This window comes from Streptomyces sp. NPDC089424 (assembly GCF_044749345.1).
Classification (GTDB): domain Bacteria; phylum Actinomycetota; class Actinomycetes; order Streptomycetales; family Streptomycetaceae; genus Streptomyces.
Genome location: NZ_JBIVHU010000002.1, coordinates 632772 through 687607 on the forward strand (window position 1 = coordinate 632772; position 54836 = coordinate 687607).

55 protein-coding genes and 2 pseudogenes (2 of these 57 cut by a window edge) are annotated in these 54836 nt (G+C 71.7%); 21 read left to right on the top strand and 36 right to left on the bottom strand.

Going from position 1 to position 54836, the window contains the following annotated elements; genetic code table 11:
* The 5 genes from ACIP2X_RS10455 to ACIP2X_RS10475 form a co-directional block, all read right to left on the bottom strand.
* Window positions 1-69, bottom strand: the 5' portion of a protein-coding gene (locus tag ACIP2X_RS10455; protein WP_401670145.1) for a VOC family protein. The gene continues 360 nt to the left of window position 1, outside the view; 69 of the gene's 429 nt are visible here — the first part of the coding sequence; its start codon is at window positions 67-69; its stop codon lies beyond the left edge, outside the window.
* 33 nt (window positions 70-102) lie between these two features.
* Window positions 103-240 carry a hypothetical protein gene (locus tag ACIP2X_RS10460; RefSeq protein ID WP_401670148.1) on the bottom strand — a complete coding sequence of 46 codons (138 nt, stop codon included), beginning with the start codon at window positions 238-240 and terminating at the stop codon, window positions 103-105.
* A gap of 49 nt (window positions 241-289) precedes the next feature.
* The gene (locus tag ACIP2X_RS10465; protein WP_401670150.1) at window positions 290-787 is read right to left on the bottom strand and encodes a transmembrane transport protein; all 498 of its coding nucleotides are present in this window, start codon (window positions 785-787) and stop codon (window positions 290-292) included.
* Window positions 784-1329 (bottom strand): RNA polymerase sigma factor, encoded by a 546-nt coding sequence (locus ACIP2X_RS10470; RefSeq protein WP_401670153.1) that lies wholly within the window; start codon window positions 1327-1329, stop codon window positions 784-786. The genes ACIP2X_RS10465 and ACIP2X_RS10470 overlap by 4 nt, the downstream gene beginning before the upstream one ends.
* 79 nt (window positions 1330-1408) lie before the next feature.
* Window positions 1409-2479 carry a glycoside hydrolase family 43 protein gene (locus tag ACIP2X_RS10475; RefSeq protein WP_401670155.1) on the bottom strand — a complete coding sequence of 357 codons (1071 nt, stop codon included), beginning with the start codon at window positions 2477-2479 and terminating at the stop codon, window positions 1409-1411.
* A gap of 370 nt (window positions 2480-2849) precedes the next feature.
* On the opposite strand from ACIP2X_RS10475, the gene ACIP2X_RS10480 reads away from it, so the two are divergent.
* Window positions 2850-6125, top strand: coding sequence for a LamG-like jellyroll fold domain-containing protein (locus ACIP2X_RS10480; protein ID WP_401670158.1), 3276 nt, complete (start codon window positions 2850-2852; stop codon window positions 6123-6125).
* A gap of 273 nt (window positions 6126-6398) precedes the next feature.
* The gene (locus ACIP2X_RS10485; protein WP_401670160.1) at window positions 6399-6686 is read left to right on the top strand and encodes a CbrC family protein; all 288 of its coding nucleotides are present in this window, start codon (window positions 6399-6401) and stop codon (window positions 6684-6686) included.
* Between the two features lie 105 nt (window positions 6687-6791).
* Here the strand turns inward: ACIP2X_RS10485 and ACIP2X_RS10490 are convergent, their stop codons facing one another.
* From ACIP2X_RS10490 to ACIP2X_RS10515, 6 genes are all read right to left on the bottom strand, one after another.
* Complete coding sequence (locus tag ACIP2X_RS10490; protein WP_401670162.1) at window positions 6792-9158, bottom strand: AbfB domain-containing protein; 2367 nt, start codon at window positions 9156-9158, stop codon at window positions 6792-6794.
* 126 nt (window positions 9159-9284) lie between these two features.
* Window positions 9285-10319 (bottom strand): ABC transporter permease, encoded by a 1035-nt coding sequence (locus ACIP2X_RS10495; protein ID WP_401670165.1) that lies wholly within the window; start codon window positions 10317-10319, stop codon window positions 9285-9287.
* Window positions 10316-11278: an ABC transporter permease gene (locus tag ACIP2X_RS10500; RefSeq protein ID WP_401670167.1), complete on the bottom strand. Its 963-nt coding sequence runs from the start codon at window positions 11276-11278 to the stop codon at window positions 10316-10318. Before ACIP2X_RS10500 ends, ACIP2X_RS10495 begins: the two co-directional genes overlap by 4 nt.
* Window positions 11271-12845, bottom strand: coding sequence for a sugar ABC transporter ATP-binding protein (locus tag ACIP2X_RS10505; RefSeq protein WP_401670170.1), 1575 nt, complete (start codon window positions 12843-12845; stop codon window positions 11271-11273). Before ACIP2X_RS10505 ends, ACIP2X_RS10500 begins: the two co-directional genes overlap by 8 nt.
* A 61-nt stretch (window positions 12846-12906) precedes the next feature.
* Entirely contained in the window at window positions 12907-14001 is a 1095-nt protein-coding gene (locus tag ACIP2X_RS10510) for an ABC transporter substrate-binding protein (protein ID WP_401670173.1), read from the bottom strand.
* A 200-nt stretch (window positions 14002-14201) separates the two neighbouring features.
* Window positions 14202-15209 (bottom strand): LacI family DNA-binding transcriptional regulator, encoded by a 1008-nt coding sequence (locus tag ACIP2X_RS10515; RefSeq protein ID WP_401670176.1) that lies wholly within the window; start codon window positions 15207-15209, stop codon window positions 14202-14204.
* Between the two features lie 391 nt (window positions 15210-15600).
* On the opposite strand from ACIP2X_RS10515, the gene ACIP2X_RS10520 reads away from it, so the two are divergent.
* Both ACIP2X_RS10520 and ACIP2X_RS10525 read left to right on the top strand, forming a co-directional pair.
* Complete coding sequence (locus ACIP2X_RS10520) at window positions 15601-16074, top strand: hypothetical protein (protein WP_401670179.1); 474 nt, start codon at window positions 15601-15603, stop codon at window positions 16072-16074.
* A gap of 648 nt (window positions 16075-16722) precedes the next feature.
* Window positions 16723-17574, top strand: a complete 852-nt coding sequence (locus ACIP2X_RS10525) for a maleylpyruvate isomerase family mycothiol-dependent enzyme (RefSeq protein ID WP_401670182.1) — start codon at window positions 16723-16725, stop codon at window positions 17572-17574.
* 255 nt (window positions 17575-17829) lie between these two features.
* Here the strand turns inward: ACIP2X_RS10525 and ACIP2X_RS10530 are convergent, their stop codons facing one another.
* From ACIP2X_RS10530 to ACIP2X_RS10545, 4 genes are all read right to left on the bottom strand, one after another.
* The gene (locus ACIP2X_RS10530) at window positions 17830-18210 is read right to left on the bottom strand and encodes a VOC family protein (protein ID WP_401670185.1); all 381 of its coding nucleotides are present in this window, start codon (window positions 18208-18210) and stop codon (window positions 17830-17832) included.
* 272 nt (window positions 18211-18482) lie between these two features.
* The gene (locus ACIP2X_RS10535; RefSeq protein ID WP_401670187.1) at window positions 18483-19529 is read right to left on the bottom strand and encodes an SGNH/GDSL hydrolase family protein; all 1047 of its coding nucleotides are present in this window, start codon (window positions 19527-19529) and stop codon (window positions 18483-18485) included.
* A 273-nt stretch (window positions 19530-19802) separates the two neighbouring features.
* Window positions 19803-20465 carry a class I SAM-dependent methyltransferase gene (locus ACIP2X_RS10540; RefSeq protein WP_401670190.1) on the bottom strand — a complete coding sequence of 221 codons (663 nt, stop codon included), beginning with the start codon at window positions 20463-20465 and terminating at the stop codon, window positions 19803-19805.
* Between the two features lie 109 nt (window positions 20466-20574).
* Window positions 20575-20997, bottom strand: a complete 423-nt coding sequence (locus tag ACIP2X_RS10545) for a hypothetical protein (protein ID WP_401670192.1) — start codon at window positions 20995-20997, stop codon at window positions 20575-20577.
* Between the two features lie 251 nt (window positions 20998-21248).
* Between ACIP2X_RS10545 and ACIP2X_RS10550 the strand changes: the two genes are divergently transcribed.
* On the top strand, window positions 21249-21908 hold the full coding sequence (locus tag ACIP2X_RS10550; RefSeq protein WP_401670197.1) for an HD domain-containing protein: 660 nt from the start codon (window positions 21249-21251) through the stop codon (window positions 21906-21908).
* A gap of 65 nt (window positions 21909-21973) precedes the next feature.
* On the opposite strand, the gene ACIP2X_RS10555 is transcribed toward ACIP2X_RS10550, so the two are convergent.
* Window positions 21974-22858, bottom strand: a complete 885-nt coding sequence (locus ACIP2X_RS10555) for an MBL fold metallo-hydrolase (RefSeq protein ID WP_401670200.1) — start codon at window positions 22856-22858, stop codon at window positions 21974-21976.
* 425 nt (window positions 22859-23283) lie between these two features.
* A complete protein-coding gene (locus ACIP2X_RS10560) occupies window positions 23284-23616 on the bottom strand; it encodes a hypothetical protein (RefSeq protein WP_401670202.1) in 333 nt (110 codons plus the stop codon).
* A 233-nt stretch (window positions 23617-23849) separates the two neighbouring features.
* Between ACIP2X_RS10560 and ACIP2X_RS10565 the strand changes: the two genes are divergently transcribed.
* Both ACIP2X_RS10565 and ACIP2X_RS10570 read left to right on the top strand, forming a co-directional pair.
* Window positions 23850-24137, top strand: coding sequence for an NAD-dependent epimerase/dehydratase family protein (locus ACIP2X_RS10565; protein ID WP_401670204.1), 288 nt, complete (start codon window positions 23850-23852; stop codon window positions 24135-24137).
* Window positions 24040-24237, top strand: a pseudogene (locus tag ACIP2X_RS10570) (transcriptional regulator); the annotation flags it as partial. The gene ACIP2X_RS10565 and the pseudogene ACIP2X_RS10570, both read left to right, overlap by 98 nt.
* A 122-nt stretch (window positions 24238-24359) precedes the next feature.
* Here the strand turns inward: ACIP2X_RS10570 and ACIP2X_RS10575 are convergent.
* A complete protein-coding gene (locus ACIP2X_RS10575) occupies window positions 24360-24686 on the bottom strand; it encodes a nuclear transport factor 2 family protein (protein WP_401670207.1) in 327 nt (108 codons plus the stop codon).
* Window positions 24687-24816: 130 nt separating this feature from the next.
* On the opposite strand from ACIP2X_RS10575, the gene ACIP2X_RS10580 reads away from it, so the two are divergent.
* A complete protein-coding gene (locus ACIP2X_RS10580; RefSeq protein ID WP_401670209.1) occupies window positions 24817-25758 on the top strand; it encodes an AraC family transcriptional regulator in 942 nt (313 codons plus the stop codon).
* 27 nt (window positions 25759-25785) lie between these two features.
* Here ACIP2X_RS10580 and ACIP2X_RS10585 read toward each other — a convergent pair whose 3' ends face one another.
* Together ACIP2X_RS10585 and ACIP2X_RS10590 are read right to left on the bottom strand one after the other, a co-directional pair.
* A complete protein-coding gene (locus tag ACIP2X_RS10585) occupies window positions 25786-26580 on the bottom strand; it encodes an SDR family NAD(P)-dependent oxidoreductase (RefSeq protein ID WP_401670211.1) in 795 nt (264 codons plus the stop codon).
* A gap of 144 nt (window positions 26581-26724) precedes the next feature.
* A complete protein-coding gene (locus ACIP2X_RS10590) occupies window positions 26725-27300 on the bottom strand; it encodes a TetR/AcrR family transcriptional regulator (RefSeq protein WP_401670213.1) in 576 nt (191 codons plus the stop codon).
* Window positions 27301-27500: 200 nt separating this feature from the next.
* Between ACIP2X_RS10590 and ACIP2X_RS10595 the strand changes: the two genes are divergently transcribed.
* Together ACIP2X_RS10595 and ACIP2X_RS10600 are read left to right on the top strand one after the other, a co-directional pair.
* Window positions 27501-27869 (top strand): hypothetical protein, encoded by a 369-nt coding sequence (locus tag ACIP2X_RS10595; RefSeq protein WP_401670215.1) that lies wholly within the window; start codon window positions 27501-27503, stop codon window positions 27867-27869.
* A 111-nt stretch (window positions 27870-27980) separates the two neighbouring features.
* Entirely contained in the window at window positions 27981-28943 is a 963-nt protein-coding gene (locus ACIP2X_RS10600; protein WP_401670218.1) for a LysR family transcriptional regulator, read from the top strand.
* Between the two features lie 38 nt (window positions 28944-28981).
* On the opposite strand, the gene ACIP2X_RS10605 is transcribed toward ACIP2X_RS10600, so the two are convergent.
* Window positions 28982-29293, bottom strand: a complete 312-nt coding sequence (locus ACIP2X_RS10605) for an aldo/keto reductase (RefSeq protein WP_401672281.1) — start codon at window positions 29291-29293, stop codon at window positions 28982-28984.
* Between the two features lie 130 nt (window positions 29294-29423).
* Window positions 29424-30050, bottom strand: a pseudogene (locus ACIP2X_RS10610) (aldo/keto reductase); the annotation flags it as partial.
* 202 nt (window positions 30051-30252) lie between these two features.
* On the opposite strand from ACIP2X_RS10610, the gene ACIP2X_RS10615 reads away from it, so the two are divergent.
* Together ACIP2X_RS10615 and ACIP2X_RS10620 are read left to right on the top strand one after the other, a co-directional pair.
* Entirely contained in the window at window positions 30253-31317 is a 1065-nt protein-coding gene (locus ACIP2X_RS10615; protein ID WP_401670220.1) for a hypothetical protein, read from the top strand.
* Window positions 31318-31633: 316 nt separating this feature from the next.
* A complete protein-coding gene (locus tag ACIP2X_RS10620; protein WP_401670223.1) occupies window positions 31634-32458 on the top strand; it encodes a class I SAM-dependent methyltransferase in 825 nt (274 codons plus the stop codon).
* A 74-nt stretch (window positions 32459-32532) separates the two neighbouring features.
* Here ACIP2X_RS10620 and ACIP2X_RS10625 read toward each other — a convergent pair whose 3' ends face one another.
* Window positions 32533-33366, bottom strand: coding sequence for a hypothetical protein (locus ACIP2X_RS10625; RefSeq protein WP_401670225.1), 834 nt, complete (start codon window positions 33364-33366; stop codon window positions 32533-32535).
* A gap of 150 nt (window positions 33367-33516) precedes the next feature.
* On the opposite strand from ACIP2X_RS10625, the gene ACIP2X_RS10630 reads away from it, so the two are divergent.
* The 4 genes from ACIP2X_RS10630 to ACIP2X_RS10645 all read left to right on the top strand — a co-directional run bounded on the left by ACIP2X_RS10630 (window position 33517) and on the right by ACIP2X_RS10645 (window position 36912).
* Window positions 33517-34380 (top strand): LysR family transcriptional regulator, encoded by an 864-nt coding sequence (locus ACIP2X_RS10630; RefSeq protein ID WP_401670227.1) that lies wholly within the window; start codon window positions 33517-33519, stop codon window positions 34378-34380.
* A gap of 114 nt (window positions 34381-34494) precedes the next feature.
* Window positions 34495-35361 carry an NAD-dependent epimerase/dehydratase family protein gene (locus tag ACIP2X_RS10635; RefSeq protein WP_401670229.1) on the top strand — a complete coding sequence of 289 codons (867 nt, stop codon included), beginning with the start codon at window positions 34495-34497 and terminating at the stop codon, window positions 35359-35361.
* A gap of 99 nt (window positions 35362-35460) precedes the next feature.
* Window positions 35461-36240 carry an SDR family NAD(P)-dependent oxidoreductase gene (locus tag ACIP2X_RS10640; protein ID WP_401670232.1) on the top strand — a complete coding sequence of 260 codons (780 nt, stop codon included), beginning with the start codon at window positions 35461-35463 and terminating at the stop codon, window positions 36238-36240.
* A 69-nt stretch (window positions 36241-36309) separates the two neighbouring features.
* Window positions 36310-36912, top strand: coding sequence for a TetR/AcrR family transcriptional regulator (locus ACIP2X_RS10645; RefSeq protein ID WP_401670235.1), 603 nt, complete (start codon window positions 36310-36312; stop codon window positions 36910-36912).
* Window positions 36913-36951: 39 nt separating this feature from the next.
* Here the strand turns inward: ACIP2X_RS10645 and ACIP2X_RS10650 are convergent, their stop codons facing one another.
* Window positions 36952-37131 carry a hypothetical protein gene (locus ACIP2X_RS10650; protein WP_401670238.1) on the bottom strand — a complete coding sequence of 60 codons (180 nt, stop codon included), beginning with the start codon at window positions 37129-37131 and terminating at the stop codon, window positions 36952-36954.
* 164 nt (window positions 37132-37295) lie between these two features.
* On the opposite strand from ACIP2X_RS10650, the gene ACIP2X_RS10655 reads away from it, so the two are divergent.
* Window positions 37296-37736: a TetR/AcrR family transcriptional regulator gene (locus ACIP2X_RS10655; protein WP_401670241.1), complete on the top strand. Its 441-nt coding sequence runs from the start codon at window positions 37296-37298 to the stop codon at window positions 37734-37736.
* Window positions 37737-37816: 80 nt separating this feature from the next.
* On the opposite strand, the gene ACIP2X_RS10660 is transcribed toward ACIP2X_RS10655, so the two are convergent.
* From ACIP2X_RS10660 to ACIP2X_RS10675, 4 genes are read right to left on the bottom strand one after another with little or no spacing between them, the layout of a single operon-like run.
* A complete protein-coding gene (locus ACIP2X_RS10660; protein WP_401670244.1) occupies window positions 37817-38632 on the bottom strand; it encodes an ABC transporter ATP-binding protein in 816 nt (271 codons plus the stop codon).
* On the bottom strand, window positions 38629-39741 hold the full coding sequence (locus tag ACIP2X_RS10665) for a FecCD family ABC transporter permease (protein WP_401670246.1): 1113 nt from the start codon (window positions 39739-39741) through the stop codon (window positions 38629-38631). The genes ACIP2X_RS10660 and ACIP2X_RS10665 overlap by 4 nt, the downstream gene beginning before the upstream one ends.
* Window positions 39738-40748: a FecCD family ABC transporter permease gene (locus ACIP2X_RS10670; RefSeq protein WP_401670248.1), complete on the bottom strand. Its 1011-nt coding sequence runs from the start codon at window positions 40746-40748 to the stop codon at window positions 39738-39740. The genes ACIP2X_RS10665 and ACIP2X_RS10670 overlap by 4 nt, the downstream gene beginning before the upstream one ends.
* A gap of 32 nt (window positions 40749-40780) precedes the next feature.
* Entirely contained in the window at window positions 40781-41833 is a 1053-nt protein-coding gene (locus ACIP2X_RS10675) for an ABC transporter substrate-binding protein (RefSeq protein WP_401670251.1), read from the bottom strand.
* Window positions 41834-41956: 123 nt separating this feature from the next.
* Here ACIP2X_RS10675 and ACIP2X_RS10680 point away from each other — a divergent pair, with 123 nt between their 5' ends.
* Complete coding sequence (locus tag ACIP2X_RS10680) at window positions 41957-42559, top strand: hypothetical protein (RefSeq protein WP_401670254.1); 603 nt, start codon at window positions 41957-41959, stop codon at window positions 42557-42559.
* A gap of 304 nt (window positions 42560-42863) precedes the next feature.
* Here ACIP2X_RS10680 and ACIP2X_RS10685 read toward each other — a convergent pair whose 3' ends face one another.
* Entirely contained in the window at window positions 42864-43781 is a 918-nt protein-coding gene (locus ACIP2X_RS10685) for a hypothetical protein (RefSeq protein WP_401670256.1), read from the bottom strand.
* A 139-nt stretch (window positions 43782-43920) separates the two neighbouring features.
* Between ACIP2X_RS10685 and ACIP2X_RS10690 the strand changes: the two genes are divergently transcribed.
* Window positions 43921-44790 carry a helix-turn-helix domain-containing protein gene (locus ACIP2X_RS10690; protein ID WP_401670258.1) on the top strand — a complete coding sequence of 290 codons (870 nt, stop codon included), beginning with the start codon at window positions 43921-43923 and terminating at the stop codon, window positions 44788-44790.
* 28 nt (window positions 44791-44818) lie between these two features.
* Here the strand turns inward: ACIP2X_RS10690 and ACIP2X_RS10695 are convergent, their stop codons facing one another.
* The 7 genes from ACIP2X_RS10695 to ACIP2X_RS10725 all read right to left on the bottom strand — a co-directional run bounded on the left by ACIP2X_RS10695 (window position 44819) and on the right by ACIP2X_RS10725 (window position 53098).
* Window positions 44819-46009, bottom strand: coding sequence for a thiolase family protein (locus tag ACIP2X_RS10695; RefSeq protein ID WP_401670260.1), 1191 nt, complete (start codon window positions 46007-46009; stop codon window positions 44819-44821).
* Window positions 46006-46647 carry a CoA transferase subunit B gene (locus tag ACIP2X_RS10700; protein WP_401670263.1) on the bottom strand — a complete coding sequence of 214 codons (642 nt, stop codon included), beginning with the start codon at window positions 46645-46647 and terminating at the stop codon, window positions 46006-46008. The genes ACIP2X_RS10695 and ACIP2X_RS10700 overlap by 4 nt, the downstream gene beginning before the upstream one ends.
* Window positions 46644-47402, bottom strand: a complete 759-nt coding sequence (locus ACIP2X_RS10705; protein WP_401672284.1) for a CoA transferase subunit A — start codon at window positions 47400-47402, stop codon at window positions 46644-46646. Before ACIP2X_RS10705 ends, ACIP2X_RS10700 begins: the two co-directional genes overlap by 4 nt.
* A gap of 2 nt (window positions 47403-47404) precedes the next feature.
* On the bottom strand, window positions 47405-49168 hold the full coding sequence (locus tag ACIP2X_RS10710) for an FAD-dependent oxidoreductase (protein ID WP_401670265.1): 1764 nt from the start codon (window positions 49166-49168) through the stop codon (window positions 47405-47407).
* Between the two features lie 18 nt (window positions 49169-49186).
* Window positions 49187-51103 (bottom strand): maleylacetate reductase and hydroxyquinol 1,2-dioxygenase domain-containing protein, encoded by a 1917-nt coding sequence (locus ACIP2X_RS10715; protein WP_401670267.1) that lies wholly within the window; start codon window positions 51101-51103, stop codon window positions 49187-49189.
* Between the two features lie 175 nt (window positions 51104-51278).
* Window positions 51279-52133: a DUF427 domain-containing protein gene (locus ACIP2X_RS10720; RefSeq protein WP_401670270.1), complete on the bottom strand. Its 855-nt coding sequence runs from the start codon at window positions 52131-52133 to the stop codon at window positions 51279-51281.
* A gap of 95 nt (window positions 52134-52228) precedes the next feature.
* Window positions 52229-53098 carry an alpha/beta fold hydrolase gene (locus tag ACIP2X_RS10725; RefSeq protein ID WP_401670273.1) on the bottom strand — a complete coding sequence of 290 codons (870 nt, stop codon included), beginning with the start codon at window positions 53096-53098 and terminating at the stop codon, window positions 52229-52231.
* Window positions 53099-53258: 160 nt separating this feature from the next.
* Between ACIP2X_RS10725 and ACIP2X_RS10730 the strand changes: the two genes are divergently transcribed.
* On the top strand, window positions 53259-53771 hold the full coding sequence (locus tag ACIP2X_RS10730) for a CGNR zinc finger domain-containing protein (RefSeq protein ID WP_401670275.1): 513 nt from the start codon (window positions 53259-53261) through the stop codon (window positions 53769-53771).
* Between the two features lie 52 nt (window positions 53772-53823).
* Window positions 53824-54836, top strand: the 5' portion of a protein-coding gene (locus ACIP2X_RS10735; protein WP_401670278.1) for an MOSC domain-containing protein. It continues 712 nt past the right edge of the window; only the first 1013 of its 1725 coding nucleotides appear in the window; it begins with the start codon at window positions 53824-53826; its stop codon lies beyond the right edge, outside the window.

Below are 54836 nucleotides of genomic sequence, written 5' to 3' on the forward strand. Positions count from 1 at the left end.
CCAGAAGCGGGCGACGCGCTCGGGTTCCGCGCAGTCGAAGGTGACTTGGAACTGCTTGACCGTGGACACCGGCGCACCCTAACAGGCGGCCGGTGTGCGGGTTCACGTCAGGAGCAGGCCGACGCCGACGAGCAGGGCGGTGCACGCCAGCACGGCGATCACGAGGACGGTCCGCCTGGGGGCTCCGCGCAGGCGCAGGGCGATGGCCGGCAGGCCGACGGGGGCGTTCTTGTCGCGCATGACGTCTCCTTGAAGTCGTGGAGGAATTCCGGACGGGCGGGTTCGGGCCTCAGGGAGCAGGTCGTCCCAAGGCGTCACGCAGCCGCAGCAGTGCGCGGCGGCGGGCCCGCGCCCGGACCAGGACGAGTCCTGCCAGGGCCACAAGGGCGGCCCCGGCCAGGGCGGTTGTCAGTGCCCCTGCCGGGGTGGCGCGGGCCGCGGCCAGTGCCGTGCCGGCCACCGCGGTCACCACGGTGACCCCGACTGCGAGCCGGGCGCCCAGCACCCGGTCGCGGGCGAAGAGGGGGCGCCGCCTGCTCAACACCCACGCGGCGAAGGCGCTCCAGGCTAGTCCGACGGCGATCAGTCCGCCGAAGGCGGCCCGGGTCCGCACGGGCAGCGGATGCGGCTCGGTGGCCCACAGCACCGCGATCAGTGCCGCGCCGCACCCTCCCGCCAGGCCCAGGGCGAGCAGGCGCATGCGGGAGCCCAGCGAGACCTCCGCCGCCAGCGCGCGTGCGAGGTCCTCGGACACGTCCCGTCCCTCAGCGGGATTCCGCTCACTCATGCCTCGTCTCCCCTCTCGGCAAGGACACTCCGCAACATCCGGCGTGCGCGGTGCAGTCTGCTCTTGACCGTGCCCGGCGGTACCCCGAGCACCTCGGCGCAGGCGGCCAGCGGCAGATCCTGAAGGTGGAACAGGATCAGGACCTCACGCTCCAGGGGCGGCAGCCCGCCCAGGCCGGCCTCCACCTGCATCGCGGTCAGCACGTCATCGAGCGAGTCGTCGGCGGCCACGGCGCCCGCCTCCTCGACGGGCGTCTCCGCGGCCTTGTAGGCCTGCCGCAGGTGTTCGGCGACCGCGCGCCGGGCGATGGTGAACAGCCACGGGGCGAAGCGCTCCGGCTGTCGCAGCCGTGGCAGTCCGCGCACCACGGCGACCCATGCCTCCTGGGCGAGATCGTCCGCGAGGTGCGGCGAGCCGACCATGCCGCGCACATACCGCCACAGCGGGGCATGCCAGACGCGCACCAGTTCGCGGAACGCCTCCCGCTCCCCGAGCTGGCAGCGCACCACCAGCAGCCCGTCGCGTCGCCCGTCGCCGCTCACCGCACCTCCTCCGCGCCGCGCCCTGTCTCACCAAGACAGTCGGCCTAGGAGGCGGAAAGGTTCACGGGAACGCTCCGCTCTACTCGAAGAACTTCAGGCTCCAGCCGACGTCCGAGTTCGGGCCCGGGACGTCGGCGCGGCGGTAGGTGGTGTCGCCCCACCAGCAGAACGTCCCGGTGTACCAGTAGCGGTTCGCCCAGGAGTACGGCGTCCCCTTCGGCACCGCGTGGAACATCGACGGGAACCTCGGCCCCGCGGGCGGGCTGGTGGCGATGTCGCCGTCGAGCAGGACGAAGGTGTGGTGCCCGGGGCCGTCGACGTGCAGGGTCGGGTCCCAGCCCGCCATCATCGTGGCGCGGTGGGAGCCGAACAGGCAGCCGTTGGACTTGTACCAGTCCCATACGTACGTCGGGTCGCCGCCGGCCCTCAGCCGCAGGTCGGCCAGGCAGTACTGGTCGCTCCAGCTGCCGTTGGCGGAGTACACGACGTGCAGTTGCCCGCTGGGGTCCTTCACGGCCTCGGGTGCCTCGTTGATGAACGGGTCACCCACCACCCGCTCCCAGCTCTCCCGGGGCTGCGAGATGATGTGGCGCCCGCCGGCCGGGGTGGTCGGGCTGCTCATCCGGGCGATGTAGAGGTTCTGCTCGACGTTCGTGTCACCGGCCCAGCCCGACCATACGAACCAGCGCAGGCCGTTGAACGTGAACAGGGTGCCGTCGATGGCCCACTTGTCGTCCGGCAGGGCCAGTTTCGTCTCGGCGGTGTACCCGCTGTCGGGGGCCGCCGAGCTGATCACGTACATCCGGTGCGCGGCTCCGCGGCCGGCCGTGAAGTAGATGTGGTACCGGCCCGTGTCCCGCACGATCTCCGGCGCCCAGACCTCGCCGAGGTTCCGGGTGTCCGACCAGACCTGACGGGCCGCCGCCGACGCCAGGGCACTCGTCGACGGAGCCTGCCGCACGGCGATGCCGGCGCCGGTGGACTGCACGGAGATGTAGGTGCCGCCGACTCGCAGGACGCTCGGGTCGGCGGCCCGCAGAGCGGTCTGCTCGGCTCGCGCGGGCGGGGCGGAGGTGAGCCCCAGCACGGCGGCGAGCACCCCGGACAGCAGGATGGCGGCGACGCCGGAAAGACGACGAGAAAGTCCCATGTCCCGCCCCTCGCTCGCCTCCGCCTCCGTCACGGTCGGCGGAGATCGCCTTTACATCGATGCAATGGCGCTCCCAGCATCTTGAGCGGCGCCGACCCTGTCAATGGGCCGGAGCCGGGCGGGACCTGTCCACGAGCGGGTGGGGTACGGCCACCGGGAGGGTGGTGCCTCCGGCCAACTGGGGCGACGCCAGGCGACCGTGACGTCGCGTCGGCCCCGTGGTGCGCGAGGTCTGGACACGCACCCGAGGGCATGTTGTCATTCCGCTGTCGCAGGATTTCCAACGTTGAAAGAGCCGCCTGACCGCACCCGTACCGGCGTTCGCCTGTGACCGGTCCCGGTCGAGGGCCTTCGTGCGAGGAAAGGTTCGATGACAAGACAACACATCCGCCCCCGTGCCAGAGCGTGGGCGCTGCTGACCGCGGCGGTCCTGGTGCTGCCCCCCGGCGGCCTGGCCGCCACCGCCTCCGCCGCCGAGCCCGCAGGCCACGCGTCGGCGCTCCCCAGCGCCGGACGGTCCGACGTCGAGGTGCACGGCCTCAAGGGCGAGTACTTCAGCATGTCGGCGCCCGGCGCCCGGGACTTCGCCCAGCTCGGTGGCACGCTGCTCGAGCCACAGATCAACTTCTCCGGCCTCACCAGCACGTTCCAGGAGCTCAACGGCAGGACGGAGCACACGACGGCCCGCTGGACGGGGCAGATCGAGGCGCCGGCCACCGGTGACTACACCTTCCACGCCATCGGCGACAACGGCTTCCGCCTGTTCATCGACGGCGAGCCGGTCATCGACCACTGGGAACCGGACTGGGACCGGGAGCAGACCAGCGCGCCGGTCAGACTGGCCGCCGGTGAGAAGCACGACTTCCGCCTGGAGATGTTCCAGGACTTCGGCGGCGCCAACATGTTCCTGCGCTGGTCCACGCCCGACCAGCCGAAGCAGCTCGTGCCGATGTCCGCGTTCACCCCGCCGGAGGGCTTCGAGGTCTACCCGGTGGAGATGTCCGTCACCGCGGACGGACGCCGGCTGCGGGCCCGGTTCGAGGGCCGGGTCGGTGATCTGCGGGCGGTGAAGGACCACTTGAAGGTCGAGGTCGACACCACGGCCATGCCCCTGAAGTCGGTGACCACCGTTCCCGGCGACCGCAACGCGCTGCAGGTGACGCTCGCCGAGCCCGTCCAGAAGAACCAGCAGGTGCGGGTCACCTACGACGGCGAGGGCGGCCTGACCTCGGGCGGCGAGACCGTACCCAAGGTCATCCGCTACGCCGAGAACGCCTCCACCCACCGGCTCACCACCCCCTGGGGCGACCGGCTCGACGAGAAGAACCCGCTGCCGGAGTACCCGCGCCCGCAGCAGGTGCGCGCCCGGTGGAAGAACCTGAACGGCCCCTGGCAGTTCAGCGGCGCCGCGGCCGGCGAGCAGCCCGTGTTCGGCAAGGACCTCGACGAGAAGATCGTCGTGCCGTTCCCGGTCGAGTCGCAGCTGTCCGGGCTGGAGCGGCACGAGGACCACATGTTCTACCGCAAGCTGGTGAACGTGCCCAAGGACTGGAAGGTCGGCAAGGACAGCCGGAGCGACCGCCTGAAGCTCAACTTCGGCGCCGTCGACTACCGGGCGCGGGTCTGGGTCAACGGCACGCAGGTGGCCGAACACACCGGCGGCTACGACGCGTTCAGCGCCGACATCACCGACGCGCTGAAGGGCACCGGCCCGCAGGAGGTCGTCGTCGCCGTCACCGACACCGGCGGCGCCGACCAGCCGATGGGCAAGCAGTCGGTCAACCCCGGCGGCATCTTCTACACCCAGTCGTCGGGCATCTGGCAGACCGTGTGGATGGAGCCGGTGGCCACCACTGCCGTCGATAACGTTGTCACCACCCCGGACATCGACACGAGCACTCTCGCCGTGAAGGTGGAGTCCGAGGGGGCGTCCGCCGGTGCCCGCGTCGAGGCCGTCGCCCGCGACAAACGGGGCAAGGTCGTCGGCAGGATCAGCGGGCCGGCCAACGCGCAGCTGCGGCTGCCGGTGGCGGACCAGCATCTGTGGAGCCCGGACGACCCCTACCTCTACGACCTCGACGTCAGGCTCACCGACGGCAGGTCGAGCGACAGGGTCGGCAGTTACTTCGGCATGCGCGACATAGGCATCGAGAAGGTCGGCGGATTCCAGAAGCTGGTCCTGAACGGGAAGCCGGTCTTCTCCCTGGCCACGCTCGACCAGGGCTTCTGGCCCGACGGCCTGTACACCGCGCCGAGCGACGAGGCCCTCGCGTTCGACCTCAAGGCGCACAAGCAATTGGGCTTCAACGCCGTCCGCAAGCACATCAAGGTGGAGTCGCCGCGCTGGTTCTACCACGCGGACCGGCTCGGCCTGCTGGTCTGGCAGGACTTCGTCTCCGGGAACATCACGAACGAGACGGGGCGGCGCGCCTTCGTCGACCAGGGCCGGGAAGTGATGCGGGAGCACCACAACTCGCCCTCCGTGATCAGCTGGATCGTCTTCAACGAGGGCTGGGGCGAGTGGGACCGCGCGGAGACCGGCCGGATCGCCGAGTCCGTGAAGCAGGCCGACCCGTCCCGTGTCGTCAACGCCCACAGCGGTGTCAACTGCTGCAACTCGAAGGGTGATTCGGGCAAGGGCGACATCATCGACCACCACGACTACAACAACGAGGACCCGCCCTTCCCCGATCACCGGGCCGCGATGGACGGCGAGCACGGCGGCTTCGTCCTGCGCACGCCGGGCCACATGTGGCCGGGCGCGCCGACGGTGATCTACAGCGGGGTCGCCGACAAGGAGGCGCTGACCCGCAAGTACGTGGAGAACACCGAGGAGTTCTACCTCGACCAGGCCGGGGCGGAACTCTCCGGCTCGGTCTACACCCAGATCACCGACCTGGAGAACGAGCTCAACGGCCTGTACACGTACGACCGCAGGGAGATCAAGGTCGACCCGGTCAGGGTGCGTGAGATCAACCGCAGGGTCGTCGCCGCGGGTGCCGCGGCGGGCGAGCGGCAGCCGCTCAAGGGCGGCGGGCACTGGGCTCTCGACGAGGGCACGGGCACCAACGCGAAGGACGACGGCCCGAACGCCAAATCCCTGACGCTCACCGAGGGCACCACCTGGACGCCGGGCGTCAGCGGCAGCGCGCTGACGTTCGACGGGCAGGGTCAGTACGCCGAGACCGACGGCCCGGTGCTCGACACGACGGGCAGCTACTCCGTGTCCGCCTGGGTGCGGCTGGACGAGCTTCCCGGCAACTACGCCACCGCGGTCAGCCAGGACACCCGGCGCCAGGCCAGCCCGTTCTACCTCCAGTACGGCCAGGGGGCGTTCGCCTTCAGCACGCCGGGCGGGAACCGCGCCCGGCTGGAGACCACCCCGGAGAAGGGACGCTGGTACCACCTCGTCGGCGTCCGCGACGCCACGGACAACACGATCACGCTGTACGTCGACGGGAAGCCGGCGGCGACCGCCACCGGCGGTGCGGCCTATCCCAGCACCGGTCCCCTCACGGTGGGCCGCGCCCAGTGGGAGGGGAACGCCACCGACTTCTGGAACGGCTCGGTGGACGAGGTGCACGCCTTCGACAAGGCACTCACCCCCGAGGAGGTGAGCGCCCTCCACACGGAGGAGCAGCCGTAGCGGAGCGATGAGGGAAGGGCCCCGGCGACAAGCACCAACGCCGGGGCCCTTCTGCATGTCGACGGCGCTCTTGGGGCTGCCGGTGAGGTGGTGTTCGGCATGGACTTCTGGGCCACGGCGGGGGGCGTGTTCAGGGTGAACGTGCCCGTAGTCCGCTCGACTTCGGTGGTGCTCTGCAGGGCGGGGCGTCGTTGCGGTGGGCGTCTCAGCCGGAGGCGACGAGGACTTCGGGATGCCTGCGGTCTTCAGCGATGCCCTCACGTCCCGGACGACGTGCCTCTGTCCGTCGTCGAGGAGATCACCCGACGTACTCCCGGCTTCGCCGGCTGGCAGCAGGAGTCGTGGCTGTACCACTGCGGCGACGGCGCGGCCTTTCTCGGCCCGGCCGGATACCGCGAACTCGAGGCTCACCCGGAGGCTCTGGCCATGCTCCGCCGGGACCATCAACGCTACGGCTGGGAGGCGGCGGACAGTGAACGGTTTCTGCGGGGCCTGGACCGGGTCGGAGGGCCGACCGGCTACCTGTTCCGCTGCTGGCACTGCGGCATGGAGCCGGCGTAGTCCGGCATGAGCCACGGACGTGCAATCCACGAGGGTGTGGGAGCGAAGCGGCGGCGCGTCAGGTGACGCGCCGCCGGGTGTTCGGTCGGGGGTGTTACGCCCGGGTCACGGGGCCCACGGGGCCTCCACGGTCCATGTGGTGTCCTCCGTGAACAGGGCGGGGGTGTCCCAGGTGTGCGTGCCGCCCGGGGTGGCGAGCCACAGCTGGGCGTCGTAGTGGCGCAGGTACTGCTCGGGGAAGTTGTACGCGGACAGCCGCACCCCGCCGTTCGCGCCCCGGACCGGGCAGAAGGTGGCGTCGGCCCGGAACAGGTCGCCGCTGCCCCCCTCCTTGTAGACGCGGTACTCGCGGTGACGCAGGTACTCGCCGGGGTAGTTGCGTGATTCGAAGCTGTAGCAGGAGCTGTCGGCGAGGCCGGGGACGATCTTCCAGGTGGCGTCGTTCTTCAGCAGGGCGTCACTGCCGGAGCCGACGACGTCCGTGTAGGCCGCGCCGTCCCGGTGGCGCACGTAGCGGTCGGTGTAGCCGGGTGTGGTCACGCGCAGCGACCTGTACTGGCCGGTGGGCAGGGTGAGGGGGGCCGTGGCTCCCCGGGAGGCCTCGATGAGTGCGCCGTTGGCCGCCCTGACCCTGGCCTCGTCGACCTTGACGACCTGACGGTCGTAGGTGAGCAGGCCGTTGGCCTCGTTCTCGACGTCGGTGATCTCGGTGTAGACCGAGGCGGACAGCCCGCGTGGCATGCGTACCTCGCGGATCGCGTCCAGCAGGCCGACCAGCCGGTTGTCGAGATGGGTCAGGCTCGGCTGGTCCTCGTAGCTGAAGCCGCCGCCGGGGTACCACTCGTGGCCGGCGACCTTGAAGCCGAGGCCGCCGAACTCGCCGAGGACGGCGGCCCGGGTGGCGCTGGGCACGGTGGTGCCCGGCCCGACGTAGACATGGTGGTCGACGACGTCGCCGTTGCCGCCGTCGACGGCACCGCAGCAGTTGACGCCGCTCATGTTGTTCACCAGGCGGGAGGGGTCGTACGCCTTGACCTCGGTGGCGATGCGGGCCTGGTCGTACTGGCCCCAGCCCTCGTTCTGGTTGACCCACATGATCAGCGAGGGTGAGCTGCGGTGCTGGTCGATGACGCGGTCGTACTCCGCCTCCCACTGGGTGCGGGCGGCGGCGTCGGGGGTGCGCAGGTCCATCGAGGGCATGTCCTGCCAGACCAGCAGGCCGAGCCGGTCCGCGTGGTAGAACCAGCGCTGCGGCTCGACCTTGATGTGCTTGCGGACCATGTTGAAGCCGAGGTCCTTGTGCTTCTGGAGGTCGTGGCGCAGGGCCGCGTCGCTGGGCGCGGTGTAGATGCCGTCCGGCCAGTAGCCCTGGTCGAGCGTGCCGGTCTGGAAGACGAACTTCCCGTTGAGCACGGGCCGCAGCACGCCGTCGACGCGGGCCAGGCCGACGGAGCGCATGCCGGTGTAGCTGCCCACGGAGTCGACGGTCGTCCCACCGGAGAGCAGGTCGGCCTTCACGTCGTAGAGGAACGGGTCCTCGGGCGTCCACAGGCGGGGTCCGGGGACCGGGACGGTGAACTCCGTGCCGACCGTGCCGGTGGCCGTGCCGACCGTGGTGCCGCCGGCGGAGACGGTGACGCGGGCCTGATGACCGCTCGTCCCGGCGCCGCGGACGGTGACCTTCAGGCGGTTGTTCGCGAGGTCCGGGACCATGTCCAGGCGCGCGATGTGCGCGGGCGCCGTGGGTTCGAGCCACACCGTCTGCCAGATCCCTGACGCGGCCGTGTAGAAGATGCCGCCGCCGGGATGCGGGGCCACGTCGCGGATCCGTTGTTTGCCGACGGCCTGGCCGCCGGTCTCGGTGGGGTCCCACACGGACACGACGAGCGTGTTGGTGCCGCCGCTCAGGAGGTCGGTGATGTCGTAGGAGAAGGCGTCGAACCCCCCGCTGTGCACGGCGCCCGCCTGGCGGCCGTTGACCCATACGGTGGTACGCCAGTCGCTGGCACCGAAGTGGAGCTGGACCCGGCGGCCGTTCCATCCGGCCGGGACCGTGAAGGTGCGCTTGTACCAGAGCTTGTCGTTCTGGGTGATGCGGCGCTGGATGCCGGAGAGTGCGGACTCGGCCGCGAACGGGACGCGGATCTGCTCGGTGAAGGACGCGGGCTGGCCGGCGTCCGCGGAGGTCACGGCGAAGTCCCAGATGCCGTTGAGGTTGGCCCAGTCGGGCCGGGTGAGCTGGGGTCGCGGGTACTCCGGGAGGGGGGTGTCGGTGGGCACCTGGTTGGTCCACGGGGTGGTCATGGGGGACGGTTTGGGGGTCCACGCCTGGGGCGCGGCGGTGGCGGTGCCGGTGGCCGTGAGGGCCGTACCGCCGACGAGGGTCAGCGCGGCCAGCGCGGTGGTGGCCCACCGCGCCGCCCGTCTGAGCCAGGCGCCCGTTCGGCGCGGTGCGGGTGACGTGGAACGCATCGTGGCTCCTTCACTAGTGGGGGTGCGGAGACGTGCGTGTGCGAAAGGCGGCCGGGACAGGGGTACCGGCCGCCGGGGTCCGGACGCGGCAGCCGGATCGCGCGTCACGGCTGCCACGTCCGGGGCTCACATCAGTTGCCGTCGGCGGCCCAGCCAGGTCTGGGCGACGACGACCACGGCCAGGAAGGCTCCGCTGACGACCTGCTGGTACGAGGAGTCGAGGGAGCCGATCTGGTTGATGACGTTCTGGATGACCTTGAGCAGCAGGACACCGACCAGCGAGCCGCTGACGTAGCCGAGACCGCCGGTGAGCAGGGTGCCGCCGATGACGACGGCGGAGATGGCCTCCAGTTCCATGCCGTTGCCGAGGATCGTCACGCCGGAGGCGAGCCAGGCGGCGTTGAGCGCTCCGGCGAGCCCGGCCAGCACTCCGGACAGGGTGTAGACCAGGATCTTGGTCCGGGCGACGGGAGCACCCATCAGGGCGGCGGCGTCCTCGTTGCCGCCGACCGCGTAGACGTGCTGTCCGAAGCGGGTGCGGCGCAGCACCACGGCTCCGGCGGCGAACAGGCCCAGCGTGATCCACACCGGGTTTCCGATGCCGAAGGTGCTGCCCTGGCCGAGTTCGGCGAGGAACGAGCCCTTGCCGATCAGGAAGGTGTCCGCTCCCTCGTCGGTGATGGCCAGCATCAGACCGCGCGCGCCGAGCATGGCGGCCAGCGTGACGATGAACGGGGCCAGCCGGGAGCGCGCCACGAGCAGCCCGTTGACCACGCCGATCAGTCCGCACACCACCAGCGGCAGCAGCAGCGCCACCAGGGTGCCGTGGCGTGAGCCCCAGGCGGCGAGGACCCCGCCGAGCGCGAACAGGGACCCGACCGACAGGTCGATGCCGCCGGTGATGATCACGAAGGTCATGCCCAGGGCGACGATCGCCAGGAACGCCGAACTGGTCGCCATGTTGCCGATGTTGTCGCCGGTGGCGAAGGAGTCGAAGCTGAACGACGCCACCAGGCAGACCAGCACCAGCACGGCCAGCGCGCCGTGCTGCTGGATCACGGCGCTCAGCCGCTCGGAGCGGGCGGAGCCGACCGGCTCGGTCTCCGGCGACGGCTGCTTGCTCGCGGTGGTCACGGGTGCGTCCGTCCTCGTGGCGCTCATCGCTTCCCCCGTCCCCGAGCCGCGTACACGGCGGCGACGATCACTACGGCCTGGGCGATCTGGGTCCAGGAGGGCGGCAGATCGTGCTTGATGAGGGTGGCCGTCAGCAGCTGGATCAGGACGGCTCCCGCGACGGTGCCGGCGATGTTGACCCGGCCGCCGGTCAGCGGGGTGCCGCCGACGACGACCGCGGTGATGGCGGAGAGTTCCATCAGGTTGCCGAGGGAGGTCGGGTCGCTCGCCTGGAGGCGGGCGGTCGCGAGGACGCCGGCGACGGCGGCGAGCAGGGCGCAGACGACGTACACGATGATCAGCACGCGGCGCACGGGCAGCCCGGCGAGCTGTGCGGCGGGGCGGCTGTCGCCGATCGCCAGCAGTTGGCGGCCGAAGGTGGTGCGGCGGACCACGAAGGCCAGCAGCAGCGCCAGTCCGGCGGCGATCAGGATCAGGTACGGGATGCCGAGGAGGTCGCCCGAGCCGAGGGAGGCCAGCGCGGGATTGCGCAGGTCCTCCAGTTGCGGCAGCAGGACCAGGGCCAGGCCGCGGCCGCCGACCATGAGGGCCAGGGTCGCGACGATCGGCTGCACCCCGACGAACGCGACCAGTGCGCCGTTGGCGAGTCCGACGGCGGCCGCGAACACCGCCACCACCAGCAGGGCGGGCAGCAGGCCGTACCCGAGGTAGAGGGCGGTGACGGAGGCAGCCAGCGCCATCACGGCGCCCACCGACAGGTCCACGCCCTCGGTGCCGATGACCAGGGCCATGCCGAGGGCGACGATGATCACCGGCGCGACCTGCACGGCCTGGGTGCGGAAGTTCTCCGCGGACAGGAAGTGCGGGGTGATGACGACGTTGACGACGAGCAGGACCGCGACTCCGGCGTAGACGCCGTAGGTCTGCAGCCACTGCAGGGCGCGGGCCTTGTCCAAGGGGGCGGCGCGCAGCGCGGCTTCAGCCATCGGTCGCCGCCTCCTCCGTCAGGTGCGGCGCGGGGGCGTCCCCGGCGATGGTCCGCATCAGCTTGTCCTCGGTGACGTCGTCGCCGGTCAGCTCTCCGACGACGGCACCATCCTTCAGTACGACCACGCGGTCGGACCCTTCGATCAGTTCCTCCAGGTCGGAGGAGATGAGCAGGACGCCCAGGCCGTCGGCGGCGAGTTCGTCGACGAGCTTTTGCACCTCGGCCTTGGCGCCGACGTCGATGCCGCGGGTGGGCTCGTCCAGGAGCAGCACCTTGGGGTTCATCGCCAGCCAGCGGGCGAGGAGCACCTTCTGCTGGTTGCCGCCGGACAGTTCGCCGACCTTCTGCTGCGGCGAGGACGCCTTGATGCGCAGCCGCTTCATGAAGGTGTCCACGATGCCGTCGACACGGGACTCGGAGACCAGGCCGAAGCGGGACAGGCGGGGCAGGACGGCGAGCGCGATGTTCTCGCGGACCGACAGGCCGGGGACGATGCCCTCGCTCTTGCGGTCCTCGGGCAGCAGGCTGACCCCGGCCCGGATGGCGGCCGGTGTCGAACCGCCGCGCAGCGGCACGCCGGCCACGGTCACCCGGCCCGAACGCACCGGCAGCGCACCGGAGACGGCCTTCGCCGTCTCGGTCCGGCCGGAGCCGAGCAGGCCGCCCAGTCCGACGACCTCGCCGGGCCGGATGCTCAGGGAGACACGGTGCAGCTGGTGCGGCACCGTCAGTTCCTGTGCCTCCAGCACCGGTTGACCGCCGGTCGCGCCGTGGTCGCCGGTGAACTTCGTCAGGCCCTCCTTGCGGACCTCGCCCAGGTCCCGGCCGAGCATGGTGGACACCAGGGTGAGCCGGTCGAGGTCGGCCAGCCGCCCGTGGTGGACGCGGCGTCCGTCGCGCAGCACGGTGACAGTGCTGCACACGGCGTAGAGCTCGTCGAGGCGGTGGCTGACGTAGACGACCGCGATGCCCGCGTCGCGCAGGCGCCGGATCACCGAGAACAGTGTCTCCACCTCGCGCGGTTCGAGGGAGGAGGTCGGCTCGTCCATGACGACGATCCGCGCGTCGGTGGCCACGGCGCGGGCCAGCGCCACCATCTGCTGGGCGCCGACGCCGAGGGTGCGCAGCGGCCGCCGGACGTCCACCCGGACTCCGTAGGCGCGCAAGGCCTCCTCGGCCTCGCGGTTCATGCGGGCGATGTCCAGGACGCCGAGGCGGGTGCGCGGCTCCCGGCCCAGGAAGAGGTTGCGGGCCACGCTGAGCAGCGGGATCAGGTTGACCTCTTGGTAAATCGTCGAGATGCCCGCCTTCTGTGCCTCCAGGGGGGTGGCGAAGGCGACCTGGCGGCCCTGGAAGGTGATCTCGCCAGCGTCGGGCCGGTACACGCCGGTCAGGAGCTTGATGAGGGTCGACTTGCCGGCGCCGTTCTCGCCGATGAGGGCGTGGACCTCGCCCGCGTGCAGGGTGAGGTCCACGTCGTCCAGGGCCCGGACGCCGGGGAAGGTCTTGCTCAGGCCGCGGACGGCGAGGACTTCGGCGGGTGGTGCCGCCACCTGTGCCTCCATGAGGAAGTGTTCGAGGGAGGACGGTGGGGGCCCGGACGGCGCGTCCGGGCCCCACGAGGGATCAGTAGGCCTTGCCGATGTCCGCCTTGGCGTTGTCGCCGGTGTAGGCGCCGTCCTCGATGACGATGTCCTGGGCGACTTCCTCGCCCTTGGTGAAGGTGTCCAGGGTCTGGAACGCCAGCGGGCCGAAGCGCGGGTTGGACTCGATGACGCCGCTGATCCAGCCGTCGACGATGCCCTGGACGGCGTTGCGGGTGCCGTCCACCGTGACGATCTCGACGTCGCCGGGCTTCTTCCCGGCGCCCTTCAGCGCGGCCACCGCGCCCAGGCCCATCTCGTCGTTCTCCGCGTAGATGCCCTTGATGCCGGGCTTGGACTGGATGAGCTGCTCGGTGACCTGCTGGCCCTTCTCCCGGGCGAAGTCGCCGGTCTGCTCGAACACCACCTTCAGGCCGGGGGCCTTCGCGGCGATCTGGTCCTTGAAGCCCTTGGTGCGCTCGGTGGTGACGTTGTTGCCGGCCGAGCCGAGCAGGATCGCGACCTCGCCCTTGCCGCCGGTGGCCTCGATCATCTGGTCGGCGGCGCGCCGGCCCTGCTCGACGAAGTCCGAGGCGATGAAGGAGACGTAGTCCTTGCAGGCGGTGGCGTTGATCTTGCGGTCGATCGTGACGATCGGGACCTTCTTGGCGGCCGCGGCCTGCAGCACCGGGTCCCAGCCGTCGGAGTTGAGCGGGGCGATGACCAGCAGGTCGGCACCCTTGGCGAGGAGGTCCTGGACGTCGCTGATCTGCTTGGAGAACTGCGACTGGGCGTTGGCCGTCAGCAACTTGACGCCCCGCTTCTCGGCCTCGTCCTTGATGGACTGGGTCTCGGCGATGCGGAACGGGTTGGCCTCCTTCTCCGACTGGGAGAAGCCGACCGTCGCGTCCTTCAGGTCCAGCTTCTCGCCGCCGTAGGCGTCGACGGTGCAGGTCTTGCCGCCCGGCTTGGGCGTGGCGACCTTCTGCTCGGCGCCGGCGGCCGGCGGGGACGTGGTGTCCTTCGACGCGTCGTCCTCCGACTTGGCGCAGGCGGTGGCGGTCAGGGCCACCGCGGCGGCCAGGGCCACGACCGTGGGTCGGGCAAGGAGGCGAGGACGGTGAGTTGTGCGCTGCATGGTGACCCCGATCCGGGCGACGCTGAAAAGGGAACAAGGGGGTGCGGCACAGTGCGCGAACACTGCTCCCCCTCCGGCGGAAAGTCTTGGCAGGTCCGCCGCAAGGAGGTTTTTACATCGTTGGAAGGATGCTGTAAACCCCCTCTGCACGGGGGTACTTGCACAGCGAGGACGCGGAACCCGCCCCTGGGGCTGCCGTGTTACCGGCGCCCCAGGGTGCTCTCCCGCTCCACCAGGCTGTAGTCGGCCCAGATCCGCCGGGGTTCGGGAGCCGCGCCGTTGAGCCGGGCGAGCACCGACTCGACGGCGAGTCTGCCGATGGCCTCCTTGTCGGGTGACACGGAGGTGAGGGTGACCGCGCCGAAACGCCCCTCGACCACGTCGTCGAAGCCGACGACGGCGATGTCCTCGGGAATCCGCAGCCCTCGCTCGTGCAGCGCCCGCATGGCGCCGATGGCCATCGGGTCGTTGTAGGCGAACACCGCGTCGGGGCGGCGTCCGCTGTCCAGGATGCGGGTCATGGCGGCGGCGCCGTCCGCGTGCCCCCAGCCGACCGTCTCGGCCACCAGCCCGTCGTCGGCGGGGAGTCCGGCCGCGGTCAGCTCCTCGCGCCAGCCGCGCACGCGCAGTTGGGCCGGCTCGCTGCGGCCGCGCCGGGCGCCGATGAAGGCCACCTCGCGGCGGCCGAGTCCGACCAGGTGCCGGACGGCGGCACGGGCGGCCGCCACGTTGTCGATGGCGATGTGGTCGTAGGGCAGGTCGTACTCCCGCTCGCCGAGCAGCACCAGCGGCACCTGCTCCGTACGGTCGCGCAGGTCGTCGGTCTCCAGCTCGATGGGGCTGAGGATGAGTCCGTCGATGACGCGGGCCCGGAAGCCCTGACTGACCAGGACCTCCTGCTCGCGGCGGCCGCCGGTGTGGTCCAGCAGCACGATGTAGTCGTGCGCGGCGGCGGCGTTGATGACGGCGGCGGTCAGTTCGGCGAAGTACGGGTTGCCCAGTTCGGGCAGGGCGAGCGCGATGATGCCCGTGCGGCCCTTGCGCAGGTGCCGGGCGGTCAGGTTGGGCTGGTAGCCGAGAGCGTCGATGGATCGCTGGACGCGTTCGCGCATGGCCGGTGTGACGTGCTGGTAGTTGTTCACCACGTTGGAGACGGTCTTGATGGAGACCCCAGCGTGCGCGGCGACGTCCTTGAGGCTGACCCGCACGGCATTCCCTTCGAAGTGGCCCGACTCGGGTGGTCGGTGCGGGTGCCGTGTCGTCACCGTGAGCCGTGCGCCGAGTCCCTGTGGGTGATCTTTACAACGTTATATATCCGCGATCGGGGCGCTGACAAGGCACCGGTCGGCACCTTACGGAAGGAGGCGCGGGGGTTGACGGGTGCGACGAGGGCGGACGCGACGGCAGGTGCCGCTCGACGGCGGGAGGCCGGGCTGGTCAGGCCCTTCCCGGCGCCGCCCCGCCGTGACGATCAGGCCTGCTCGCCCCTGTCGCTGGGCGCCGACGACGAGAGATCTTAGGCTTCGCCACCCGGGTCCGGCCGACTGCCTCAAGGTGCTTGTAGCCTGGCGATCGGTTCGGACCGGTGAGGAGCTGAAGGTGGACGTCGAAAGACGGCATGCCGGAATCCGGCTTCCTGAGGGCTCCTGGTGGGACTGGGATGTGATCGCCTGGAACGCCGGGGAGTTCCGGCTCGCTGCCGGCCATGATCTGACCTATCACCACGGGCTGGAACTGGTCTTCACCGATCCGGCCTTCGTGAGCTGCCCGTCGAGCTTTCAAGATCCGACGTTCCGTCCCCCGTCACCTGACGAGTTGCTCACGGTCACTCGTCAACTGGGCGTGGAACCACCCGTCGTGGTGGCCTTCGACGCGGACGCCGGCGGGCCGGAGCACGTCTCGTGCGTCATCGCCGCCGAGCGACTCGAGATCGTCGAGGAGACGGTCCTGCGGTATTGGCGCGAGGACGCGGCACCTGGCCAGCGCTTTGCTCCGTGGGTGCGGCCACCGGGCCAGGGCCCGTCGGCAAACGAGCGATGCCCCAGTTCACAGGTCCAGCTCTGCTCGGCGTAGGACGTGAGGCGTGGACACGTGGCCGTCGCGTAGGACTGAACGCCTCCACGAGTACGGCGATATCGGCGGCCAGCGAGCGGTCGGTGCCCTCTTCCGCCGACCAACGGGCCGCGGCCACTGTGCCGTAGGTGGACCAGCCTCCGATGAGAACGACGCGCTTGTCCGGGTTGGGCGGGTTGGGGGCCCTGACGACATAGCCGCAGTCTCGTGTGATCTCGCCGTCTGTGACTTCTCCTCGGTACGCGGTACCGCCCCAGGTGATGTCTCCCCCGCCGAGCCGGAAGGGCAGCGATTCCGCCACAGCTTCGAGGAGCCGTCGGGCGACCTCGTTACTCTTCGGTCCACCGAGGACGAGCAGGTCGTGCTCCATCTCATGGCCCGGCACATGAGCCGACAGCCGGACCTTCTCCGGATCCAAGACGACGGAGAGCTCGCGGGCTCCCGGTAGCGCCATATGCGGAGCGCGGGCAGCCGTCGGACCACGAACCAACGCACCAGTCCCCCGATGCCAAGAAGTACCGCAGCAATCCTGCACGTGGACGGCTGTCTGGCCGGCACCGGTCTGCCCTTGGTGACTGACCGACATGCCCCCGTGAGGTGAGGGGGTATGCGATGGAAGATCGAGCCTCTCGCTGGCAGGCTTTGGCTATGAGCCTCCAGCCCGACGACGTAACCAGCCCCTCCTGGCTGGGCAAGCCGATCGACGTGCGCCCGATGTTCGGGGCGGAGCTGGCTTCGCTCCTCGACGTACTACGCGGCCTGCGGCGCGATGAATGGAGCAGGGCTGCGGTCCCGGGCTGGACCGTCCACGACCTGGCCGCCCACATCCTCGGCGACTACCACGGCCGTCTCGGCTGGAGCACGGAGAGCCACCGGCGCACCAAGGCGGCTGGGGAGACCCTGGAAGCGTTCATCCACCGGGTCAACCAGGAATGGATCGAACTCCACGCCGATCACAGTCCCGCAGAGCTCATCGAGGCCCTGGAGTTGGCCGGGACCCAGGTCGCCCGTCAATTCCAGGGCACCGACCTCGGCGCAATGGGCCTGGGGGTGTCCTGGGCAGGAGCCGATCCAGCGCCCAAATGGCTGGACACCGCCCGGGAGTTCACCGAGTACTGGACCCACCGCCAGCAGATCCGGCACGCCACCGGCCAGCACACCGACCTGGGGCCCGACGCTCTCTCCGCGGTCCTGGACACCTTTATGCGGGCCTTGCCCCACACGCTGCGTCACACGCCCGCACCCGCCGGGACACAACTCCAGGTGGTCGTCGATGAGCCGGCCGTCGGCACCTGGGCCGTGACCGCCACTGGGGACCGCTGGTCACTGGCCGAAGCACCCAGCGGCCGGCCGGCCGCAACAGTGCGGCTGGACTCAGAAACCGCCTGGCGACTCTGCACCCGCGGCATCGATCCCGGCACTGCCCTTGCCCGTGCCCGCATCAGCGGAGAGCGCGAGATCGCCGAAGCCGCCTGCCAGATCGTGTCCATCGTCTACTGACGGACGCTGTGCGTCGAGGTCCACGGCCCAGGTGTGCCGCCTTCAGTAGCCGTCCTCGGGTACGCACTCGGTCCGCTCAACTCCAGCCCCACCCGGGCCGGTAGCGGGGAGGACGGCACAAGGATCCTGCCCGAGAGCGCCGCATCTGCGCAGCATGATCCGCCGACACATCATCTGGCGGAACGAGCACGCCGTAGCCGAACGACTACGCGATCGCTCGCGGGGATGACCTGGCGCCGCCCGTCGAGAGGGAGATCAGAGGGGAGCCAGGCGGGACTTGAGGAGGCAGAACTCGTTGCCTTCGGGATCGGCAAGGACGTGCCACTGCTCCTGCCCGGTCTGGCCGATGTCGGCGCGGCGCGCACCGAGCTTCAGGAGGCGTTCGAGTTCGGCGTCCTGATCGCGGTCGGTGGCGTTGACGTCGATGTGCAGCCGGGACTTCCCGGGCTCCGGCTCGTCCCTGCGGCTGAGGATGATCGTCGGCTGCGGACCGCCGAAGCCTTCGCGCGGGCCGATCTCCAGGCTTCCGTCGTCCTCGCGGTCGAGCACCACGAAATCCAGGACCTCGCACCAGAACCGCGCCAGCGCCTCGGGGTCGCGGCAACCGAGCACGAGTTCACTGATACGACATGCCATGGACGGGACCTGCTCTCCGTGTGAGGACTTCCAGGGTGCCGGGCGGGCCGCGCGATGGCGAATCGTTTTACGGCTCTTGAGTTGACCGAACGTCACAGTAGGCCAGGATCGGTGCTCTGCTGAGCACGTTGCGTCGCGCCGACCTGTCGGACCCAGGATTCGCTGGGAGATCCGCGACGGCACAAGCCCGGGCCCGGGCTCTCCCGCTGTAGCCACGGCACCTGTGCTGGTCGGCCAGGTGCCGTGGCTCGGGTGCGGGTTCGGCCTGCTGGTCAGCGTTCCAGGAGGGCGATGCGGATGGCTCGTTCGACGTGCGCGGCGGTGTTGGCGTGGCCTTCGGCGTTGGGGTGGACAAGGGTGACACGCTTGTTGATGGGAGCGCAGTTCAGCAGGGTGCCGGGGAGCCTGGCGGGCCAGTAGTCCGCGGCGTCGCCGCAGATTCCCTCGACCCACTTGGTGTCCGCGGACTGGCAGGCGTCGTGGCCCACGCTGGAGGAGTAGACGTCGACGTAGCGGTCGCCGAAGAACGACGTGACGCGCTGGATCGTGCTGTTCAGCGGCTGGAGGACCTCCTCACGGAGCCAGTCGACGTCGGCGTGCTTGATCGAGCCCAGCTCGGTCAGGGCGAGGCGGTTGCAGGCACTGCCCTCCTCCGGCAGGACGGCCGGATAGCCGACGGTGATCACCTTGGCGTCGGGCGCGGCCTCGTGCACCTTGGCCAGCATGGCGATGTACTCGTCCTGGACCCTGGAGAGCTTGTCCTCGATGCTCTCCTCCCCCTCGGGCGGGTTGGTGTAGTACTCGCGGCAGGTCTTGCCCGGCGTCGCGCCCAGTTCGAGGCACTTGAGCAGCATGCCGCCGAAGGGAAGGCTGTTGCCGCCGACGCCGATGGTGACGACGTCGGTCCGGTCGTTGAGGTCCGCTCGCCCGATCTGCGGGTCGACCGCGGGCCAGCCGCCGGCAGGCGGCTGGACCGGGCTGATCGGCGTCTGCCTGGTGTCGGCGATGTCGGCGATGGTGGCGTTGCCGCAGCTGACGTTGGTCAGTTGGACGGGCTTGCCCGGCGGGAACTCGTCGAGCTCCCGCTCGACCACGCCGGGGTAGGCGTCACTGGTGCGGTCACAGCCGTCCCGCGACGCACTGCCGAGCGGGGGCTGCGGGTCCCCGACGAACACGCCTGCGGTGTACGAGTCGCCCAGCGCGGCCCACTGATACTGATCGGCCGCACCAGCGGAGCCCGAGGGCGCGAGTGCGGACACCGCCAGCGTGAGCCCCACGGCCAGTGCCCTTGCTCGCAGGCGGGAGACGGGGTGCCGCATGGCCCCTCGATGGCGGGCGGGCAGGGTCGCCGAGGCAAGGGGTGCCGGTCGGCCCGTAGACGTCGAACGCATTCCGCAGTCTCCGTTCACTCAGTGCAGTCATTTGACTACGAAACGAAGTTAGGTGAGGGCATGTGATCGACGGACGGGTGCGCCTGGTAAACCACCCGAGCGCATTGTGCAGAGGTCCGACGCCACGGTGAGTGCGCGGGTAGCCGCCCGCTGACAGTGAAGAGGCGTGCTGCAGACGGCTGATGGCGTCGGACCGCGCGGTCAGTCGGAGTCCGGATGGGCCTTGCGGGCGAGCAGGTGGATCTCCTGGAACTGCCGTCGGTCCGTGGGCTGGGGCGCGCGCACCGTCCGAGCCACCTCCGCCAGCCCGGTCGCGCGCAGCATCGCGGCGAGACGATCGGGCCACCACCGGTACGCCGGCGCGACCGCGTGATCGGAGACCCGCGTCGGACGGGACGGATCGTCGCCCGCCCAGAAGCCGAGGAGGAGATGGCCACCAGGTGCCAGCACGCGCTCGAACTCGGCGAAAACGGCCGGGAGTTCCTCGGGCGGCGTGTGGATGATGGACCAGCGCGAGAGTACGCCGTCCAGCGCCCCGTCGGCGAGGTCGAGCGCCGCCATCGAGCCCACCTCGAACCGCAGCCGCGGGTAGGTCTGTCGGGCCAGCTCGATCATCGCGGGAGAGGCGTCCACACCGAACGCCTCAAGCTCCAGCCCGTCCAGATGGGCGGTGACATGGCCGGGCCCACACCCGAGGTCCGCGACCCGGCGGTCCCCACGCGCACGGACGGCCTCCGCGAAGACTCCCAGCATCGCCCGGTCCAGAGGGCTGTCGCGCAGTACGTCGCGGAACAGCCGCGCATAGGTGGGGGCGACGGCATCGTAGGCGTCGCGGGTGGCTCGGAGGGCATCGTGTTCGACCATGGTCGCGACGGTAGTTCCTGACGCCGCGGCGAGCGGAGGAATGACGGCTTCCGCACGAGGCGGAACGACTGAGGCGGAACGACTGTAGGGGGAAGATGTGAGCCGCAGGTCAGTCCGCGGAGAGGGCGATCAGGCACACCGCCGCGAACGACACGACGGTCGCGCCGAGCAGTGTGAGCGCCGCCGGAACCGCCGCCGTCAGCGGTTCCCTGCCCTTGCGTCGGCCCGAGCGGAACATCATGCGGGACAGGACGAGTGGCAGCGCCACCAGGAGGAGCAAGACCAGCGGCGCCGCGAACCGGCCGAAGGCGGTGGCGCCGGGCTCGGTGATCAGATGCCAGGCGGTCGTACCGAGGACGAACGCCGGTCCGGCCAGCAGGCCCAGCGAGAGGACCGACGCCAAGGCGACGGTCAGCCCTTCGGTCAGACGTTCGGTACGTGTGCGCTCCCGGCTCACCGCCGATGTCTCGTCGTAGCCCATGCTCGTCCCCCAGGTCCCGCCGTGCGAGGTCGCTCGCCGGAAGGCGATCATCGCATGCCGGCTCCTCCGCTCCGCGAGGGACTGCATCGGGCGCGCGCAGCGGTCGGAGGTTGCTCAATGGCCCAAGATCTACCTCGCTCGGTGGCCCAGGCGGACGGGCCACCGCGGGGATACGGTCGGCATGTGACCACCGCCGCCGGCCGGCGCGTCCGAGCGCGGCCATGCGGTGGTTCGGCTCGGCCCGGGACCGACCGGACGTCCGCCCACGGCCCCGCGTCTCGATCAGCTGAAGGAACCACGCCATGCCTGACAATGCCCCGACCCCCGGCCCGCACCCGGCGACGGCCGGCATCTCCCTCGACGACCTGAAGGTCCCGGACACCGCGGCCTCGGCCGCCGCGCTGGAGCTGGCGTCCGCCTACCAGTCCCCCGCCCTCCTGAACCATTCCGTCCGGGCCTACCTGTGGGCGGCCGCCCGCGCCGCGGCACAGGGCATCGATGTCGACTCCGAGCTCCTCTACGTGGCCGCCCTCTTGCACGACATGGGGCTGGTGTCGGAGTTCGACAACCACACCCTGTCGTTCGAGGTGGCCGGCGGCCACGTGGCGCGGGTGTTCGGCGCCGGCGCGGGGTGGCCGGCGGAGCGCCGCGAACGGCTGGCCGAGGTCATCGTCCGCCACATGTGGCCCGACGTCGACGTCTCCCTGGATCCCGAAGGACACGTGCTCTGCCGCGCGACGGCCCTGGAGATCGTCGGCAGGGACGCGGACGATTTCGCCCCGGAGTTCAGGGCCGAGGTCCTCGGACGCCACCCCCGACTCGGTCTCGCGACGGAATTCCTGACGTGCTTCCAGGACCAGGCGCGGCGCAAGACCGACAGTTCGGCAGCGGGGGCCGTCCGATCAGGGCTCCAGGCCAGGATGGCGGACAACCCGTTGGACCTGAATCAGGACCTGCCCTGAACCACGACCAGGACCTGGACCCGCCCGCCGGCGATCACTGAAGCCGGCGCGGCCCGGCCCCGGGCTCACAGCGTCCGCGGAGCGGGAGCCAGGATCGCGGCCGGGACCGGCACCCAGTCGGTGCCGGTCAGGCGGCCGAACGCCTGGTCACCGAAGTGGAAGGCGAAACCGACGGTGCGCGCTCGCGCGAGCTCCCCGGCGAGGCGCGCGCGTGCCGCGATCACGCCACGCCGGTCCGTGTCGGGTCGCGAGGACCACTCCGGGTGCGCCACCTGCGCCGGGGTGTGGAACACGTCCCCGAACACGATCACCCGCTCACTTCCCGCGGACACCACGTACGAGGTGTGGCCCGGCGAATGTCCTGGGGTCACCAGCGCGCGTACCCCCGGGAAGATCTCCTCGCCGTCCTCGACCGGGGTGTGGGCCGCGCCCACGAGGGCGAGTACCTCCGCGGACGGGGCTCCGGGGACCGTCGCACCACGGGCGTGCGGGGCCCACTCCGCAGCGGCGACGAGGTACCGGGCCCTCGGGAAGACCTTCTCCGGCGCGAACGCCCAGCCGGTGTGGTCCGCGTGCAGATGGGTGAAGGCGACCGCCTCGACGTCCTGAGGCGCATGCCCGAGCCCGGCGAGCGTCGCCGGAAGCGCCCCGGAGTCGACGAGCCCCACCTGGTCGCCGCAGACCCTGACCGGCCCGCGCACCGGCCCCAGACCGGCGTCGATCAGCAGCCGCCTGCCGTCCCGCTCGATCAGCAGACCGCCCGCCGACATGGCCACGCGGCCCCGCGCGTCGAGGACCTCCGGATGAGCGTCCCAGTAGTCCTCGGGGAAGCCCGGGAAGAAGGCAGAGGGCAGCATTGCCATCGCCCCGTCCACGACATACGTCAGCCGTACGCCGCCCAGGGCGAGGGCGCGGACGGCGGACTGCCGGTTCAGGGCTCCGGTGCGCATGTCCCTCCCTTTGCACGGGCCCGCAGCCCCGCGCCGGGCAGTCGTACGGGTCCGTCGGCCTGCCGTCATCACATCAGGGCGTCGCCGACCCGGCCACCGGTCGCTGACCGGCGCAATCGGTCACCCGAGTGGCGGCATCGCCGCGACCTTCGGACAGTGAGACGTATGAACCGGCACCGACGTCCGCCCCGGCGGGCCCCGTGGATCGCAGGCGGTGCCGCTGTGCTCTTCCTCGGCGGCGCCGGCGTGTGGGCGCTGGTGGCGCAGGACGACGGCACGCCCCGCCCGAGACCGACGGCCTCGGGTGACGTCTCCGTGCCCACGCCGCCCCCGTTACCGTCCGGGACGCCCACACCCACGACGCCCACCGCGGCGCCGTCGACGTCGACGAGCGCCCCGCGGTCCACGCCGACGACGACCCGACCTCACCCGCCGGCGACGCCGAGCGACCGGCCCCCGCCCACGCCTCGGCGGACGACGGCCGTCCCGTCGCCGCCACTGGAGCCGACCCCCACACGGCCCCCGCCGCCGAAGCCGTCGACGACGGTCCCGAGGCCCACCTCACCCGCACCCACGCGCCCGCCGACGACCCTCACGCCCTCCCCCACCCCCACGCGTCCGCCGACAACCGTCACCCCCTCCCCCACACTCACCCCGCCCCCGTCGACCCTCACCCCCTCCCCAACGCCGCCCACGCCGGCACCGTCGGCGACGCGGTGGTACACGAGCGCGGCGGCGACCGCCGCTGCCCAGCGCATGGCTGACGCCGGGGTCGTCGGCGATCCCGCCTGCTCGCTCTCAGCCGTGGGCCGGCCGGACCCGGCGCTGCTCCCCCCGGGCCTCACCTCGGTGGGAACCGGCCATGCGGGCGCCTACTGGTGCCTGATCTGGTAGCGCGCATGCCGGGAACACCGTCGGGCGAGGCTGTCCCTGCGCGTACTGGTATCCGCGAGATCTGGAACAGGGCACCACGATGCGGTCAGCTGTGGCCATGGCACATGTACTCGTCACCGGTGGAACCGGCTTCCTCGGCTCCCACACGATCGCGCGACTCCTGACAGAGGGGCACGCCGTCACGACCACCCTCCGCTCGTCGGCGCGCCGGCCCGACGTCGTCCGGATGCTCACCGAAGCCGGGGCACCGAACCCGGAAACCGTCGGCCGTCTCCGGGCTGCGCGCGATGTTCGGCGTCGACGACGCCGATCCCGAGCTGCTGGAGACCATCGGCGAACTCACCCTGGCCAGCGAACGGTTCGGCATGCTGTGGGCCCGCCGTGAGGTGCGCCGCCGCGACAGGGGTCTCACCCGGCTCCGGCACCCCGTCGTCGGCGAGCTGGAACTGCGCTACGAGAAGATGTTGCGTCCCCAGGCCCGCCAGCTGATCGTCGTCCACTACGCCGACCCGGGCTCGCCCAGCCGGGAACGCCTGCGCCTCCTCGGCGAGGGCCAGCCGCAGCGTCCCGGCCCGACCGAAAGCAGCCGTATGAGGCGGGGTCCGGCTCAGGGGCGGATGCGCAGGGTCTTCACGTGGTCCTCGTCGAACTCCTCGAAGTGGAACTTCAGGCCTGTGACGGGGCTTCCCGGGAAGTCCCCCTCGACCGTGCAGGTCACGACCACGCCGGTGCCGGCCGGTTCGAGGTCGGTGATCGTGTACCGGACGAGGGGGACCTCGGTGCGCCAGGCCCGGATGGCGTCGATGCCGGCGTACTCCTTGCCTTCGTCCTCGACGAGCGCGTCGTCGGCGAACAGGGCGAAGTAGGCCTCGGTGTCCGGTGCGGGAGCGAGTTCGAAGTAGCGCCGGATGATCCGGGGGGCGGTGGCCGTCATGATGGCTCTCCTCGTCGGGTGGGCATTGCTCTCATGACCCTATGAAGATCGTTGTGGATGATCCATGACCGAGAGAGCCCATTTTTTGTCCGTCCGTCCATCCATCCGGTGTGGTCGGTACGATCGGCGCATGGACGTCGTCAGTGACGCGGTCTCCGTCATCCGTACCGGCAGGCCGCACGCCGCGCGCACCCGCCGCTCGGCGCCGTGGGGGCTGCGTTTCCCGGCCGGCCGTGAGGTCGGCTTCCATGTCGTCCTGCAGGGCAGGTGCTGGCTCCTGTCCGAGGGGCGGGAGCCGGTGCCGCTGGGGGCCGGAGACGTCGTGCTGGTGCCGCACGGCCAAGAGATGGCTCTCGCCGACTCGCCCGGCAGGGACCTCGTCGACGTCGCACCCGACATGGACGACACGTGGGTGAAGCCGCCCGACACGGCGGGTGCCGCCGGCGACCTCACCCTCCTGATGTGCGGCTCGTACCAGCTCGACCGGGCGGGTGCGCACCCGTTGCTCGCCGAGCTCCCCGCGTTCCTGCACCTGCCCCGGCGGGTGGGAAGCGGTGGGGCGCTCAACTCGGTCGTCGACCTGCTCGGGGACGAGCTCGACCGGCGCAGACCCGGGACCGACGCGGCGATTCCCGCGCTGCTCGACACGATGCTGCTGTACATCCTGCGCGCCTGGTACCAGGACCACGCCCCGCGGGAGACGGGAGGCTGGGCCGCGGCGCTCGCCGACCCGACGATCGGGTCGGCGCTGCAGGACATGCACGCCGAGCCCGCGGCCGCCTGGACGGTCGAGGGGCTGAGCCGTCGGGCAGGTGTGTCCCGGTCCGCGTTCGCCCGCCGCTTCACCGAGCTCGTCGGGCGGCCGCCGATGGCGTACCTGACCTGGTGGCGGATGACGACCGCCGGCCGGATCCTGCGCGACGACGACGCGCCGCTCCAGGCCGTCGCCGAGAGGGTCGGATACCACTCGGAGTTCGCCTTCAACCGCGCCTTCAAGCGGGAGTTCGGCGTGAGCCCCGGCGCCTACCGGCGGCGGGACACCGGCCGTCGGGCCACCGCGCCGCCCGCCTGAGACCCCACTCGTGGCGTTCCGGGCGGCTCAGATGGTCTTGGCCTGGCCCCCGTCGATGAGGAACTCCGTGCCGGTGACGTTGCCCGCGACCGGTGACGCGAGGAAGAGGACCAGGTCGGCCACTTCCTGCGGCTCGGTGACGCGGCCGGTCGAGATGCCCATGGTCCGGGGTGCCACCACGTCGATGGCCTCCTGCGGAGTGGTACCCGCGGAGGCCGCCATCACCTCGGCGAGGCCGCCCGGCGCGGTCCAGAAGGGGGTGCGGACCGGCCCGGGGGCGACGGCGTTGACGCGTACACCGCGCGGTGCGAACTCCTCGGACAGCGCCTTGGTCAGGTTCGTCAGTGCCGCCTTCGCCGCGGAGTAGTCCACCACCATGGGGTAGGGCAGCCGGGCGTTGATGGAGCTGATGTTCACGATGGCGGCGTCCCCCGCTTCCAGCAGGTGGGGCAGGGCCGCTCGGCTGGCCCGTACGGCGCTGAAGAAGGTGACGTCGAAGACGCGCCGCCACTCGCTGTCGTCCACCTCCAGGAAGCCGCTCCGGGAGTCGGTCGCTCCGAGGTTGTTGACGAGGATGTCCAGCCTGCCGTGCGCGTCGACGGCATGCCGCACGAGGGCGTCCGCCCCGTCCGGCGTCGCGAGGTCGACGGGCACGAAGGTGACGTCGTACTTGTCGCTGAGGGCGGTGAGTTCGGGGGTGGCGCTTCGGCTGCCGGCGACCACGCGGACGCCCTCGCGCCCCAGCGCCTCGACGGTCGCCAGCCCGATGCCCTTGCCGGCTCCGGTGACGACGGCGACCTTGTCCTTGAGGTGGAGCTCCATGGATGACCTTTTTCTGGATTGGTTGATACACAATAAAGGTAGGCACAGCCCAGGACGGACACCACCGGGGCGCCACCGAACCGGTGACCCGACCCTCGGCCCGGCCGACCGAGCCGACCGAGCCGACCCGACCGCTCGGGTCGATCAGTCCAAGGCGCGCAGGGCGGTCGACACGGCGTCCTCGACGAAGGGCCGGCCCAGGCGGGCCTTGCCCACCACGCGCAGACCCTGGACGAAGGTGGTCAGGAAGCGGGCGAGCTCCGCCGGATCCTTGTCCGACGCCAACTCGCCGCGGGCCTTCGCGCGCTCCAGCGCGCCGGCGAGCGCCGATTCCACGAGCCGCAGCGCGGCCCCCACCCGGCCGGTCGTGGCCGGGTCGTCGCCGCGCTCCGTGGCGGCGTTGACCACGAGGCATCCCCGCTCCGGGGCGGCGAGATCGGCCTCGACCATGTCGAGCAGGACGCCGCGCACGACGGTCCGGACGTCGGCGTCCCCCTCCAGCCGCTCGGTGAAGCCTTGCGTGTACAGGGAGCAGTAACGCTCCAGCGCATGGGCGTAGAGCTTCTCCTTGGAACCGAACGCCGCGTACAGGCTTCCGCTCCCGATCGACATCTCCCCGAGCAGGTCCTGCAGCGACGTCGCGGCATAGCCGCGACGCCAGAACAGGTCCATCGCCCGCTCGACCGCCGCGTCGACGTCGAACTCCCGATTACGTGCCATGCGAGCCACCATAACCTGATTCTGGAATGTTCACTCAAATATGTGCTGCGGCTCACCGCGGCCGCAGACGCGTACCGGCCGAAGTGGTGGCGAGTTCTCCACTTCCGGCACCTTGTTGAAGGTGTAACCATCTTCACGGCTGATCGATCGCCGTCGGCCAGGCATCGCCGCCCGGACACCCACTCACGAAGGGACGTCACGTGATCACGCGCCGTACGAGAACCGCTTCCGCCGTCGCCTCGCTCGCCGCCGCGCTTCTGGCCCTGTCGGCCGGATCCCCCTCGGCCGCGGCCCTCGGCAGCCCCTCCGCCGCCCTTCACACCGGTCCACGCCTGACGGGCACGGAGATCCCGGTGGACCTCGGGGACGTGGGGACCTGCCACAACCTGACGCAAGCGGTCCGGTCCGGCGTGAACGTCTCCGCGCACGACATCGACGTGTTCTACCAGCCCGACTGCCGGGCCGGACTGCCGGGGAGCAACGGCGACATCTTCTACCGGCTCGGAAGCCTGCACACCGGTGAGTTCGGCTTCGGGGCGGTCAGCTACCGGGTCCAGCCGGCGCACTGAGCCCCCACGCGCGGCCCGGGGCTTGTGCGCTTGTCGTGAGGGCACCGGATGGAGAAGGCTGTCGGAGAGCACGGGGCTCGTCCCGAGAGACGCCGACGGAACGGCTGGCCCATGGACATCCGGCAGATCGAGTTCTTCGTCGCGGTGGCCGAGGAACTGAACTTCACGCGGGCCGCCGAACGGACCCACGTGACGCAGTCCGGGCTCTCCGCATCCATCCGAAGCCTGGAGCGGGAGCTGCGGCACCGGCTCTTCGAGAGGACACCCCGCTCGGTGGGCCTCACCCCGGCCGGTCACGCCTTCCTGCCGCGCGCCCGGCGCATCCTCGCCGATTCCCAGGCCGCCCTGCGGGAACTCGATCGCGCCGGGGACGCCGCCCGGGGAAGCGTGAGCCTGGGCGCCGAACAATGCCTCGGTGACCTGATCGACCTGCCCGATGTCGTGGCCGCGTTCAGGACCCGTCATCCGGCATGCGGCATCCGGTTCGAGCAGCGCCCCTCCCGGCTGCTTATCGAAAGCCTGCGCCGGGGCGAGCTCGACCTCGGGCTGATCGCCGGGCTCGCGCAGTTCCCGCCGCCGACCGAGGGGCACGACGTCACCACCCTGGAGCTCGCCTCGGACCGCTTCGAGCTGCTGGTAAGCCCTGAGCATCCGCTCGCGGACGCCGAGATCTCCTGGCCCGCGCTGGAGGGGCACGACTTCGTGGACCTGGGTGAGAACTGGACCGCCCGGCGCATCGTCGACGAGGCGTTCCGCAGACGGCGGCTCTCGCGCACCACCGCATTCACGGCGGATGACGTGCACATGCTGCTGAGTTTGATCCGGCGCGGGCTCGGAGCGGGTCTGGTTCCGGCCTCGTACGCCGCGAAGCCGGAGGCCCGAGGGCTGGTCCGACGCGCCGTCCCCGACGCGGACCTCACATGGACGGTCCAGCTGGTGAAGCGCGCCGACGCCGGACGCACCGCAGAGCTCTTCGCCGACATGCTCGTCACCGCCGACCTGGTGAGCGGCCTCCGCGTCGACATCGGCGGCGACCGGTACCCGGAGGACGAGCGGACCGTCGCCGTCCGCTGACCCGGCCGCCTCGCCCGGGGGCGACAGGAGCCGGAGGGTCAGCCCTGGGCGACCTTGGCGGCGTAGCCGGGCAGGTAAGGGGCTTCCCCGGGGTCGGGCCGGTCGGTCGCCAGGTTCGCGCGGTGCCAGAACGGGTACTGCGCGGCGGGCTGGGTCGCCTCGCCGATCCGAGCGGTCTCGTCCGCCGTGAGGACGAGGTCGACGGCGGCCAGGTCGTCGTGCAGTTGCTCCTCCGTGCGCGCGCCGAACACGGCACCGGTGATGCCGGGCCTCGCCAGCAGCCACGACAGCACGACCTGTGCGACGGACACCTGCCTGTCCTCGGCGATCGCGACGAGGACCTCGATGATGTCGTAGGCCCGTTCGCGGTCGGTGACGTGGGGCTCCGGCCAGTCGGTGCCCTGACGCGTGGTGCCTGGGACCGGCCGGCCGTCGCCGGACCTTGCCGGTCAGCAGGCTCTGCCCGAGGGGGCTCCAGATCAGCGTGCCGAGGCCCGCGTCGGCCGCGGCCGGCAGGATCTCGTACTCGGCCTCGCGCGCCTCGGGGGTGTAGTACACCTGCTGGGCGACGGGCTGGATGTAGTGGTGCTCGCGGGCGACGGCCGCGGTCTTGGTGACCTGCCATCCGGAGAAGTTGGAGATGCCGGTGTACCGGATCTTTCCGTCCCGGATCATCTGGTCCAGGGTCTGCAGGGTCTCCTCGACCGGCGTCTCACCGTCCCACTGGTGCAGGTAGAACAGATCGATGTGATCCGTTCCCAGGCGCCGCAGGGACGCCTCCACCGCCCGGGTGAGGTGGAAACGCGAGGACCCCGCGTCATTGGGGCCGTCACCGGTGGGGAAACGGCCCTTGGTCGCGATGAGCACGTCGTCCCTGCGGCCCTTCAGTGCCGCCCCGACGATCTCCTCGGCGTCGCCGTGGGAATACAGATCGGCGGTGTCGACCATGTTGACGCCGGCGTCCAGCGCGATGTCGATGAGGCGGCGCGTGACCTGCTGGTCGAGGCCGCCCAAGGGGGCGAACTGTTCGTGGTGTCCGACGTTCAGAGTGCCGAGCACGAGTTCGGACACGCGGAGCCCGGAATTTCCCAGCTGTCGGTACTTCATGTCTTTTCCTTCCGCGATCGGACGTGTTCTTCACGTTAGGGAGGCCGATGAGGGGCAGTCCAACAACGAACCTTCATGGCAGCTATTCGAGAGACAAATGCGGGCCATCTTCACGGAGGACACCGAGAATTCCCTTCAGATACAAGGCGATGCCTTGCCTCCACCCCCTCGACGGAACATGATTGCGGCTTCAACGACACGGATGATCGCAAAGGGTGAGTACGTGAGGCCGGACGCCGAGCCCCGCCGACGGTTGCACTTCGTCGGGACCATGCCGCAGTTCGGCACCGCGGCCGAGGCCTTCTCCTGGCAGGTGAGCCAACTCGGTGACCGTGTGCGCAGGTTGAGCGGTGGGGAGACGGGGCCACGGCTGTCCTGGTTCGTGCCGCTGGTCAAGGAACTCAAGAACGATCCGAAGATCCGGGCCGTGCGCGAGGGCGACTGGACCGACTACGACGACGTCGACCGGCTGGCGGTCCGCCGGGGGTACGAACTGAGGCCCGAGGACATCCCGTTGCGTCTGGCCGCATGGGCACAGGAGGAGCTCGCCGTGCTCGACGCGGCCGGCACACCGGCGACCGCGGAGCGTCCCTTGCAGATCGGGGTGCCCAGCCCTCTCGACCTGGCGCTCTTCATCCTCGGCCCGGCCGGGGCGCTGCGCCATGTCTCCGTCTTCCTGAAGGCGGTCGCCGCGCAGATCGAACGGATCGTCGCGGTGGGCGGCGACAGGGTGGTGCTGCAACTGGAGACGCCCGCCGCGCTGATCGCCGTGAGTTCGGCCCCCACGCCGCTGCGTCGGGCCGTGGCCGAACTGATGGGCCGGCTCACGCTCCAGCAGGTCACCCGCGCTCCGCACGGCACGAGGCTGGGCCTGCACCTGTGCCTCGGGGACATGGGCCACAAGGCCCGGGTGCGGATGAGGAACGCCGATCCGCTGGTCCGACTGGCCAACGTGCTGGCTCGACGGTGGCCGAGCGGGCGCACACTGGAGTACCTCCACCTGCCGCTGTGCGGTGGCGAGCAACCGCCGTCCACCGACCCCGATTTCCACGCCCCGCTGCGCCGCCTGAGGATTCCGGCCTCCGTCGAGCTCGTCGCGGGCATCGCTCACGAGAAGCAGGGCCGGGACGACCAACTGGCGGTACGCGCCCTGGTGGAGGCGGCCACCGGCCGTCGCGTCGACATCGCGACGGCTTGCGGGCTGGGTCGCCGCAGCGCAGCAGAGGCCGACGAAGCCGTCGCACGCATGCTCCTGCTGCTGGAATGACGGTCGCCGCCACGGCCACGCCCCACTTCCGGCGGACTGCCGGGCCGCTCCGTGCACGGCCCTGAACCCCTCCGGTCCGCCGAGGGGAGGAAACGACGCGGCGCGCCGTGCTGAAGATCGGCCCAGGCGCGGCGCGTCTCGGCCGTGGGGGCTGCCCGCGGTGGAGGATACGGCGGGCCGGCGGCCTGCGGACGGCCGCGTGGCACCGCCTCACTCGAGGAAGAGGTCCGGCCATGAAGGTCATGAAACCTGTCGTAGACGCGCGGCCCCGGTGCGCCCGGCGCGGAGCCGCCTTTCGTGTCACGCGGGCGGCGGCGTGACCGCGGCCCCGGGTGACGACCCGCGACACGGCGCTCGTTACGGCGAGACCGTCTTCCCTCCCGGGCGGGCGGGCGAGGACGAGCGCATCGACCTCGGCGCACTGACCTACGACGACGTCACCATGGCGCGGCTGCGGGCACTCGGAGCCGGCCCGGGATGGCACTGCCTCGACGTGGGTGCCGGCACGGGAACGATCTCGCGGCGGCTGCTGGACGAGGCGGGGGTGACGAGCGTGCTCGCCGTGGACCGCGACGTGCGTTTCCTCACCGAGCGACCGGTGCCCGGACTCGACGTGCGGGAGGCCGACGTCACCGCCGGGGACTTCGATCCCGGCCGGTTCCACCTCGTGCACGCGCGCTTCGTGCTGATGCACCTGCCGGAGCACGAGCGCCTGATCGCGGCGCTGTCCGGGCTCGTCGAGCCGGGCGGGGTGCTGGTGCTGAGCGACGCGGTCGACCTGACGAGCGAGCGAACGCCCGGCACGCCGTACACGACGGTGATGCGCGCGATGTGGCGGGGGCTGCGGGCCACCATCGGCACCGACGTCTCGTGGGTGCCGTCCTATCCGCGGTTGCTGCGCGGTGCGGGGCTCATGCCGGTCGCCGCCGAGATCCATGTGCCCCCGCTGCTCCCGGGCAGCCCCATCAGCCGCTTCTGGGCGGAGACTTGGGAGCGGAGCAGGGAGGCGATGCTCGCCACCGGCCTGGTCGACGACGCGGACGTCGATGCCGCGGTCCGGTACCTGGGATCCGACGAATGCGCCGCCCTGTCGGCCGGCATGCTCACCGCCTGGGGAGCGAAGCCGACCACGACCACGTGACGGCCCCGTCGGACGACTGCGAGAGCCCGACGCGGCCAACGGGGTTACGGCGCCGAGGGGTCCGGGGCCGGCGCTCAGTATGCGCGCGCGTCCTCGAAGACCACCCGCATGCCGGGCCGCGCCGGGTCCGTGACCGGCATTCCCGGCGGGAGCACCGGTGCCAGGGCGTGGAACACCGCCCGCACACGGTGCGCGTCGTAACCCGCGAGCGTTTCGCAGGCCTGGAGCAGCAGGCCGCCTCCGCGCAGCTCCCGCACGGCGTGGAACGCGCCTGTCGCCCGCAGGGCCCTTGCGCCTCCGAGCCGTGCGGCCAGCTCTCCGGGGACTCCGGTGACCCAGGAGTAGCCGCGCAGCAGGCTGCGGGACTCCCTGCGGGACTTGCGCCGGGAGCGGCTCAGCGCGGCCTCCAGATCGGTGCTCTCGTGGAAGTTGAGGTGGTCCACCCGTACGAAGGCCGGATCGGCCGCGTCGAGCGCCATGGCCAGGAAGTCGACGAGGCCGGCGCAGAACCCTGGGTCGTCGATCCGCTCACCGGCCCGCAGCGCCGCGGACAGTTCGGTGCGACTGCCGCGGTCCACCTGGACCGCGCCGACGCGGGCGACGTCGTCGATCCAGACGCCCTCGTCCTCGGCAGGCACGTGGAAGCCTGCCGACGCGTAGAACGGCAGCGGCCGCAACGCCTCGGCGAACACGGGCCAGTCGGCCCGGACGTCCTGGACGCGGACTTCGCGGCCCCCGCCGATCGACTCCGTCGCCAGCCCGTGCGAGTCGACGCTCCCTTCCGCGGGGACCAGACGGTCCAGCGCCGTGCGGAACCACTGGACGACGAGCTCTCCGCGGGGGACGACGGCCTGTTCGTCCAGCGTGGCCCACAGGGTCACGTCCATGCTCGGCGTCTCGTCGTCCACCTGTGTCTCCTTGTACCGAGGCCGCCACGAGGACGTGGGTGTACGCAACCCCCGGACCCCATTCGGTCATGCTCGCACGCGCCCGGACCCGAGGCGACCAGGAGTGGGGGACTAGCCTGGGAGCATGGCGTCCGTACGGTAGGAGTGGCGGTGGATGTCGATCTGCGCAAGCTGCGCTACTTCGTGGTGGTCGCCGAGGAACTGCACTTCGGACGCGCCGCCGAGCGTCTGCACATCACGCAACCGGTGCTCTCCCGGCAGATCCGGGCCCTGGAACGCGAACTGCACGCGCAGCTGTTGGCGAGGAACAAGCAGTCCACCGAACTGACCGCCGCCGGGCACCAGCTCCTGGAGGACGCCCGGCCGTTGCTGGCGCACGCCCAGGCGCTGGGCCTGCGCGTGCGGCGGGCCGCACAGGGCACGTCGACGTTCACCGTCGGTTTCATGCCGGGGATCACCGTGACCGGCGCGGTGCGCGCCTTCGCCGCCAGACACCCCGAGCTGAGTGTGCAGGTGGTGCGGACGTCCTGGGACACCCAGGTGCGGACGGTGCACGAGGGCTCGGTCGACGTGAGCTACGTGAGGCTGCCGGTGGAGCATCGGGACCTGACATTGCGCCCGCTCTTCCGGGAGCCCCGCGTGGCCGTCCTGCCGGCGCGGCATCGCCTCGCGGGCAAGGAGTCCATCGGCGTCGCGGAGCTGGCGGCCGAGCGCCTGCTGCAGGATCCCGACGCCGTCCCCGAGTGGCGCGACCTTCCCGAGCGGGCCGGCGCCGAGGTGACGCCCGGATCACGGCCGGTCTTCCGCAGCGTCGAGGAGAAGCTGGAGCACGTCGCGACCTCGGGGGGTGTCGTGGTTCTTCCCCTGTCGACCGCCACGTACTACACGCACGCCGATGTCGTCCACGTCCCCATCGACGACATCGGACCGGGCGAGGTCTGCCTCGCCTGGAGCGCCGGACGGAGCTCCGCGCTGTTGCCCGAGTTCGCGGACGTCGCCGCGGCCCAGTACTGATGCCCTGAGGGCATCACCGCTGACGGAAGAGGTCTTGGACGCCGTACACGACACGGTCCGAGCATGGACGGGCGGCGGAACTCCCCGCCGCTTCGCGAAGGGACCGTGAGGACGATGCAGGTATTCATCACGGGCGGCTCCGGCTACATCGGCCGCTTCACCGTTCAGGCGCTGGTCCGGCACGGCATCGAGGTGACGGCGCTGGCGCGCAGCGAGCACTCCGCGCGTACCGTGGCGGACCTCGGCGCCACCCCGGTCGCGGGGACGCTCACGGACTTCGACGTCCTGAGGGATGCCGCCCGCCGGGCCGACGGAGTGATCCACCTGGGGGCCGACTACGCCGAAGGCACCGCCGACGTCGACCGCGCGGCGGCGGAGGCGCTCCAGGACGGCGCGGGGAGCGGCCCCTACGTGCACACCGGCGGGGTGTGGGTGTACGGCGACACCGACGGGGTGGTCGACGAGGACGCCCCGCTGCGTCCGCCGCCCCTCACCGCCTGGCGGCTGGAGAACGAGAAGCGCGTGCTGGCCCGGGCCGCCACCGGGGGGCGTCCGGTGGTCGTCATGCCGGGCCTGGTGTACGGGCGTTCGGGCGGGCTCGCCCAGTCGTTCTTCGTCGAACCGGGGCGCGCCGCCGGCGCCGTGCCCTGCATCGGGGACGGCTCCAACCACTGGGCCCTGGTCCATGTCGAGGACATCGCCGAGCTCTACGTCCTGGCGCTCGACGCCCGTCCCGGTTCCGTCTACGCGGGGGTCGACGGCCCCCACCACCGGCTGGCGGAGATCTCCCTCGCCCTCAGCAGGGCCGCCGGATGTCCGGGCGAGGTCGAAACCGTCTCTGTCGAGGAGGCCGTCCGGCGGATGGGTCCCATCGCCGAGGCCTTCGCGCTCGACCAGCGGATCACCGGGGCCCGGGCCCGGCGCGAGCTGGGCTGGGCACCCGCCCGGCGCGACGCACTCGCCGAGCTCGCCCGGGGGTGAGCCTGGCAGGACCCTTAGCCGGGCTCACCTCGGACACGTTGTATACGGATGTAGACTTGCAATGTCTACAGTCGTAGACAGAACAGAAGGGGCAGGATCATGAACCTGAATCTGACCGGCCGGCGGGCCTTGGTCACGGGCTCCAGTTCAGGGCTGGGCGAGGCGATCGCCCGGCTGCTGGCGGCGGAGGGCGCCGACGTCGTCGTGCACGGACGCGACGAGGCCCGGACCCGGAAGGTGGCACGGCAGACCGGCGCGGCCGCCGTCGCGATCGGCGACCTCGCCACCGACGAGGGCGCGGACGCCGTGGCCGCGGCGGCGGGCGAGGTCGACATCCTGGTCAACAACGCCGGGGCGTACGAGCACATCGGCTGGGCCGAGGCCACCTCGGCACACTGGATCCGCGCCTACGAGGTGAACGTGGTGTCCGCGGTCCGGATGATCCGGCGGCTGGTGCCGGGCATGCGGGAGCGCGGCTGGGGACGGGTGATCCAGATCGGCGGGGGCCTCGCCACCCAGCCGACCGCGGCCCTGCCGCACTACAACGCCACTCTCGCCGCACGGCACAACCTGGCCGTCTCCCTGGCGCGGGAGCTCAAGGACACCGGAGTGACGTCCAACGTGGTGGCCCCCGGGGCGATTCTCGTCGACGCGGTGCAGGAGTTGCTCACCACGCTCGCGCCGGAGCACGGCTGGGGCGAGTCGTGGGAGGAGATCGAGCCCAACGCCTCCGGCGAGGTCGTCCCCAACGACGTCGGCCGCTTCGGCCGCCCGGAGGAGATCGCCGGCGCCGTCGCCTACCTGGCCGGGCCCTACGCCGACTACATCAGCGGCGCCACGATCCGGGTGGACGGCGGCACCGTCCGCTCCGCGGTCTGAGCATCGCCGCGCGCGCATGATGTATACACCTGTAGACCATGGCTCACGCGCCTGGTTAGACTGCGCCGCATGGAACAGGAACGGCCCACGACGCCCGCCGGCGGCCCGGCCGCCAAGCGGCCCCGGAACGCCGCGGCCACCCGTGAGGCCATTCTCCGCTCCGCCACGGAGGCGTTCTCCCGGCACGGCTACGACGGTGTCGGCGTGCGGGAGATCGCGGCCGCCGCGGGGGTGACGGCCATGCTGGTCAACCGCTACTTCGGTTCCAAGGAGCAGCTCTTCACCGAGGTGGTGGAGGCCTCCTTCGCGCCGCCCACCGTCGTCACGGACGACCCGGGCACGCTGAGCCGGGACGTGGCCCGGGCGCTGGTGGAACGGACGGCACCCGGGGCCGAGCACCTCGACCCGTTCCTGCTGATGCTGCTGTCCGCGCCCAACGAGCGCAGCGCGGAGATCATGCGGCAGGGCATCGAGCGCCACGTCGGGCGGCGGCTGGCGGAGCGACTGGACGGCCAGGACGTCCGGGAACGCGCCGGACTGGCCCTGTCGGTGATCGCCGGGGTCTGGCTGATGCGCAAGGTCATCGGGGACACGGCACTGGTACGGGCCGACGAGGAGGAACTGGCCCGGCGTCTGGAAGGCGTATTCGAGCTGCTCTTCACCGACGGGTGAGCCCACCGCGTCCGCACCGTCGGGCCCGGGGTTCACCGATCAGGGCGTGTGCCGACGGCGAGGTGTCATCCCCAGGGCCGCGAGGCCGCTCACGGTCATCACCGCGGCGGAGGCCCACCAGGCCAGGGAGAAGGAGTGGGCCGGCCCGCCCGATCCGGTGCCGGCGAGGACGATCACCAGGACACTGACACCGAGGACGGTGCCGACCTGTCCCGCCATGGCGACGATCGCGCTGCCGGTGGCGCCCCGGTCCTTGGGCAGGTGGGAGGTGGCGGAGGAGATCAGGGTGGGCAGGGCGAGGCCGCCGTGGCCGCGGCGCCCGGGAGCGGATCCTGAAGGCGGCCACCGAACTCTTCGTCGCCCAAGGGGTCGACGCGACCGGCATGGACCAGCTGTGCACCGTCGCCAACGTCTCCAAGCGCACCCTGTACGCGCACTTCGCGGGCAAGGACGACCTCGTCCACGCCTGCCTGAGCGGTCTTCAGGACGAGCTGCTGCCCGAGGGCTCGTCCTCCGCGCAGGACGGCCCGGGCCCGCGCGAACAGCTCCTCGCCGTCTTCGACCGCCGCCCCGACGTGTCGGGGCAGCCTCTGCGAGGCTGCCCCTTCCTGGGCGCGGCCGTCGAGATCCCCGACCCCGAGCACCCGGCCCACCGGCTCGCGGCCGCCTACAAGACCGAGTTCGCCCGGCGGCTCGCCGACCTCGCGCGCCGGAGGAACTCGGCGAGCAGCTCGCGCTCCTCTACGACGGCGCGGCGGCGCGGGGCACCGCCCTCAACAGCACGGAACCCACGGCCCACGCGCGCGCCATCACCGTGGTGCTGATCGATTCGGCGATCGCGGCGTCCGAGGAGGGTGGGGGCGCGTAGGGCCGCGCCGCGCGGGCTTCACCGAGGGGCGGGCGATCAGCCCGCGGGCGCGGGCTGCCAGGTGCGGGCGGGCACGACCAGCGGGCCGCCCGTGACAGGGTCGGGCACCACGACCGAGGAGAGGCCGAAGACGTCTTCGACGAGCCCGGCGGTGACGACCTCGTCCGGCGGCCCCTGGGCGACGATCCGGCCTGCCTTCATGGCGACGAGGTGGTCGGCGTAGCGGGCGGCCTGGTTGAGGTCGTGCAGGACGGCGACGACGGTACGGCCGCGCTCGTGGTTGAGCCGGCGGACCAGGTCCAGGACCTCCACCTGATGGGCGATGTCCAGATAGGTCGTGGGTTCGTCCAGCAGCAGGAGCACCGTGTCCTGCGCCAGGGCCATGGCTATCCACACACGCTGCCGCTGGCCGCCGGAGAGTTCGTCCACCGGACGGTCGGAGAGATCGGCGGTGTCCGTACGGGCCAGCGCCTCGGCGACGGCCCGCTCGTCCGCCTCCGACCACTGCTGCCACCACTTCTGGTGCGGCTGGCGGCCACGTGAGACGAGGTCGGCGACGGTGATGCCGTCCGGCGGGGTCGGGGACTGCGGCAGGACACCGATGGTCCGCGCGATCCGCCTGCCGGGGACCCGGGCGATCTCGGCGCCGTCCAGCAGGACCGAGCCCCCACGGGGTTTCAGGAGCCGGCCCAGCGCGCGCAGGACGGTGGACTTGCCGCAGGCGTTGGGGCCGACGACGACGGTGACCTTGCCGTCGGGTATGTCCAGGTCGAGGCCCTCGACCACGGTGCGGTCCTCGTACGCCAGGGTCAGATCGCGCGCCGAGAGGCGGCTGACGGGCGGACGGCTCATGAGGAGGTGCCTCCGGAACGGCTACGGGTGCGGACGATCAGCCACATCAGGTACGGAGCGCCCACCGCGGCGGTGAGGACGCCGACCGGCAGCTCGATCGGGGAGAACATACGGCGGCCCAGCAGATCGGCGACCACGACGATCAGCGAGCCGGTCAACGCGGAGGACAGCAGCGGGATCTGGGCCGTGCGGGTGAGCCGGCGCGCGATCTGCGGGGCCAGCAGGGCCACGAAGTCGACGGGGCCGACCGCTCCGGTCGCCACCGAGGCCAGGACGACACCGAGCGCGGTCAGTCCGAGCCGCGCCCGGTTCAGACGCACGCCCAGGGCGGTCGCCGTGTCGTCGTCGAACGAGGCGCCGCGCTGGGCCCGAGCCGCCCACAGGACGGCGGGGACCGCGAGCGCCATGACGAGGGCGAGCGGGGCTGCCTCCTCGTAACCGCGGCTGTTGAGGGAGCCGGTCAGCCAGACCTTCGCCTGCTGGGCCACCAGGTAGTCGCCCTTGGTGAGGAAGAGCTGCGTCAACGAGCCGAGCGCCACCGACACACCGATGCCGACCAGCACGAAGCGGGAGGACTGGAGCCCGCGCCGCCAGGCGAAGGCGTAGACCAGCACGGCGGCGGCGACGCCACCCGCGACGGACACGTACGGAAGGGCGTCGGCGGCGACGGCGTTGAAGGCCAGTGCGGCGACGGTCGCCGCTCCGGCGCCGTGCGTGACGCCGATGACGTCGGGGCTGGCGAGCGGATTGCGGGCGACGGTCTGCACGAGCGCGCCCGCCAGGCCGAACGCGGCTCCGGCGAGGAGCCCGACCACCAGCCGTGGCAGGCGCAGCGTCCCCACCACCAGTTCGTCGGGGCTCGACCGCCCGAACAGCACGCGGACCACCTCGGCGGGCGGCACGAAGGACTCGCCCACGCACAGGTACGCCACCACCGCGCCGGCAAGCAGGACCGCCAGTGCCGCGGCGACGACGACCGCCCGCCGGTGGACCAGGAAGCTGGCGCGACCGCCGCGCAGCACGGCGTGCCCGGCGGGGCGGACCGCGGGCCCGGTCGGGCGCGTCCCGGGACGTCCGAGGAGCCCGGCGTCCACCTCGGTGCGGCTCATGCGGCCACCACCGTCCGGCGCCGGACCAGCGCGATGAGGAACGGCACCCCGATCAGGGCGGTCATGACGGCCGCCGGAACCTCCGAGGGCGGGAAGACGACGCGGCCGAGGACGTCCGACGCCAGGATCATCACCGGACCGAGCAGCGCCGCCATGGGCAGCACCCAGCGGTGCGCCGTGCCGACCAGCGCCCGCGCGATGTGCGGCACGGCGAGGCCGACGAACGCGATCGGGCCGACCGCGGCCACCGCGGCGCCCGTGAGCACGGTCGCGCCCAGCGCCCCGAACAGGCGCGTCAGCGCCACGTTGTGCCCGAGGGCCTTCGCGGCATCGTCTCCGAGGGCGAGGGCGTCCAGTCCCCGGGCCATCACCGCGATCAGCACCAGGCCGGCCAGCAGGAACGGCCAGAGCTGTCCGGCGACCTCGCTGCCGCGCCCGCTGATCGACCCGATCTGCCAGAAGCGGAACTCGTCGAGGACACGGGCGTTGGTGGTGGCGATCCCGGAGACGAGGGCGGCGAGGAAGGCGTTCATCGCGGCGCCCGCCAGCGCGAGTTTGACCGGTGACGCCCCGTCGCGTCCGCCGCTGGCGACGGCGTACACGCCCACCGCGGCCAGGGCGGCGCCCGCGAAGGCGAACCAGACGTAGCCGTTGATCGTGTGCACTCCGCAGAAGGCGATCGCGCACACCACCCCCACCGCGGCACCCTGGCTGACACCGAGGATGCCCGGTTCGGCGATGGGGTTGCGGGTGATGCCCTGCATCACCGTGCCGGCGAGCCCGAGGGCGACGCCCGCGAGCACGCCCACGACCGTGCGGGGGACCCGCAACGCCCGCACGACCTGTGCGTCGTCGCTGCCGCCGCCGTGCAGCAGCGCCTGGATCACCTCACCGGGCGCGATCTGGCGGCTGCCGACGGCGAGGCTCAGCAGCACGGCGAGCAGCAGCATCGCGGCACCGGCCGGCAGCCAGGCGGCCCGGCGACGGGTGGGGGTGGGTGGCGACATCCGCCGGGCTCACTCTCTTGTGCGAGGGTCGGTCAGCCGGCCAGGTACTTCTGGAGGTCGTCGAGCACCGCGTCGGCGGCGGTGACACCGAGCCCCAGGTACCAGGTCTCGTCCGGCACGTCGTAGGCGTGACCCGCCTTGACCGCCTTGAGGTTCTTCCACAGCGGGTTGCCCTGGGCCTTGCTCTTGTCCGTGGCCTTCGGGTCGCCGTAGACGCCGCTGAAGATCCAGTCGGCGTCCGCCTGATCGATGTTCTCGGCGCTGACCTCGGCGGCCAGGTCCTCGATGTCCTGGTTCTTGGGCCGCGGAATGCCGAGGTCCTTCAGGATCGTGCCGATGAACGAGCTGTTGGCGTAGAGCCGGACCACTCCGTCGGGCATGTACCGGACCATCGAGACGGTCGGCTTGTCGGGGCCCAGCTCGGCGGCGAGCGCCTTCACACGCTTGTCGTACGCGGCGAGGTTCGCCTCGGCCTGCGCCGTGCGGTCCAGCGCGGCGGCGTTCAGGAGGTAGTTCTCCTTCCACGGGAAGCCGGGGCGGATCGAGAAGACCGTCGGCGCGATCTGCGACAGCTCGTCGTAGGAGGCGGCGGCGCGCAGCTGGCTGCCCAGGATCAGATCGGGCTTCAGGGCCGCGATCGCCTCCAGGTTGAGGCTGTTGATGGTGCCGATGTTCGCCGGGGTCCCGGCGTCCTTCTTGAGGTACGCGGGCAGTTCCGGGGAGCCTTCGCTCGGTGCCAGGCCGACGGGCTTGATGCCGAGGGAGACAACGTTGTCCAGCTCGCCGACGTCCAGGACGACCACGCGCTCGGGCCGGGCCTTGATCTCGGTGGTACCCATGGCGTGCTTGATGGTGCGCGGCCACTCGCCGGGCCCCGCGTCGGTGCCGAGTTCGGCGGTCTTGCGCGCCGCGTCGGCGAAGTCCTCGCCGCCCATGGCGACCGACTTCGAGTCCTTCGTACCGGATCCGGCGGCGGCTGACGTGCCGTCGTCCTTCCCGGACGCACCGCTGCCGCACGCCGTGAGGGAGAGCGCGGCCGCGAGGGCGAGGGCAACGACCGCTGGGCCGCGGCGTCGACGGGACATGGGGCGCTCCTTGCTGTGATTCAGCTTTGAACAATTAGGCGAGCCTAACCTTATGTGAACCCTGTGGGCGTTTCGCAAGGGGGTCCTGGGACGCCTGGGAGCCGATCCAGTACGTTCGTCGCCATGGCGATGACGCGACGGCCGCTCGACGGTGACCTGGTGGAGCGCATGATCTCGCTCGCGGACGTGCCGTGGAGCCGTCGGGCGTACGAGGAGGCCTTCGTCCGCAACGGCTGGCACATGGTGGAGGACGACGGCGAGATCGTCATCGGCTGGCTGGACGTGTGGCCGGTCGCCGGGCAGGAGGGGGTGGACGACTGGTGGCTGCTTCTCGGGGAGTGGCCGGGCTGCGAGGAGGGGCCCGACGTCGTGTGCGAGCACCCCGCCTGCCGCGCGGACTGCTCCGTGCTCATGCCGTTCGCCTTCTTCGCGGACCCCGACGACCCCGAGCAGTGGGAGCGCGAACAGGGCCCGTTCTTCGCCCGCGCCGACTGCCTGGCGCGGGCATCGGCGGCGGACTTCGAGGCCGAGTACCAGCGGGCGGGTGAGCTGCTGCGGGCGCGGCTGGGCGAGCCCCTCGCGGAACCCTCGTACCGGCCCGACGGCGCCGAGCGGTACGAGGTGTGGGAGCGCGGCGGCTCCTGGGTGGTACTGCTGATCGAGCCCGACCCGCTCTCGTACCACGCCTACGACCAGGCGGCCGTCGAGGTACGCCCCCGCGTGTGAACTGTGGATGCCCGGCGGCCGGCGCTCACCGGGAGTTGCCGCCGGCGCCTCCCCTCTCCGGCCTCGGCTCGCGGATCAGCCGGGTCGCGAGGTGGTAGGCGACGGTGACGTCCTCGTACTCCTGACCGGGGACGACCCTCTCGGGGAGGTGCGTCCGGTCGCTGCGGCTCGTCGACTCCCGCTCACCGGTGCCCGGGAAACGGACCGAGGTGCGGGGCTCCGCCGTGAAGCGGAGCCGCTCCGCGTGGACCGCCGACCGGAACGAGATGTCCCCCGCCGGTCGCTCCGGCCGCGCGCTCGCCGTTCAGGGCGGTTCCTCGCCGTCGTCGGCGGTGCGGCGGCGACTGGTCCGCGGCGGCAGCTTCCCGTCCTCGCCGCGCACCCTGCGCGGACGTGCGCCGCCCTGGCTCCGGGTGACGCCGCCTCGGTCCTGCGCGGCTCTGCGCGCGGTGCTCCGTTCGCGGCCGGCCTCGTCCTCGGTGTCCGTGAGGTCCGTGGCGCTCTCCACCACGCCTTCGGCGGTGTCGCGCACCTCCTCGCCCGCCCTTCCGACGGTCCGGCCCGCCTCCTGGCCGACGTCCTCCACCGCGCGCCCGGCCGCATCGCCCACCTCGCCGACTGTCCTTCCGGCCCCCTCGCCGACGTCCTTCGCCACCGAGCCGACCCCCTGGCCCACGTCCCGCACGGCGCCCCCGGCGCCCCGGCCCACGTCCTGGACGGCGGCACCGGCGCCCTGCCCCACGTCCTGAACGGCCCGTCCGGCACCCGTGCCCAGCTCGCCCACGGCCTGCCGGGCCCCGCCACCGACGTCCTGCACGGCCGACCCGACTCCTCGCGCCAGCTCACGCAGGAGCTCCGGGTTGCGGTCGAGGGTGGTGAGCACCCGGTTGATGATCGTCGCGACGTTGTCCAGACGCACCCTGAGCTGGGCCTGCGCCTCGACGCCCGAGATGCCGAGGTGCACCCGGCCGAGCGAGACGTCGGCGCCCACGTTCAGCTTCAGCAGGTCGAGCACCTCGGCCTGCAGCGAGACCCGCGCCCTCAGGTCGTCGACGTCCAGGTCGATCTCCTCGACCTTCAGCACGGGAACGTCGAGGAAGACGTCGGGCTCCGCGTCGGCCGCCCCCCGTGCGCCGTCGTACGGCTCGGACTCCTCGTACGGCTCCGACTCCTCGTACTCGTCGTCGCCGTACTCGTCGTCGTACTCGTCGTCGCCGCGCATCGCCGCGCCTCCGCTGTATCGCCGGATGTTCCGTCCAGTTTGATCCAGTACGGGACGCTATGCGCGACCACTCCGACCGGGCGGCGCTATACTTCACCATTCAACAAGCTGGCTTGTGGGTGCCCGAGGAGGTCGCACCGTGGCAGAGCTCGGACTGGCCGACACGGTGGGGATGCTGCGCCTGCCCGGTGTGCGGCCCCGGTACAGCAGCGCGGGGCTCGGGTGGGAACACCTCTACCTGTCCGCGCAGACGGAGCAGTCCTACCGGGCGACGTTCGCGCCCGCTCCCACGCATCTGCTGATCCTGCACCTCAGCGGCCCGGTCACGGTGCGCCGGGGCGAGGGCGGCGCGGCCCGGTCGCGGGCCGTTCCGGCCGGTGGGCTGTTCCTGCAGCCGGTCGGCCGGGAGCTCAGCGTCGAGCTGGGTGGCCCCCTGGACACGGTGCACGCCTATCTGACGGACCAGGCCCTGCGCGACGCCAACGAGGGGCGGACCGTCGAGCTGTCCGAGGAACTCGGCGCCTCCGATCCGCTCGCCGAGCAGCTCATGATCGCGCTGGACGTCGCGGTGCGCCGCTGGGAGCCGTCGGCCCGCACCTACGTGGACCACCTGACCGGCATGCTCGCCGCGCAGCTCGCCCGGCGGCACGCCGCCCGCCCGGCGGCGCGGGTCCCCGTACGCTCCGGGCTCTCCGCCCGGCAGCTCACCGCCGTGCGGGACCTCATCGGGGAGCGCCTGGCCGAACCGCTGCCGATCGCGGATCTGGCCGCCGCCGCGTCGCTCAGCGTCAGTCAGTTCACACGCCAGTTCCGCGCCAGCACGGGGCAGTCCCCGCACCAGTACGTGCTCGGCCTTCGCCTGGAACACGCGTGCCGGCTGCTGCGCACCGGGTCGGCGCCCATCGGGCAGGTGGCCATCGAGTGCGGGTTCTCCCACCAGGAGCACCTGACCCGGGTGATGCGCGCGCGCATGGACACCACCCCGGCCGTCGTGCGCCGCCAGGGGTGAGAGGGCGGCGAGGACCGCCCTCCCCCGCTCAGCGTTCCAGCACCAGCGCCAGCGCCTGACCCACTCCGATGCAGAGCGCCGCCAGACCGGTGCCCTTGCCGGCCGCGGCCAGCTGGTGGGCTACCGCGCCCGCCACACGGGCCCCGGAGGCGCCCAGCGGATGTCCGATGGCGATGGCGCCGCCCCGCGGGTTGACGACGGACCTGTCGAGTTCGGGGAGCGCCGCCAGGCAGGACAGCACCTGGGCCGCGTAGGCCTCGTTCAGTTCGACGGTGCGCAGGTCGGACGCGTCGACCGCCGCCTTGGTGAGCACCTTGCGGATGGCGTCCACCGGGCCGAGTCCGAAGTACTGCGGCTCGATGCCCGTGACCGCCGCCGCGCGTACCCGGGCCAGCGGTTCGCGGCCGATCGCGGCGAGTCCCTCCTCGTCGGCGAGGAGCAGCGCGGACGCGCCGTCGTTCAGCGGCGAGGCGTTGCCCGCGGTGATGGTGCCGTCGGGCAGGAAGGCCGGCTTCAGCTTGGCCAGCGCCTCCAGGGAGGTGGTGTCACGGATGTTCTCGTCGCGCGGCAGGTCCACGCCGTCGACGGCGACGACCTCGCGCTCGTAGAGGCCCGCGCGCCACGCGGCGGCGGCGTTGCGGTGGCTGGCCAGGGCGAAGGCGTCCTGCTCCGCGCGCGTCACGCCGTACTTGGCGCCCACCAGTTCCGCGCTCTCGCCGAGCGGGATCGTCCACTCCTGGGGCATCCTCGGGTTGACCATGCGCCAGCCCAGGGTGGTGGAGTGGAGCTGCTGGTCCTTCGCCGGGAAGGCCCGGTCCGGCTTCGGCAGCACCCACGGGGCGCGGCTCATCGACTCGACGCCGCCGGCCACGGCGACCGAGGCGTCCCCGAGGGCGATGGCTCGGGCCGCCTGGACGACGGCCTCCATGCCGGAACCGCACAGGCGGTTGACGGTCGCGCCGGGCACGCCGACCGGCAGGCCTGCCAGCAGGACGGCCATCCGGGCCACGTTCCGGTTGTCCTCACCGGCGCCGTTGGCGTTGCCGAACAGCACGTCGTCGATGCGGGCCGGGTCCAGGCCGGGGCTGCGTTCCACGAGGGCGCGCAACACCCCTGCGGCCAGGTCGTCGGGGCGTACGCCGGACAGTGCGCCGCCGTACCGGCCGAAGGGGGTGCGCACGGCGTCGACGATGTACACATCACGCGGTCGTTCGATCATTGGGGGCTCCTGACGATGAGGGATGCGGACGTGCGGTCGACGACCTGGTCCGTCGTCACGCCCGGGGCGGTCTCGAGGAGTACGAGTCCCCCGGGGGTGACGTCGAGGACGCACAGGTCGGTGATGACACGGTCGACGCAGGCCCGTCCGGTCAGCGGGAGCGTGCACTCCTCGACGATCTTGGAGCTGCCGTCCTTGGCGCAGTGCTCCATCAGCACGACGACCCGTCCCACGCCGTGCACGAGGTCCATGGCGCCGCCCATGCCCCGGATCATCTTTCCCGGGACGGCCCAGTTGGCCAGGTCGCCGCGGGCCGAGACCTGGAGCGCGCCGAGGACGGCGGTGTCGATGTGGCCGCCGCGGATCATGCCGAAGGACAGCGCGGAGTCGAAGAACGACGCTCCCGGCCGTACCGTCACGGTCTCCTTGCCGGCGTTGATCAGGTCGGGGTCGACCTCGTCCGGCGCCGGGTAGGGCCCGACACCGAGCAGCCCGTTCTCGGAGTGCAGGACGACGTCCACGCCCGGCGGCAGGAAGTCCGCCACCAGCGTGGGCAGCCCGATGCCGAGGTTCACGTAGGCGCCGTCGCGCAGTTCGCGTGCGGCGCGCGCCGCCATCTCCTGTCTGCTCCAGCTCATCGCTCGCGTACCGTCCTCTTCTCGATGCCCTTGTCGGCCGCCTGCCGCGGGGTGAGCGCGACGACGCGCTGGACGAAGACGCCGGGCAGGTGCACCTCGTCGGGGTCGAGTTCGCCCGGCTCGACCAGTTCCTCCACCTCGGCCACCGTGATCCGGCCGGCCATGGCGGCCAGTGGGTTGAAGTTGCGGGCCGCCCGGTGGAAGACGAGGTTGCCGTGCCGGTCGCCGCGGGCGGCGCGGACGAGGGCGTAGTCGGTGGTGACGGCGTGTTCCAGGACGTGCTCGACGCCGTCGAACACGCGCACCTCCTTGGGCGGTGAGGCGACCGCGACGGAGCCGTCGGGGGCGTAGCGCCACGGCAGGCCGCCGTCCGCCACCGGGGTGCCGACGCCCGCGGGTGTGAAGAACGCCGGGATGCCGCTGCCGCCCGCCCGCATGCGCTCGGCGAGCGTGCCCTGCGGGATCAGCTCGACCTCCAGTTCACCGGCCAGGTACTGGCGGGCGAACTCCTTGTTGTCGCCGATGTAGGAGCCCGTCACGCGGCTGATGCGGCGGGCCGCGAGCAGCACGCCGAGGCCGCGCCCGTCGACGCCGCAGTTGTTCGACACGACGGTGAGGTCGCGCGCGCCGGACTCGTACAGCGCGCCGACGAGTACCTCCGGGACACCGCTCAGTCCGAACCCGCCGACGGCGAAGGACTGTCCGTCCGTGACGTCGGCCAGCGCCTGCGCGGCCGTGGCCACCTGCTTGTCCATGGTCACCGCCCCAGAATCCGGCGCAGCGCGTCACGCAGCCCGTCCCGTGCCTCCGGGGCGGCCCCCGGCGCGGCGCCGCGGCGCCAGGCCACGTAGCCGTCCGGTCTCACCAGCAGCACCCCGTCCTCGGCGATCTCGCTCACCCTGCTCCATTCGCCGTAGGCGTCGCGGGCGCCGTCGTCGCCGATGCGCACGAGGCGCAGGGGTATGCCGAGTTCGTCGCGGCAGGCGTCCGCCGCCGCCCCCCAGACCCCGCCCGACAGCCCGGTCAGCACGGTGAACTCGCCCTTGCCGACGACGTCGAGGGTGGAGAGCCGCTCGCCCTCGACGTCCACGAGCCAGGCGTGCGGCAGTTTGGCACCCGGGCGGGTCGTGGGACGGGACACCAGCTCCGGGTCGTCCTCCCAGTGCTCGGCGGGAGCGTCGTCGGCGAGGACCGCGCCGGAGACGTAACGCTGGTTCATCTCGACGCCGTGCGCGTTGAACTCGTAGTTCTTGAGCTGGATCGCGTCCTCCAGCAGCCGGCGGCGCTTGGCGCCCTCGGCCGTGCCCGCGCGCAGGGCGGCGATTCCCTCGGCGATGCTCTGCTCGTCGCTGTCCGCGCCGACGCCGAGCGTGTCGAAGACCGGTCCGAACTGGTCGCGGCTGAGGTTCGCGCGTTCCACGATCTGCCGCCCCACGGGGGCGCGTTCGGCCGAGTAGCTGTCGAGCAGTTCCGGCTCCGCCTCGCCGCGGACCACCATGGCGAGCTTCCAGGCCAGGTTGTACGCGTCCTGGACCGAGGTGTTGGAGCCGAGTCCGTTGGACGGCGGGTGACGGTGCACGGCGTCGCCCATGCAGAACACCCGCCCGGACGAATAGGCCGAGGCGTAGGTGTGGTTGACGGTCCACAGGGAGGTGGACGTGATCTCCACGGGCAGGTCGGGGACGCCGATCAGATCGCGTACGATCCGGCGCGCCTCCTCCTCGTCCACCGAGGGCGGCGGCTGCTCGATGTCGTAACCCCACACCAGCAACCACTCGTTCCACGGCCGCACCATGCGGACCAGGCCCATGCCGATGCCGCCGGTCGCCGCGCCGGGGCGCAGCACCCAGTACAGGACGCTGGGACGGTGGGCGCAGTACTGGGCGAGGTCGGCCTTGAAGACGATGTTCATGCTGCCGGCCTTGCCCATGCGCCCGTCCATGGGGAGGCCGATCTGCTCGGCGACGGTGCTGCGTCCGCCGTCGGCGCCGATCACGTAGCGGGCCCGTACGGTGAACTCGTCGCCGCGCACCCGGTCGCGCAGCAGGGCCGTGACGCCGTCCTCGTCCTGGGTGAGGCTCAGGAACTCGGTGTCGAAGCGGACCTTGGCGCCGCGGGCCGCCGCGTTGGTGGTGAGGATCGGCTCCAGGTAGGTCTGCGGCAGGTCGATCATCTCGCACGGGCTCGTCGACGCGTACTCGGTCAGAGAGCCGGGCCCCGTGCCCCAGCTGCGGATCCGGCCGATCTCCTCGCCCGTGAGCGCGGTGCACAGCACCGTGTCCCCCATGAGGCGGGACGGGCTGCCGTGCGCCAGTGCCTCGGACTCGACGCCCAGATCGCGCAGGACCTCCATCGTCCGCTGGTTGGTGATGTGCGCCCGGGGGGTGTTGGCGAGCCAGCCGTACTTGGTGACGAGCAGGGTACGGATGCCGTAGGTGGCCAGCATCAGGGCCGCCGAGCCTCCGGCGGGGCCGCTGCCGACGACGAGGACGTCGGTGTCGTAGGTGTCCGTGCGGGTCATGTGTGGCCGTCTCCTCGTTCAGTCGGTAAGGGGCGCGATGCGGAAGGCGTGGTCCAGGCGGCGCCACTCCCCGTCGACGGCGCGGCCGTCCGGGGTGGGCCCGGTCTGCGGGGCGAAGTCGACGACGAGCTGGTCCTTCACGCCGAACACGGTGTCGCCGTCGAGGTAGGCGCCGCCGGCCACGAACAGCTGGGTGACGAGCCGGCGGTGGCCGGGTGCGTCGATCATGAAGTGCAGGTGCGGCGCCCGGTAGGGGTGGCGGCCCACCGCGGCGAGCATCTGTCCCACGGGGCCGTCCTGCGGGATCGGGTACTCCGAGGGCAGGATCGACCAGAAGGTCAGACGCCCCTCGGCGTCGCTGCGCAGCCGCGCCCGCAGCACGGGGCCGTCCAGGTCCGGCAGCTGCACGTCGTAGAAGCCGTCCTCGTTGGACTGCCAGACGTCGACGACGGCGTCCTTGACCGGGACGCCGGCCGTGTCGGTGATGCGGACGTCCGCCCACAGCGGGGTGCCGGGCAGGCCGCCGGAGATGTCGCTGCCGTGCGCGGCCTCGGGCGGTCCCTCCACGTAGAAGGGGCCGAGGACCGCGGACGGGGTGGTGTCCGGGGTACGGGAGTTGGTCAGCAGGTCCACGGCGCTGGAGACGCCCAGCACGTCCGAGAGCAGCACGAACTCCTGCCGGGTCGGGCCGCACAGCTCGCCCGTCCGGGTCAGGAAGTCGATCGCGTACTGCCACTCCGCATCCGTGACGTCCTGCTCGGACACGAAGCTGTGCAAGTGCCGTACGAGGCCGGTCAGCAGGGTGCGGACCCGGGCGTCGGGCGCGCCGGCGAAGCTCGCCACGACCTGCTCGGTGAGCCGGGCCGTCGTGACGTCGGTGGTGTGGGACTCCTGGGGCCGACGGCCGTGCCAGGCGTCGGACAGCAGGCTCTCCAGTCCTGCGGCCGTCAGTTCCCGGGGGTTGGGGTACGGCGTCGCCGCCGCGAGCTCGGCGGCGCGGCCCAGCTCGGACTCGGGCATGCCCAGCTCACGCAGCGAGGCCGGTCCGCCGAGCGAGGCGATCAGGTCGTACACGCCGCTCGGAGCGTCGGGCACGTCCAGTGCGCGGGCGATGCGGCGCATGGCCTCCGGGGCCGCGGGCGCGTTGTAGGCCATGGCGTGCGGCAGGATCACGGTGTGCGTCTCGGCGTGCGGAAGCCCGAAGCTGCCGCCGATGGTGTGGCAGAGCTTGTGGTGCAGGCCCATGCCGACCGTGGCGAGGCAGGTGCCGGCGAGCCAGGCGGCCTGCAGCAGGTCGGCCCTCGCCTCCTGGTCCGCGGGGTCGGCGGCGAGCCGCGGCAGGGCGCGTGCGATGAGGGAGATCGCGTCGAGGGCCCGTCGGTCGGTGACCGGGTCGGCGTCGGCGGAGTAGAGCGCCTCCACGGCGTGCGCCAGCGCGTTCACACCGCTGGTGATCGACATGGGCAGGGGCAGGGAGAGCGTGAGGTCCACGTCGTAGACGACGGTCTCCGGCAGGATCGCGGGCGAGGTCCGGGTGACCTTGTGGCCGTCGCGCGTCTCCCCCAGCACGGGGGTGACCTCGGATCCGGCGTACGTGGTCGGTACGACCACCTGCGGCAGCCCGGTGCGCACGGCGAGGGCCTTGGACAGGCCGGTGGTCGAGCCGCCGCCGACGGACACGAGACAGTCCGCGTCCGCCTCCCTCAGCACGGCGAGCGCCGCTTCCGTCACGTCGGTCGGCGTGTGCATGGCCGCGCCGTCGAACTCGGCGGCCAGCAGAGTGCCGAGGCCGGCCCGGACGCGCGCCGACGCGTCCGCGAGCGCCGGGCCCGAGAGCAGCAGCACCCGGGAACCGCCGAGTCGGCGGACCTCCTCGGCGAGGGCCCCGACGGTACCGGGACCGAAGATCACCCGTGCCGGATGGGAAGTGTGCACGAACGCCCGCATGGTCCATCGCCTCCGCGTGTCGGTCGGATCACGGTTGTGCCTGGCCACCGAGTGTGCGGGTTACGGGCGCGTGAACTCCTGCACGTTCGGGGCGTGCCGTTGCACGAAAGGCGCACGGGAGGCGACTGACGGGGGATCCGGCCGGCCGTCGGGGCGGCGGGCCTCAGCCGGCCTCGTCGACGTCCAGGCCTCGGTCGATGCCGTGCGGGACGACGTGCTGCCCGGGTTCGAGGCGCAGCGGCCTGCCGTCGAGCGAGACCTCCACCTTGTCCGGTTCGAAGGACACGAGGTCGCCGATCCGGTCCACCTCCCGGTACGCGGTGCGGTACGTCCACGCGGCGCGGCGCGCCTCGCCGATGTCGTAGTAGTCGCACAGTCCCTTGTAGGGGCAGAAGGTCCGGCCTCCGACGGCGCGCAGCCGGCTCTCGTCGATGTCGGCGCGCGGGACGTACCAGCGTGGGGCGAACCCCGATTCGAAGAGCACCAGGGGGTGTTCGGAGCGGGCGATCACGGTGTCGCCGAGACGGACCTCGAGGACGCGGGAGGTGTTGCGGATGTCGATGCGGTGGTAGGGGTCCGCGGCATGTCCCAGGATGCGGTCGTCCTCCTCGTGGAAGGCGTCCATCGCCCGCCAGGCGAAGGCGACATGACCCTGGAGGACGGCCGCGTGCGGGGGCAGCCCCGTGAACTCCCAGGCGGCACGCTCGGTCGTACGGCCGCCGGCGCGCACCGCGTACCAGGTGGTGTCGCCGAGGTCCCGGTGCCGGGTGACCTTGCCGCTCGCGACGAGAGCCTCCTCCCCGACGTCCGCGCGGGGGAAGTAGGCGACGGGGTAGCGGCCCGGTTCGTGGAGCAGCGTCACCTGCTCGCTGTCGGCGATCCAGATGTCGTTGAACCTGACGCGCAGGCGGCGGCGCAACCGCTCGGCGAACAGGAGGCGTTCGGGCAGAGGGGCCGGGGTGAGGAAGTGCCCGACGGTGCCCGGGGCGAGGGGGCCTTGCTGCCAGGACAGTCCCATGGCGTGCTCCTTGGGGTGTCGGGGGCGGGAGGGCGGCAGGGGTGCGCGGGGTCCGGTGCCCCGAGCGTCCGCGAACCGCCCTCATGCCCGGTACGTCACACGAGGGCGCGTGCGAGGAAGTCGCGGATGTGCTCGGCGATGGTCTCGAGGTGGCTCTCCAGGGCGAAGTGCCCGGACTCCAGCAGATGGACCTCGGCAGCGGGGAGATCGTCGCGGAACGCCTCCGCGCCGGCGGGGCCGAAGATCTCGTCGCCCGCGCCCCAGACCGCCAGCAGCGGGACCTGGGAGTCGCGGAAGTACTGGTGGATCCGCGGGTACAGGTCCACGTTGGTCGGGTAGTCGCGGAAGAGCTTGAGCTGGATCTCGTCGTTGCCGGGACGGTCCAGGAGCGCCTGGTCGTGCACCCAGTTGTCGGGGCTGACCAGACTGGGGTCGGCGACACCGTTCAGGTACTGCCAGCGGGTGATCTCGGGCGTCAGGGCGGCCCGCATGGGTCCCTCGGTGTCCGGACCGGGAGCCTGGGCGTAGGCGAAGGCGCCGTCCCAGAAGGGCTTGACGAAGCCCGCCTCGTAGGCGTTGCCGTTCTGGGTGATGATCGCCGTGACGCGCTCCGGGGACCGCAGGGCCAGACGCCAGCCGATGGGGGCGCCGTAGTCCTGCACGTACATCGCGAAGCGGTCTACGCCGAGCTGCTGGAGCAGTCCGCCGGTGACGTCGGTGAGGGCCTCGAAGGTGTAGGGGAAGTCCTCCAGGGTGGGCATCGCCGACTGTCCGAACCCGATGTGGTCGGGAGCGATCACGTGGTAGCGGTCGGCGAGCGCCGGGATCAGCCGGCGGAACATGTGTGAGCTGGTCGGGAAGCCGTGGAGGAGCACCACGACCGGCGCTCCCGGGTCGCCTGCCTCGCGGTAGAAGACGTCGAGACCGTCGACGGTGGCGGTGCGGTGGTGAACCGGTGAGATCATTTCTCTAACCTTTCTTTCGCGCTTCGGTGGTTATGTTTTCAGTGCAGCACACCCCGACCTAACCCGTCAAGGCGGCCATGATGGTTAGACTCACCAGGTGTCGACCGTGGCGTGGTCATGTAACCTGCTAAGAGGATCTGATTGGTTAGGAGAGGTGGCGGTGGCCGACCCAGAGCAGCAGGAGACCCTGCTGGAGCTCCTCAACAGCACACCGTTGATCGGCGGCGTCGTCCGGGACGCGCTGGCGGACCCGGACGCGGCCGAGCGATGGCAGCGGGCCCACGGCGGCACCGGAACCGTGGACGAGCTGCGCCACCTGCTGCGGGCGCGCGAGACCCTCCAGGACGTGGTGCGCGGCAGCCTCCCGGCGACCTCGCTGGCGCCGCTCCTGAAGGGTGTCGTCTCCCGCCCGCACGTGTCCTCCGACGGGGTGTCGTGGCAGCTGGACGCCCCCGCGGAGCGGCGGCTGGCCGTGGAGGCCGTGCTGGCGTGGAACGAGGCCCGGCAGAGTCTCCCGGACCGGCTGCGGCCGTGCGCCAATCCGGAGTGCCGTCTCTTCCTGATCGACCGCAGCAAGACGAACAAGGCCCGCTGGTGCTCCATGGCGGTCTGCGGCAACCGCATGAAGGCCCGACGCCACTATCAGCGCACCAGGGGAGCCGTGCCCGACTAGCAGTTCACGCCCGGGAGTCGACCCCGGCCGACCACCCCGCAGGAGGTCCGCGATGGCAACGCTGCTGTCCCTGAACGTAGGGATGCCCCAGGACGTTCCCTGGCAGGGAAGGACCGTCCGCACCGGGGCGTGGAAAGCACCCGTCCAGGGGCCGCGCATGGTCCGCCGCCTGAACGTCGAGGGCGACGGTCAAGGCGACCTGGCCGGGCACGGCGGCGAGATCCGGGCCGTGCTCGTCTACCAGCTCCAGTCCTACGAGTACTGGCGGAAGCAGCTGGACCGCGACGATCTGACCTTCGGGAGCTTCGGGGAGAACTTCACCGTCGACGGCCTGCCCGACGACGAGGTGTGCATCGGCGACCGGTACCGCATCGGTGAAGCCGAGTTCGAGGTCACCCAGCCCCGCGTGACCTGCTACCGCGTCGGCATGCGGCTGGGCGAACCGGCCATGGCCTCCTTGCTGGTCGCCCACCACCGGCCCGGCTTCTATCTGCGGGTGATCACCGAGGGCCGCGTGCAGGCCGGCGACGCCGTCACCCTGACCCGCAGGGGTCCCGAAGAACTCAGCGTCGCCGACACCGACGCGCTGCTCTACCTGCCCGGCCGTGATCCCGAGACGCTGCGCAGAGCGCTGAACATCCCCGCCCTCAGCCCCGGTTGGCAGCAGTCGTTCCGCGAGCTGGCCGCCGGCGCCGGACAGTCCGGGCAGTCCGGACAGCGGCCGGGATGGCCCGGGTTCAGGACCATGCGCGTGGCCCGTATCGTCCCCGAGACGCCCACCGTCTCGTCCCTCTACCTCGACAGCACCGACGGCCCGCCCCTGCCCGAGGCCCGCCCGGGACAGTACCTGTCCCTCCGCCTCCCGATCGGCGACGCCGCTCCCGAGGTGCGCAGTTACTCCTTGTCCTCGGTGCCCACGACCAGCACCTACCGCATCAGCGTGAAGCACGAGCCGCACGGGAAGGTCAGCGGTTACCTTCATTCCACGCTTCACCCGGGCGACTTCGTGGACGTCGCGAGTCCGCGCGGCACGTTCGTGCTCGAAAGGGGCGACCGGCCGGTCGT

Excerpts from the sequence above, each read along its gene's own strand:
- ACIP2X_RS10460 (WP_401670148.1), bottom strand. The coding sequence starts at position 240 with ATGCGCGACAAGAACGCCCCCGTCGGCCTGCCGGCCATCGCCCTGCGC.
- ACIP2X_RS10465 (WP_401670150.1), bottom strand. The coding sequence starts at position 787 with ATGAGTGAGCGGAATCCCGCTGAGGGACGGGACGTGTCCGAGGACCTC.
- ACIP2X_RS10475 (WP_401670155.1), bottom strand. The coding sequence starts at position 2,479 with ATGGGACTTTCTCGTCGTCTTTCCGGCGTCGCCGCCATCCTGCTGTCC.
- ACIP2X_RS10480 (WP_401670158.1), top strand. The coding sequence starts at position 2,850 with ATGACAAGACAACACATCCGCCCCCGTGCCAGAGCGTGGGCGCTGCTG.
- ACIP2X_RS10490 (WP_401670162.1), bottom strand. The coding sequence starts at position 9,158 with ATGCGTTCCACGTCACCCGCACCGCGCCGAACGGGCGCCTGGCTCAGA.
- ACIP2X_RS10495 (WP_401670165.1), bottom strand. The coding sequence starts at position 10,319 with ATGAGCGCCACGAGGACGGACGCACCCGTGACCACCGCGAGCAAGCAG.
- ACIP2X_RS10500 (WP_401670167.1), bottom strand. The coding sequence starts at position 11,278 with ATGGCTGAAGCCGCGCTGCGCGCCGCCCCCTTGGACAAGGCCCGCGCC.
- ACIP2X_RS10505 (WP_401670170.1), bottom strand. The coding sequence starts at position 12,845 with ATGGAGGCACAGGTGGCGGCACCACCCGCCGAAGTCCTCGCCGTCCGC.
- ACIP2X_RS10510 (WP_401670173.1), bottom strand. The coding sequence starts at position 14,001 with ATGCAGCGCACAACTCACCGTCCTCGCCTCCTTGCCCGACCCACGGTC.
- ACIP2X_RS10525 (WP_401670182.1), top strand. The coding sequence starts at position 16,723 with ATGAGCCTCCAGCCCGACGACGTAACCAGCCCCTCCTGGCTGGGCAAG.
- ACIP2X_RS10530 (WP_401670185.1), bottom strand. The coding sequence starts at position 18,210 with ATGGCATGTCGTATCAGTGAACTCGTGCTCGGTTGCCGCGACCCCGAG.
- ACIP2X_RS10535 (WP_401670187.1), bottom strand. The coding sequence starts at position 19,529 with ATGCGGCACCCCGTCTCCCGCCTGCGAGCAAGGGCACTGGCCGTGGGG.
- ACIP2X_RS10540 (WP_401670190.1), bottom strand. The coding sequence starts at position 20,465 with ATGGTCGAACACGATGCCCTCCGAGCCACCCGCGACGCCTACGATGCC.
- ACIP2X_RS10545 (WP_401670192.1), bottom strand. The coding sequence starts at position 20,997 with ATGATCGCCTTCCGGCGAGCGACCTCGCACGGCGGGACCTGGGGGACG.
- ACIP2X_RS10550 (WP_401670197.1), top strand. The coding sequence starts at position 21,249 with ATGCCTGACAATGCCCCGACCCCCGGCCCGCACCCGGCGACGGCCGGC.
- ACIP2X_RS10555 (WP_401670200.1), bottom strand. The coding sequence starts at position 22,858 with ATGCGCACCGGAGCCCTGAACCGGCAGTCCGCCGTCCGCGCCCTCGCC.
- ACIP2X_RS10560 (WP_401670202.1), bottom strand. The coding sequence starts at position 23,616 with ATGCGCTGGGCAGCGGCGGTCGCCGCCGCGCTCGTGTACCACCGCGTC.
- ACIP2X_RS10565 (WP_401670204.1), top strand. The coding sequence starts at position 23,850 with ATGGCACATGTACTCGTCACCGGTGGAACCGGCTTCCTCGGCTCCCAC.
- ACIP2X_RS10575 (WP_401670207.1), bottom strand. The coding sequence starts at position 24,686 with ATGACGGCCACCGCCCCCCGGATCATCCGGCGCTACTTCGAACTCGCT.
- ACIP2X_RS10580 (WP_401670209.1), top strand. The coding sequence starts at position 24,817 with ATGGACGTCGTCAGTGACGCGGTCTCCGTCATCCGTACCGGCAGGCCG.
- ACIP2X_RS10585 (WP_401670211.1), bottom strand. The coding sequence starts at position 26,580 with ATGGAGCTCCACCTCAAGGACAAGGTCGCCGTCGTCACCGGAGCCGGC.
- ACIP2X_RS10590 (WP_401670213.1), bottom strand. The coding sequence starts at position 27,300 with ATGGCACGTAATCGGGAGTTCGACGTCGACGCGGCGGTCGAGCGGGCG.
- ACIP2X_RS10600 (WP_401670218.1), top strand. The coding sequence starts at position 27,981 with ATGGACATCCGGCAGATCGAGTTCTTCGTCGCGGTGGCCGAGGAACTG.
- ACIP2X_RS10615 (WP_401670220.1), top strand. The coding sequence starts at position 30,253 with ATGATCGCAAAGGGTGAGTACGTGAGGCCGGACGCCGAGCCCCGCCGA.
- ACIP2X_RS10635 (WP_401670229.1), top strand. The coding sequence starts at position 34,495 with ATGCAGGTATTCATCACGGGCGGCTCCGGCTACATCGGCCGCTTCACC.
- ACIP2X_RS10640 (WP_401670232.1), top strand. The coding sequence starts at position 35,461 with ATGAACCTGAATCTGACCGGCCGGCGGGCCTTGGTCACGGGCTCCAGT.
- ACIP2X_RS10645 (WP_401670235.1), top strand. The coding sequence starts at position 36,310 with ATGGAACAGGAACGGCCCACGACGCCCGCCGGCGGCCCGGCCGCCAAG.
- ACIP2X_RS10650 (WP_401670238.1), bottom strand. The coding sequence starts at position 37,131 with ATGGCGGGACAGGTCGGCACCGTCCTCGGTGTCAGTGTCCTGGTGATC.
- ACIP2X_RS10655 (WP_401670241.1), top strand. The coding sequence starts at position 37,296 with ATGGACCAGCTGTGCACCGTCGCCAACGTCTCCAAGCGCACCCTGTAC.
- ACIP2X_RS10660 (WP_401670244.1), bottom strand. The coding sequence starts at position 38,632 with ATGAGCCGTCCGCCCGTCAGCCGCCTCTCGGCGCGCGATCTGACCCTG.
- ACIP2X_RS10665 (WP_401670246.1), bottom strand. The coding sequence starts at position 39,741 with ATGAGCCGCACCGAGGTGGACGCCGGGCTCCTCGGACGTCCCGGGACG.
- ACIP2X_RS10670 (WP_401670248.1), bottom strand. The coding sequence starts at position 40,748 with ATGTCGCCACCCACCCCCACCCGTCGCCGGGCCGCCTGGCTGCCGGCC.
- ACIP2X_RS10675 (WP_401670251.1), bottom strand. The coding sequence starts at position 41,833 with ATGTCCCGTCGACGCCGCGGCCCAGCGGTCGTTGCCCTCGCCCTCGCG.
- ACIP2X_RS10680 (WP_401670254.1), top strand. The coding sequence starts at position 41,957 with ATGGCGATGACGCGACGGCCGCTCGACGGTGACCTGGTGGAGCGCATG.
- ACIP2X_RS10685 (WP_401670256.1), bottom strand. The coding sequence starts at position 43,781 with ATGCGCGGCGACGACGAGTACGACGACGAGTACGGCGACGACGAGTAC.
- ACIP2X_RS10695 (WP_401670260.1), bottom strand. The coding sequence starts at position 46,009 with ATGATCGAACGACCGCGTGATGTGTACATCGTCGACGCCGTGCGCACC.
- ACIP2X_RS10700 (WP_401670263.1), bottom strand. The coding sequence starts at position 46,647 with ATGAGCTGGAGCAGACAGGAGATGGCGGCGCGCGCCGCACGCGAACTG.
- ACIP2X_RS10705 (WP_401672284.1), bottom strand. The coding sequence starts at position 47,402 with ATGGACAAGCAGGTGGCCACGGCCGCGCAGGCGCTGGCCGACGTCACG.
- ACIP2X_RS10710 (WP_401670265.1), bottom strand. The coding sequence starts at position 49,168 with ATGACCCGCACGGACACCTACGACACCGACGTCCTCGTCGTCGGCAGC.
- ACIP2X_RS10720 (WP_401670270.1), bottom strand. The coding sequence starts at position 52,133 with ATGGGACTGTCCTGGCAGCAAGGCCCCCTCGCCCCGGGCACCGTCGGG.
- ACIP2X_RS10725 (WP_401670273.1), bottom strand. The coding sequence starts at position 53,098 with ATGATCTCACCGGTTCACCACCGCACCGCCACCGTCGACGGTCTCGAC.